Here is a 55,673-nt window from a genome sequence, read left to right as displayed (position 1 = left end):
AGGCCGCAGGGTTCGCCGTCTCGGCCAAGACGTTCCGCACCTGGGGTGGCAGTCTCGCTGCCTTGATGGCGGCCTGGGAGGTGGTGGAGGAGGGCGGGCGCCCGAAGATCAAGGCGATGTGCAAGGCGGCGGCGGAAGCCCTGCACAACACGCCGGCGGTCTGTCGCTCAAGCTATATCCACCCGAGCATTCTCGCACTTTCGGAGGATGTCTCGCCGCTGGAAAAAGTGATGAGGGATAAGGTGGCGCTGACGCGGCCGAAGGAGTTGCGCGCCGACGAACGGCGGCTTCTCGCTTTTCTAAAGGACGTCTAGACCTCTGCGTCGGCCGCCCGCGAGGAGGTTGCGGGCGGCCGGAGCCGAGCTGACGTCAATTTACGCTGCCCGGCGATTGTGCCGCCCTTCCTGGACCTCCTCGACAATCTTCGCCACGAATTGCGGCAGATCTTCGGGCGAGCGCGAGGTGATGATGCCGTTGTCCACCACCACCGCCTCATCCCTCCAGGATGCGCCGGCGTTGCGGATGTCGGTGCGGATCGAATGATAGGACGTCGCCTTGCGCCCCCGAAGGGCATCGGCCTCCACCAGCAACCACGGGCCATGGCAGATCGCCGCGACCGGCTTTCCGCTTTTCACGAAGTCGCGCACGACCTTCATCGCATCTTCGTTGTCACGCAGGATGTCGGGGTTGATCTGGCCACCCGGCAGCACGAGGGCGTCGAAGTCCTCCGCCTTGACGTTCTTGGCCTCCATATCGACCGATACGGTATCGCCCCAGTCCTTTTTGTCCCAGCTCTTGATCTCTCCTGCCTTGATGGACGCGATCTTGACGTCGGCTCCGCGGTTTCTCAGTTCCTCCAGCGGGACGCGCAGTTCCGATCGCTCATAACCGTCTGCCGCGAGGATCAGGATGTTGGCGGACTCGATGGTGGTCATACTGGTCTCCTTTTGTTGGACAGTTCTATTGTTCGCAAAGTCTCGACCGACCTCAAAGCCGGCCGGTCGAGAGATCCCGGCCGTTGATGGAGGCGGGGACGCTGATTTCTTCGCGCGGCGATTTGGGCAGCGGAAGGAGGACGGCATCAGGCACGACAACCTGCAGTTCTTCCGGATGGGCTACGGCGAAAGTCTTCTTCGGGCGCGTGCCGGTGAGCTTGTTTCTGAGCGTTTCTAGAAAGTGCCTCATGATTTTCTCCCGTCGCGAACGCTGGGCGATTGCCCGTTCACAGTAGAGCAAACCCGTCGTCGAAGGATTGGTTCCATCTTTTTCACAGTCGGTTACACAAAGTTATCCGGCCGCTGGAACAAAATTCCCGATGGTACGTTTGGTGTCGAATTTTCCCGGCTCTTCCGCTGAAGTCGCTAACGTTTCTCACGATGCCGCGGGGCGCGTTGCTTTCCCTTTGTCCCCATCCGTTTTACGGTGAAGGCCGAGACGTGCTGCCTCGCTGTGACTCTTTCGCCCTTGCGGACCCACAGGCAGGGGCCTGGCGCTGCTCGCCGGATGGCAAACAGCGCCGAGCCGGCTTTGGGGAGGAGTGGCCGATGACAATTCGCTGGAAATATCTTGCGATCCTGGTGATCGTGGCGCCTTTGCTGGGGCTCGGGTTCGCCTGGTCCGGGCTGATGAGCGTCAAGGCGAGCACCGGTCATTGGGGAATGACCGACTGGTTCCTGCACTGGGTGATGCGCAATTCGATCCGGACTGCGGCTCTTTCCACCGAAGCGCCGCCGCTCGACAATCCGGCACTGCTGCCGCCGGCGGCAGGGCATTTCGAGACCGGCTGCGCGATCTGTCATGGCTCGCCCGCGCAGGGGCGCTCCGGCGCCGTGCTCGCCATGCTGCCACCACCGCCGGATCTGAAGACGGTGGTTCCCACCTGGAGCGATGCGCAGCTCTTCGAGATCGTCAAGCACGGCGTACGCTTCACCGGCATGCCGGCCTGGCCCGCGCAGGTGCGCGACGACGAAGTCTGGGATATGGTGGCGTTTCTGCGAAAGCTGCCGGGCATGGACAGCGGTGCCTATCTGCAGGCGTCCGGCCTTCACGGTATCGGTACCGCGGGGGAAGTCTCTCCGCTACCGATCACCTGCGAAAGCTGCCATGCGGAAAAGCGGCTCAACGGCAACAGCATCATCCCGCGACTGACCGGCCAGTCGGAAGCCTACCTGCTCAACAGCCTGCGCGCCTATGCGCATAGTGAAAGGGCGAGCGGCATCATGAAGGTTGCGATCGGGACTTTGCCCGACGAGAGCCTGCCGGAGCTTGCAAGCTATTATGCCAAGCAGGCGAGGCCGCCGCGACCCGCTGCGCCTTGGGACGCACAGCTCGTGGAAAAGGGCCGCGAGATTGCGGAAAGGGGAAGAGCGGCAGACAAAATTCCCGCCTGCCTCAGTTGCCACGAAAAACCCGGCGGCAATCCTGCCTATCCGCGCATCTCAGGTCAAAACGCTCCTTATCTGGAGCGCCAGCTCCGCCTCTTCCACGCAGGTGTCCGAGGCGGGTCTTCCTTCAGCCACCTGATGACGGAGGTGGCAAAAAAATTGAATGAAGAAGATTTTGCGGCTCTCGCGGCCTTCTTTGCCAGCCGCGAGAGCAGTGGGCCTTGACCTCAAGGCCGCTCTCCTCCCCAGGAGCTCAAAAAACTCAGACCGGGATGACCATCATGTAACAGGCGGCGATCACCAGCACAAAGCCTGCCGCTTCTACCCATTCTCTGACCATCGTCGCCTCCATCGCTTCGGTCGTGAATGAACGAGAAAGTCGTATTGTAGTTCCACGAAATGGCCATAAACGTGGCGGGATCGCCCTAAATGTGAAATCGCTTGGTTAACAGGACGTTGCTATTTGTCCGCTTCCGCCCGAGCGCGGGCAGCGTCTAGGATCGAACGAACCTCGCGGGCGGCAGAATTCTCGATCGCGAAGGCTCCATCCGGCAACAGGCCCGGGTCCTCCTCATTATCCTTGAACGTGGCGTCGTCGCGCAGCCGTCTGAGGAATGAGGTGATGGTCACTTCACCGCCGATCATGGCGGACAAGAGCTCGATGAGCACTTCGCGATGTGCATTCAATCGCCCTTCCAGTTCCTGGGGTGTCAGCGTCGACATGGTTTCCTCTCCTTATCCGTACCTCGCCTCTTCAAGGAGATAGTGGAGCCTTTCGCAGAGGGAACAATCGCTGCGACCGAAAGTTCACCCTTTAGCAAGAACATGGAGGAAGACCATGGCAGAATTTGCCAGATCGGGCGGCAATCAGGGTCAGCGCGATGTGCGCGACCGGCTGATCCTTGCCCTTTACGCCCAGCTGAAGGCCGAACGGCAGACCCGCGAGGCACTGGAATATGTCATCCGCAATGGTGCGCTGGCGCCTGAAGTGCTCGAAGCCATTGCCGGCGACCCTATCCCGGCTGCAACCGCCGAGGATGTCGCCGCAGTCGAAAAGGTGATCGCGCTCGATGCGCATCGGCGGAATTAGTTTATCTATCCGCCCAGGGAACGAAATGCTGTGCCGCACCATTATGACGCCAGTCTTTCAATTGGGTGCGACATGGATACGAAATCGAACCATTTTGTCATCGAGCCCGGCTCCTGGCTTCAGCTAGGTGCCAACTTTGACGGCGAGGGCGTCAATTTCGCGATTTTCTCGGCCCATGCCGAGCGCGTCGAGCTGTGTCTCTACGACCCAAGCGGCAAGATAGAGATCGCCAGGCTCGAGCTCCCGGAATATACTCATGAGATCTGGCACGGCTATGTGCCGGGGCTGAAGCCGGGCGCCCTCTACGGCTTCCGTGTCCACGGCCCCTACGATCCGGAAAACGGTCATCGCTTCAACCCGAACAAGCTGCTGATCGATCCCTATGCGCGGGAATTCGTCGGCGATGTCGACTGGAACGCGGCGCATTTCGCCTATGACCTTCTGCATGAAGACAAGGACCTGACCTTCGATGAGCGCGACAGCGCGCCGTTCATGCCGAAATGCCGGGTCATCGATCCGAACGAGTTCGACTGGAAGGATCAGAATCGGCCGAACGTCGCCTGGCCGGCGACGATCGTCTATGAGACCCATGTGAAGGGCTTCACCCAGCTCAACCCAGGCATTCCGAAGGACCTGCGCGGAACGTTCGAGGGCATGGGGCACAAGGCCTCGGTGGATTACATCAAGAGCCTCGGCATCACTTCGGTCGAACTGATGCCGGTCCATTATTTCCCCGACGATCAACATCTGCTGGACAAGGGCCTGCATAATTTCTGGGGCTACAACACGCTTGGCTTCTTCGCGCCGGCATCCCGCTATTATGGCCCCAAGGGCATCCAGGGGTTCCGTGACATGGTGCGCTCGTTCCACGATGCGGGCATCGAGGTTATCCTGGACGTGGTCTACAACCACACGGCTGAGGGCAACGAGCTTGGGCCGACGCTCTCCTTCAAGGGCATCGACAATTTCTCCTACTATCGGACCATGCCCGACCAGCACCGCTATTACATCAACGACACCGGCACCGGGAACACGGTGAATACCTCGCACCCGCGCGTGCTGCAGCTGATCATGGATTCCCTGCGCTACTGGACCGAGAGCATGCATGTCGATGGGTTCCGTTTCGATCTCGGTACGATCCTCGGCCGCGAACCGGAGGGTTTCGACGAGCGCGGCGGCTTCTTCGACGCGATCACCCAGGATCCGGTGCTTTCCAGGGTGAAGCTGATCGGCGAGCCCTGGGATATCGGTCCCGGCGGCTACCAGGTCGGCGGTTTCCCACCGGGCTGGGCGGAGTGGAACGACAAGTACCGCGATACGGTGCGCGAATACTGGAAGGGCACCAATGTCTCCACGGACTTCGCCGCCCGCCTGCTCGGTTCCGGCGATCTCTACGACCAGCGCGGCCGCCGCCCGTGGGCAAGCGTCAACTTTATCGCAGCCCATGATGGTTTTACCCTGAATGATCTCGTCTCCTACAACGACAAGCACAACGAGGCGAACGGCGAGGACAATAACGACGGCCACAACGACAATCGCAGCTACAATTATGGCGCCGAAGGTCCAACCGAGGACGAGGGCATCAACGCGGTACGTGATCGCCAGAAGCGCAATTTCCTCGCCACCCTGTTCTTCTCGCACGGCACGCCGATGCTGCTCGCCGGCGACGAATTTGGCCGCAGCCAGATGGGCAATAACAACGGCTATTGCCAGGACAGCGAAATCTCCTGGGTTCATTGGGAGGACCTGCCGGAGACTTGCGAAGAGCTTCGCGAGTTCACCCGCCAGATCATCAGGCTGCGCCGCGAACAGCCGCTGCTGCGCCGGGAAAACTGGCGCGACGGCCTGGACATCAAATGGTTCAACGCCGGCGGCGGTTTTCAGACCCCGGAGCAGTGGGACGAGGGCTCGACACTCGGCCTCTATATCGGCAGGCCCGATCTCAAGGAAGAAGAGGGCGTCTGGCACGACGTGCTCCTCCTTTTCAACCCGTTCGAGGGCAATGTCCCGTTCCGCATCCCGCAGTTCGGCGAGGGCGGCTGGGTGCTGGAACTGACCACGTCCGACCTTTCCAAGCGCGGTCTGGTGATTACCAAGGAGAAGGATTTCGAGCTCGAGGGCCGCAGCTTGGCGCTGTTCCGGAGACCGTAGCGGCTTCAACTTCCGCCCATAACCAAAGAGACCGGCTTTCAGGCCGGTTTCTTTCTGTCAGTTGGTTGGTTGGAGCCTTAAAGCGTCGCGCGGCGGATATCCGAGCTTGTCGATGCAACATGGCCGGACTTCAGCACCAGATTGGCATAGACGGCAGCATATTGCTGGGCGCTGCGTTCCCAGGAGAATTTCGCCTTCATACCCTGGTTCTGCAGGCGTGCCCACATTTTTGGATCGGCATAGGCGTGCAGCGCGCGGCGAAGCGCCAGCCGCAACCCATCGGTCGTCACCGGATGGAACTGAAAGCCGGTCGCAACGCGGGCGGACATCGCCGCGTCATTGGCATCTATGATGGTCTCGGAGAGCCCGCCGGTGCGGGAGACGACCGGTACGCAGCCGTAGCGAAGCGCATAGAGCTGTGTCAGTCCGCACGGTTCAAAGCGGGAAGGCTGGACGATCGCGTCCGATCCGCCGTGGATCAAATGCGCTGTTGGCTCGTCATAGCCGAAATGCACCGCCATCCGGCCTGGAAAACGCGCGGCGGTGTCGGCGAGCGCCCGCTCTATTTCCCGATCACCCTGCCCGAAGACGATCACCTGACCCCCGTGGCGAATGATCTCGTCCGCCGTATCGGCAAACATGTCGAAGCCCTTCTGCCATGTCAGCCGACTGACGGCGGAAAATAGGGGGCCTTCCCGACCGGCATCCAGTCCGAATCTTTCGAGCAGAACGGCGCGGTTCTCGCGCTTGCGGCGCAGCGTGCCGACGCCGTAATTGCGCGGCAGGTGCGGGTCGGTCGACGGATCCCAGATATCGAGGTCGATGCCGTTGACGATGCCGCGCAGGTCGGAGACGCGGGCGTTCAGGACTCCGTCCATACCCATGCCGAAGCGTGGGGTGAGTATTTCGCGCGCATAGGTCGGGCTGACGGTGGTGATCGCATCGACCGTCTGCAGGCCCCCCTTCAGGAAGCTGATATCGCCGAAATATTCCATGCGGTTCATGGAATAGGCCTCCGGCGGCAGGCCGATGCTCATCAGCACGCCGGCTGGATATTGCCCTTGGAAGGCAAGGTTGTGGATGGTCAGCACCACGGGCGTTCTGCAGCCGCGCTCGCGCATGTAGACCGAAGTCAGTGCCGACTGCCAGTCATGGGTGTGAACGAGGTCCGGAACCCATCCGGGAAGCACTCCATCGGCGATTTCGGCTGCGGCAAGGGAAAGTGCGGCGAAACGCCTCCAGTTGTCCGGATGGTCGATGCCGTCTTCGTCGACATAGGGGCCGCCCGGCCGATCGTAGAGAGCTGGCGCATCGAGCACGAAGAGGCTGAGGCCTTCGACCCTGGTGTGGAGGAGCGAGGCTTTTTCGCCCAGCAGATTTTCGAAGGTGACGAGCGGCATTGCGCTCTTCAGCTGCTGCATGACCTGCGGATAACCGGGGATCAGAGACGTCGTCTCGATGCCGAGGGGAGCAAGTGCCTTGGGCAGGGAACCTGTCACATCTGCAAGCCCACCTGTCTTCACAAGAGGAAAGATTTCGGACGTGACCGAAAGAATCCTCATTCCCGGAAGCCCCCGCTTTCCATAACCTGCCTTGATCCCCTGATCCATTGCGCTCCGCTCATCTCGACGAGGTTCGTCGAATGGGACGTAAGCGTTCATCATGCGTGCCTCAGCCATCTGCCAGTCTCACCCTCAAGAACGTTTCGGCCTTGGCCAACGTTCCCCAACAGAGTGGAGCCACGGCCAAGTTCAGACGCAAAAGCCATTTCGATTTTTCCAGGGTAAATAAGTCCGCGGCCGCGATGATGTCAGTCGCCGCGACCAATAACGATAGTGATGAAGTTGGGTGACGGGCGGCGTCAAGCGCCAGCCGGAACCTTCTTGGAGCGCTTCTTGGCCGGTTCGACGGCTTCCGGCATGGCAGCGGCCGGTGCCTTGGAAGCCGGTGCCTTGGAAGTTGTCTTCGCCGGAGAAGCCTTGGCTGCAGCCGTTTTCACGGCCGGTTTCGGAGTTGCAGCCTTCGCCGCCGCTTTCGGCGACTTCGCGGCGGTGGCTGACTTGCCGCGCGACTCTGCCGCAGGCTTCTTGGAAGCGGTCGGCCCGAGCGTCGCATATTCCAGCTTGGCCCGCTCCCAATGCTCCCTATCCTTGCCTGAGGGATAGCCTTCTTCTTCCCACAAAATGTAGGCCCGCTTTCTGATCCAGACTTCTTCGGATTCCGCCATTCTTGTCTCCATTCGCCCAAGCGCCGAAACGTGTGCGGCGCAGAAAAGTTCCCTGGTAAAAACGAAAAATCGCAACCCGGCCGAGACGCGGCCAACACTTGAAAAAAACTTCCCCGGAGGCGGAACTTTTGGCTGTCAAATATACTTATGGCCGCCGGGAAGGAGACACATCCAATGGGAAAGTACTGCGATATCGTCCCACACGCAACCGGCTGGGTCTATGTCATCGACGGCGTTCAGTCTGCGTCCTATTATCACACCTATGAGCTCGCCATGGAGGCCGCCAAAGCACATGTGGCGCGCGACCGAAGCGGGCGGGTGGAGATTTTCCGCAGGCAGGCGCTGAACGGCGAAATGCTGCCGATTCCGCCAATGCACGGGACCCCGGACCAGTCAGCACCGAGACGATCTTTCCCGGCTTGAGAAAGTCGGCAGGGAGGAAAAGCCCCGGATAGTCTCCGGGGCTTTTCTCGGGTCGATGAAAAGGCGCGGCCGGCGCCGCGCCTCTCATGGGACTGAGAATGTCACGCAGCCTTCTGGGCAGCGGTGTTCACCGCGGTCTTGGCGAGAGCCGTCAGGGCTTCGTCGGTCTTGCTTTCCTCGGCGAGCGTCTGTTCGAGAAGCGTTACGGCGTCCCGGTGACCGAGCTGTTGGGCCCAGGCACGCAGGGTGCCGTAGCGGCTGATCTCGTAATGTTCGACAGCTTGCGCTGCTGCGAGCAGCCCGGCGTCGAGAGCTGGCGTGCCTTTGAACTCGTCAAGGATTTCCTCGCCTTCTTCGATGATGCCGTCGATCGCGGGGCAGGTCTTGCCCTGGGCCCGCTTGCCGATAATCTCGAAGACCTGCTTCAGGCGATCGATCTGACCTTCGGTTTCGTCCCTGTGTTTCTCGAATGCTGCCTTCAGCTTCGGATCCTGGGCGCCGCGTGCCATCTTCGGCAGCGCTTTCACGATCTGGCGCTCGGCGTAATAGATGTCCTTCAGGGTTTCATGAAAAAGGTCGTCGAGGGTCTTACTGGCCATGGGTCTCTCTCCTTGTTGATGGGTGTTCTTATGGGGGGGATTGCGAGGCATCTAACGAGCGGAGTGCCTTGCGGGTTCCACGGAAATCAATGCCTTTCGGGGGCAATTCGAAGATTATTGCGGCAGGCGACGACACCCCCGATGTCGAGAACGACATCTTCGGCTCGGGTTTTGTCGGCAAGCTGCGCGACGTATCCCTCCAGCGTCACCTCACCGTTCTCCACCGAGACCGACATGTTGGTCGGGTCGAGAAAAGCGTCCTGCGTGAGGTGCTCATTGACGTCCTGTGCGATCAGATCGTCGGGCCGGTCGTAACCGTTCGGTGCCTTGCCGATCTGCTTTTCCTGTTCCGGTCCCTCGGCGAAGATATTGGCTTCGCCCTGAAGATAACCGCTCGGGCGGCTTTCTGCCGGGCCCTCCCATCGAGGCCACTGCGAGGTCTCGCCGGGACGGCCAGCTTTCGGCTGCTCATTCTTCATCGGCTTTCTCCTTTTCAGGGGCATGATCGCCCGCAGCGGAGGAACCCACGGTTGCCGGAAAAGTTCCATGCGACTTGATGGAACCGGAACGCCCGAAACGCGTTTGGACCGTCAACTAGAAAAATGTTCACGACGGGAGAGACACATGCAGGACAGGCTGAAGATCTATCGGCTGGTGCCGACTGCTGCGCCACATGATCCGAACTGGCAGAACTCGCCACCACATGGCGAAGTGGTGGTCAGGGCCAAGACCGCTGGCGATGCGCGCTTGGTGGCGAGCCAGGCGGAACTTGATTTCATGGAAATCGACGCTTCCCCCAGCGAAGGCAATTCGACGGAGATGGCGAGCGCTTTCCGTAGCGACAAGCTCTATACGGTGATCGAAGACAGCAGCGGGCGGTTTGCGCCGAACGGGCCGCGGTGCGTGATCGGCGGCCGTGTGCGCACGGACAACCTGATTTCGACCCAGCTCTGATGCTTGGGGTAAAAGTGCCCAAGAGGAAGAATATCAGTCGGTACGACCGTCGATCTTTTCGTTGAGGGCCTTCTGCAGCGCTCGCGCCAGATCGAGCAACCGATCAGGAACCTCTTCCTTCTCGATCTCGGTCAGAAGGACCGAAACCTTGCGGCTGACCCGCCGTCCCATCCTGATGTCCTGTTCCGCAACCGGAGTGTCTTGTTTCGCCATCCCGACCTCTGACGTAATCACTACCGGCATCCGTTGCCGAAACAATAGCCGCCCGCCATAACGCTACATTAGCCTTCCATACATCAGGAAGGCTAACTTCGGATATCCCGAAAAAGTCACAGAGGACAAATGAAATAAGACGACTCCCTATCCAGGAAGCCGCCCAATTTGTTCCATAAGTTTTTCAGAAAGATCAGTGCCTGGGCGGTTTGGGCGTGCCGGAGGGGATCGATGTCACCGTGCTCGACACCGGATCACTTGCCGGAAAGGTATTTTCCAGGCCTTCGTTGAGCTGTTCATCCAACTCCTTCTTTTCGCCACGCTCGCGAGCCGACTGCTCGGCTTTTTTGTGCGAGTCTTTCTGCGCAGGGTTCGGGGTGCCGCTGGTGCTCATCTCGTTTTTCTCCTTGGCCTGTTTCGTCATGAAAACGGTTTGGTTCGAAAGTTTGTTCCGGAACCAAGCGGAGGCAGCGCGGGTTATCGGGCAAACGAAGGAGTTTTGTCGTGGCCCCGCGCGTATTCTGGAAAGGTTATCTGAAACTCTCGCTCGTCACCTGTCGGGTGACGATGACGCCGGCGGTCTCCGAAGGCGCCAAGGTGCGATTCCACAATATCAACCGCAAGACCAATAATCGCGTCCTCAGCCAGTATGTCGATGCGCGGACAGGCGAGGCGGTCGAGGATGATGATCAGGTCAAAGGTTATCCGAAGGGCGAGGACGACTACGTTCTTCTCGAAGACGAAGAGATCGAGGATGTCGGGCTCGAAAGCACCCGTACGATCGATATCGAAACTTTCGTGCCGGCCGACTCGATCGGCTGGATCTGGTACGACCGGCCGCATTATCTGGCGCCCGACGACGAGGTGAGCGCCGAGGCCTTCGCGGTGATCCGGGAGGCTATGGCGAAGACCAATACCGGCGGCATTGCCCGGCTCGTCATGTATCGCCGCGAGCGGGCGGTTTTGCTGTTGCCGAAGGACAAGGGGATCGTCGTCTGGACCTTGCGTTATGGCGACGAAGTCCGCGACGCTGACGAATACGCCGCTGAGAAGCCGACGGGGAACGCCGGTTCCGAACATCTGGCGATGATGAAGAAGATTATCGACGAGCGCACTGAAGCCTGGAAGCCATCAATGGCGGATGATCCGGTCCAGGACCGGTTGCTGGAGATCATCGCCGAGCGCAAGAAGAGCCGGAAGACGAAGAAGAAGGTCGAGGAAAAGGCGCCCGAGCGCAGCAGCAACGTGATCGACATCACCGCCGCGCTGAAGAAGAGCCTGGAAGCGGAGCGGAAAGCGCCGAGGAAGTAAGGCGGTGCGGCAAACTCCCATCTCCCCCCTTGCGGGGGAGATGTCACCGGAGGTGACAGAGGGGGTGACGCCGCGAGTTCAATTGGCGATGAGTATGCGGCAGCACCCCCCTCTGCCCTGCCGGGCATCTCCCCCACAAGGGGGGAGATTGGCCAAGACGCAGCCTCTCATCTCGGCCTCTACCTCTTCTTCTTTGCCTTGAACTCGATCGGGGCTTCCGCCTTGCGAAAATCTCCCCACGGATCGTTCGTCTGCTGGGCGATGCGCGCCGGGGCGTTGTTGACGGTGAAATAGTTGGGGCCGATCGCTCCGCCGAGTTCGTCCCACTCGACCGGCATGGACACCGGTGCGCCGGGGCGGGCACGGGTAGAATAGGGGGCGACGGCAGTATTGCCGCGACCGTTGCGCAGGTAGTCGATGAGGATTTTGCCGCTTCGCTTCGACTTGGTGATCGTCGAGACATATTTGTCGGGATCGTCGCCGGCCATGCCGTCGGCCAGCGCCTTCATCGCCGCCTTCACTTCCGGCCATTCTGCCTTTGGTTTGACCGGTGCGACGACATGCAGGCCCTTGCCGCCCGAGGTTTTTACGAAGGCGACCAGCCCCATGTCCTCGAAACGACGCTTCACCTCATGAGCGGCAGCGATGATATCGGTCCAGGAGACGCCTTCGCCCGGATCGAGGTCGATATTGACCATGTCCGGCTTTTCCCAGTCGTCGAGGGTCGAGCCCCAGGGGTGGATTTCCAGCGTCGCTCCTTGGACGAGGCCGAGCAAACCATCGAGGTCACGGATGGTGATATCCTCTTCCGCCGGATCGGTGGGGTCCTTCACGAGCACGGCGTTCTTGGTCATGCCCTTCCAGCCATGTTTCTGGAAGAAGAGTGGTTTACCGATCCCATCCGGCCCACGCACCAGCGCCAGCGGGCGGTTCACGACGAAGGGCGCCATCAGCCGCCAGACTTCGGTGTAATAATCCGCAAGCCCGGCTTTGGTCACTCCGGCATCCGGCCAGTAGACCCGGTCTGGATGGGTAAGATTGACCGTCCGCTTCGGCGGCTTCGGTTGTTCCGCTACGTTCACAGGTCCGCCCTCCCGGACGATATCCTTGGGGTCCTTGTCTTCGCGCAAGCCCCGGAAAGCCGCGTGGCGGATATGCGCATCCGCCGTCCAACCGCGGAACTCCACTTCCGCCACCAGTTCGGGCCGCACGAAAACGACATCCTTCTTTTCCACCCCGGCAAGCTTTTCGTCAAACGGGCTTTCGCCGGTGTGAATCTCCTGGAGGCGTTTGAGGAGCGATTGCGCAACGGCGTTCGAATAACCCGTGCCGACGCGGCCGGCGTGCCGCAGCTTTCCCTTGTCGTAATATCCCATGACCAGCGATCCGATCGCCGTCCTCGAAACGGAGGAAGGGACAAATCCGGCGACCACGAATTCCTGTCGTGCCGAACATTTCGATTTCACCCAGTCGCGGCCGCGGCCAGGGCGGTAGGGCGCATCCGCGATCTTGGAAATGATGCCTTCCAGGCTCAGCCGGCAGGCATGCTTCAGGACCAGTCCGCCTTCGTCGCCAAAGTGCTCGCTATAGCGAAGGGCTGGACCGCTGCCGGTTAGCAGTGTTTCCAGCGCCTCCTTGCGCTTCAGAAGCGTCGCACCGGTCAGGTCGTAACCGTCGAGGTGAAGAATGTCGAAAGCGTAGAAGGTGAACCGGTCGTCCCGACCTTCGCTCAGGTCCTGCTGAAGCAGGGAGAAATCGGTGGCGCCGGAACCGGCCTCGACCGCTACTTCCCCGTCGATGATCGCATCGGCCGGGCTAAGCTTTCCGAATTCCGCGATGATCTCGTCTCCGAACTTATGCGTCCAATCGAGCCCCGTGCGGGTCAGCAGCGTCACTTTGCCGTCTGCGACGCGTGCCTGCAGGCGATAGCCATCGAGCTTGATCTCATGGACCCAGCGTTTGCCGGAAGGTGCACTCTTCACCAGGGTCGCAAGCTGCGGTTCGACGAAATCCGGGAGTTCGGCTTTCTTCGCGCCTTTGATCTTCGATGCAGCAATGTCGGATTTTTCCGGTTCTGGATCGGATTTCGCCTTCGCTTTCGGTTTGGCGGTATTCTTTGCAGGCGGTGCCTTGCGGCCCCAGATTTCGTCCAGTGTCTTGCCTGACTTCACCGAAAGCGGCATTTCGTCGAGAATGTCCTTGTCGCCCTCGGCGCGGGCGAACTCGTCCTCGCCTTTTACCAGCAGCCAATTCTCGCGTTTTTCGCCCTCTCTGCGGGCCATGCGGATCAGGTGCCAGCGGCCCTCCAGCTTCTCGCCCTTCAGCTCGAATTCCATATGGCCTTTCTTATAGCCCTTGTGAGGATCGCCGATGGGTTCCCAGGTGCCCCGATCCCAGAGCAGCACGGCGCCGGCGCCGTAATTGCCTTTCGGGATCATGCCTTCGAAACCGCCATAGTCGAGCGGATGGTCTTCCACATGCACCGCAAGCCGCTTTTCGCCAGGCACGAAGCTCGGGCCGCGGGTGACGGCCCAGCTTTTCAGGACGCCATCCATTTCCAGCCGGAAATCGTAGTGCAGGCGGGTGGCATCGTGTTTCTGGATGGCGAAACTGTTGCCGGATGCCTTGGCCTTGCGGCCGGAGACTTTCCCCTGAGGCTCGGGAGAAGCCTTGAAGTCCCGCTTCTGGTTATAGGTTTCGAGCGCCATGATCAGCTCGCCTTTCTCTGCGGGGCGGCAGTCTTACGAGATACGGTTTTCTTGGCGGGCTTCTTCGATGCAGTCTTCTTGTCGCCGGCGCTCTGGCGCAGCGCATCGAGCAGGCTGGAAACCTTCTTCGGTTCCGGCTTCGGCTGTTTCCTGAGCTTGCGGCCCTCGATCTTGGCCTTGATCAGCTCCGCGAGCGCCGCCTCGTAGCGGTCGTCGAACTCGGCCGGATCGAACTCGCCGCGTTTGGTGTCGATGATGTGCTCTGCGAGGTCGAGCATCTCGCCGTCGATCTTGAAGCTCTTGATGTCGGAGAAGATTTCCTTGGCCGGCCGGACCTCGTAGTCGTAGTTGAGCGTGCTGGCGATCATGCCCTTTTCGCTCGGGCGGATAAGCACCGTCCGGAGCCGCCGGAAGAGCACCGTGCGGGCAAGTGCTGCGACATTCTTCTCCTTCAGCCCCTTGCGGATCAGCTCGAAGACTTCCGCTGCCGGTTTGTCGGTCGGTGCCAGGTAATAGGGGCGGTCGATGAAGATGGTGTCGATGCCGTCGCATGGAATGAAGGTTTCGAGCTCCAGCGTCTTGTCGCTCTCTGGTACGGCGGCCTTCACCTCGTCGGGCTCCAGAAAGACATACTGGCCGCTCGAAACTTCATAGCCTTTGACGATGTCCTCGCTTTCGACCTGCCTGCCGGTGTCGGCATCGACCATCTGGCGGTGGACGCGGTTGCCGGTCTCGCGATTGATGATGTGAAAGCTGACGCGGTCGGATGTCGAGGCGGCCGTATAGAGGGCCACCGGGCAGCTCAGCTCTCCAACCTTCAGGTACCCTTTCCAGTTTGCACGCGGTGCCACGATCAGAACTCCATGAAAGTCCTATCAACAGGCGTGCCGGGCGCTTTGTTCCGCCTGGGGAAAGAAGTGGTCTTCTCACGAAGATGAATAGGGCATTCATCTCAGCGGAACCAAATACGTAAGGCGTGCGTTTGCCCCCGTCATTCCACAGCCATGAAGACTTCGGAGAGGTAGGCAACGGTGTCTGAATCACAGTTGAATGGTGATCCTGCACGTGCAGACATAGTGAGGCTTATTCCGGCTCTCCGCGCATTTGCCCGTACTTTCTGCCGCAATCCCAGCGATGCAGACGACCTGGTGCAGGAGACGTTGATGAAGGCGCTCGCCAATCTCGACAAGTTCGAGCCGGGCACCAAGCTGAAAAGCTGGCTTTTCACTATCATGCGCAACACCTTTTATACGCGGGCCAAGGTGCTTGGCCGCGAGGCGCCGGGGATCGAGGAGAACATTTCCGGGGATACGCCGGTAGCGGCGAGCCAGGAGATGGCGGCAAGAGCCCGGGAAGTTCAGCGAGCGCTCCAGAAACTGCCGCCGCATTATCGCGAAGTGCTGACGCTGGTCGCGATCCTGGGCGAAAGTTACGAGGCGACGGCGGAGATCTGCGATTGCGCGGTGGGCACGGTGAAAAGCCGTCTAAACCGAGCGCGGCATCAAATTCTGCAGGAATTGGGAGAAGAAACCAACTGAGCTGCCGCACCCGGCAGCTTCTTGTTCTTTGGAGGTCACCGTGAAGTTCACATTGATCGCGGTGGCGATGTCCTTGTGACGATCGCCTCGGTTTTTGCGTTCATCTAGCAGATCAGGCCGGATCCTGATCAAGGTCTGGATAATGCCGGAATATGCCCGACTCATTGAACGCGAGCCGGCGTTTCGACCTTAGATAGGCCTCGATATTCGGACGTTCGGCGACCGCATCGCGTAGTTTGGCGACACGGGGGTAATCATTATCGAAATTTTTCATGGCGCGCGGGAAGGCATAGGCGAGACCTTTGGCTAGCTGGAAGAGCGACAGGTCGACGTAAGTCAGGGTGTCGCCCAGCGCATAGCCGCTCTTGGTAGGGTTTGCGGCGATGATGCGGTCGAAATAGCCGATGAATTTCGGCACCCGGTGTTTCAGGAAGGCCTTGGAACGCGCCTTGGCCTCCGGCCTCTGATCCTCATAATAGTCGGCGGTGCTGATCGGGTGGTGCGTATCGTGCACTTCCGCGAGGAAATCGGTGATCGTCAGCTGGAGGCCGTGGGCGAAGAGGCGGGATTTCTCGTCTTTCGGCACCAGATCCAGCTTCGGCCCGAGGTAATTGAGGATGTTGGCGACATGGGAGACGATCAGGTCGCCATCCTTGAGAAAGGGCGGTGCGAACGGCATGTCGTAACCATGCTTGCCGTGCATATAGTTCATCATTTTCGCAGTACCGCGTTCGCCGCGGGCTACGTCCACATAGTCGGCTCCAGCCTCTTCCAGCGCCAGCCGTACGAATTCGCCGCGGCCCTGAAGGCCGTCCCAGTAATAAAGTTCGTAGGTCATCTTCACTCCAGAAATTCTGCAATCTTTTTCAGATCATCGACGAAGCGGGCCCGGTTGAGCTCCGCGTCCGGCTGATCCATCGTCCTCAGCAGCGCCGAAGGGTGGATGGTCACCAGTACCGGCAGGCCGTCCGGCGATCTCAACATCGTGCCGCGATCACGGGTCACTTTCGCCTGCCTTCCCAGCAAGGCATAAAGCGCCGTCGCGCCGAGCGCTACGGCGAGTTTCGGTTTGATCAAGCGCAGCTCCGCTGCTAGCCACCAGGCGCAGGCCTGGACCTCGCCCGCATTGGGTTTGGCATGGATGCGGCGCTTGCCGCGTGGGGTGAACTTGAAATGCTTCACCGCATTGGTGACGTAGCAGATATCGCGTTCGACGCCGGCTTCCTCTAGACAGCGATCGAGGAGCTTTCCTGCCGGCCCGACGAACGGCTTGCCCGCCTGATCCTCCTTGTCTCCCGGCTGCTCGCCGACGAAGAGCACCTTCGCTTTGGGCGGCCCCTCTCCGAACACGAGATGGGTGGCGTTCCTATAGAGGTCGCAACGGGTGCAGCTTTCCGCATCCTGCTCGATGTCCGGTAGTTTTTCGCCGTCCGCGCCCGATGTCTCGAAGGCTGGGCCTTTGCGCGATGTCAGCATGTTCGAACTCCTTGTAGACGGTTTAGAACCGGCTCGCCCGTGTGACTGTTCCTTTAAATTTGCATGGCGGGAATATGGGTTGGAACTTTTGCACAAAGGTTGGGTTGAAGGCTCGTCTGGTTTGGCAACGTTTTTCGCTCGAGATTTCAAGTTTGGCAGGATTTTGAACATGGCCATCAGGATTACCGCGATCGTTTTTATTTTTATCGGTTTGGCGTTGGCCGTCGGCGGCGGACAACTGGTACTGCTCGGAGGCAGCGCCTATTACATTATCTGCGGTCTCGGCTTCGTGGTGACCGCCATCCTGCTTTTCCTCCGGAATGCCATGGCGCTCAGGGTCTATGCAGTTATCGTGCTGGCTTCGCTTGCCTGGGCGATCTGGGAGGTCGGGCTCGACTGGTGGCAGCTCGGCCCGCGCGGTGGACTGATCATCCTACTCGGTCTCTGGCTCTTGACACCCTGGGTCCGCACCCCGCTCGGCTTTTCGAGCCCGACCGGCATGCGCTACGGCGCCAGTGCACTGCCGCTTGGTATTTCGCTGATGATCGCGATCGTCGTCGCCATAGTTTCGATGTTCCTCGATCCGCTCGACCGGAGCGGCGAGCTGCCGCAACAGTCGGTCGCTGCCGCTCCGCCGATGGGCGGCAACGTGCCGCCCGGCGAATGGCATCAGTACGGACGGACACCCTATGGCCAGCGTTATTCGCCGCTCGACCAGATCAAGGTCGATAACGTCGCCAAGCTCACGGAAGCCTGGCGCTACCAGACCGGGGACGTGAAACGGCCGGACGACGTGGGCGAGACCACCTATCAGGTGACGCCGCTCAAAGTCGGCAATTCGCTCTATCTCTGCACGCCGCACAATCTTGCGATCGCGCTCGATGCGACGACTGGCAAGGAGAAGTGGAAATACGACCCTAATTCCGGCATGAACCCGGACCGGCAGCACCAGACCTGCCGCGGCGTCAGTTATTATAAGGATGCCGCCGCGGCAGCCGGCAGCCCGTGTGCGGAACGGGTCTATCTGCCGACCTCGGATGCGCGGCTGATCGCCCTCGATGCGGCGAACGGCCAGGTCTGCACCTCCTTTGCCGACAACGGAACGCTGCAGCTCACCAGCGGTATGCGGTACAATCCAGCCGGCTACTATTATTCGACCTCTCCGCCGGCAATCGCCGGCAACAAGATCATCATCGGTGGGGCGGTCAACGACAACTATTCCACCCAGTCGCAATCCGGCGTCATCCGCGCCTTCGACGTCAATACGGGACAGCTGATCTGGAACTGGGATTCGGGCAATCCGAGTCAGACCCAGCCGCTGCCGCCGGGTCAGACCTACACGACCAATTCGCCCAATAGCTGGTCGGTGTTCAGCATCGACGAGGAGCTGGGGCTCGTCTATGTCCCGCTCGGCAACCAGGTGCCGGACCAGCTCGGCATGGGCCGCAGCGAGAGCGTGGAAAAATATTCCTCGTCGATCGTCGCGCTCGATCTCAATACCGGTGTCGACCGCTGGGTGCGCCAGACGGTGCATCACGATCTCTGGGACATGGACGTGCCTGCCCAGCCGGTCCTCCTCAACATCTCCAGGCCGGACAATACGGTCGTGCCGGCTCTGGTCGGTCCGACCAAGCAGGGCGACATCTACGTGCTCGACCGCCGCAGCGGCGAGCCGATCATCCCGGTCACCGAGGAACCGGCACCGGGAGGTGCGATCCCGGAAGATCGTACCGCGCCGACGCAACCCACCTCAGCTCTGTCCTTCAAGCCGAGACCGCTCGAAGAACAGGACATGTGGGGCGTCACCATGTTCGACCAGATGGTCTGCCGCATCTGGTATCATCAGTACAATTATCTCGGCCGCTACACGCCGCCGTCGCTGAAGGGCTCGATCATCTATCCGGGCAATTTCGGCACGTTCAACTGGGGCAGCGTCGCGGTCGATCCGGAACGGCAGGTTATGTTCGGCATGCCGACCTATCTCGCCTTCACCTCGAGGCTGGTGCCGCGTGCGGACATCCCGCCGAAGGCACAGGATCAGAAGGGCAGCGAACAGGGCCTCAACCGCAATGACGGCGCACCTTACGGCGTTTACATGGGTCCGTTCCTCGGGCCGCTGCAGATCCCCTGCCAGGCACCGCCCTGGGGTTACGTCTCGGGCGTCGACCTGCGGACCGGCCAGATCGCCTACAAGCACCGCAACGGCACGGTCTATGACATGACGCCATTGCCACTGCCCTTCAAGGTCGGGGTGCCCGGCATCGGCGGACCAATGATCACCAAGGGTGGCGTGGCGTTCCTCGGCGCTGCGGTCGACAACTATCTGCGCGCCTACAACCTCACCAACGGTCACGAGCTCTGGAAGGCGCGGCTGCCGGCTGGCGGCCAGGCGACGCCGATGACCTATGCGGTCGATGACGGGCGCCAGTTCGTGGTGATGGTGGCCGGCGGACACGGTTCGGTCGGCACCAAGCCGGGCGACTACGTGATCGCCTACGCCCTACCGCGATAGAGGGAGTCAAAAGGAAGGCCCGGCCGTTCGGCGCCCGGGCCTTTCCGGTCCCATTTATCGGAGGTTACATCGGCCGGTTGAAACGGAGCTCATTGCGCACGGTGGTCACTCCGGCTACGTTCAGGGCCACTTCCTCGGCCCGCGCAATCTCGCTTTCCAACTGGACCGTCCCGATTAGCGTCACCTCGGAACTGCGGGCGATGACGGCGACGTCGCTTGCATCGACGCCGCCGGCAGAAGCCAGGGCATCGGAAACCGCTCCTTCGAGCGTCGCGCCGGGTGGAAACTCCGCCTCGACCTCAGCGGACGTCTCGTGAAAATGCTGATGCTTGAAGACCATTGTCGTACTCCGTTCTGACACGGCACGACAACGCGCGGCGAGGGCGATTGGTTCAGCGCCCGCCGGCGAGAACCGTGGCGATGATCTCCTCAAGCTGGTTCTGCGAGAAGGGTTTCGGCAGTCGCGGCAGGCGGTTGTCGCCGCCGGTCGGCAGCTCGGCGTAGCCGGTTGCCAGCACCACCGGAAGGCCTGGCCTTTCTTCGCGGATGACGGCGGCCAGTTCCGAGCCGGTCATGCGCGGCATCGAATGATCGGTGATGACAAGATCGATGTCATGGGCGCCGCTTCTCAGCTCCTTCAGGGCATCGGTGCCGCTATAAGCCTCGATCACGGTGTGGCCGAGATCTTCCAGCATCAGAGTCGTGTTCATCAGGACCAGCGCATCGTCATCGACGGCGAGAATCGTCAGGCGTCCTATGGGAGTTGCGGCGGGGGAAGGCATGGTCTGCTCCGAAGACTGCGGACAATCGTTTGCATCTGCCGCAGGCAGATAGAGCGAAACCGTCGTGCCCTTGCCCTTTTGGCTTTGGATATCGAGTTTGCCGCCCGACTGTTCGGTCAGGCCCTGCACCATGGAAAGTCCGAGTCCCGTCCCCTTGCCGACACCTTTGGTGGTGAAGAAAGGTGTGGTTGCGCGGATGAGGGTTTCCTCGTCCATGCCTTCGCCGCTGTCGGCGACCGCCAGCCGCACGTAACGGCCAGGTTTCAGCCTCTCGACATTCTTGTCCGCGAAATATTCCTCGGCGCTGATGACGATCGTGCCGCCCCCCGCCATCGCGTCTCGGGCGTTGACGACGAGGTTCAGAACCGCGGTTTCGAGTTGAACCGGGTCGCTCGTGACATGCGGCAGGTTTTTGGCAAACCGGGTTTCGACGGATGCGGAGGCACTGAGCGAGCGCTGAACGAAATCCATCATGCCGCTTACGAGTGCCGGCACGTTGATGGCTTGCATGTTCAATTCCTGGCGCCGGGAAAATGCGAGCATGCGCTGGGTCAGCGCAGCACCCCGTTCGGCGCCCTGAATGGCATTGTCCAGCAGCGGCGTCAGCGCTGGATCGTCGGGCAGGCGTTTTTTCAGAATTTCCAGGCTTCCCAGCACGGCCATCAGCAGATTGTTGAAGTCGTGGGCGACGCCACCGGTCAACTGGCCGATCGCTTCCATCTTCTGGGATTGGAAAAGTTCTTCGCGTGCCTGGGTAAGAGCCTTTTGCGCCTCGACTTTTTCGGTGATGTCGCGCGTGATCTTGGCGAAACCGATGAGTGTGCCGTCTTCGTTGCGGATCGCGTCGATGATCACATGTGCCCAGAAACGTGTTCCATCCTTGCGCTGCCGCCAGGCTTCCCTCTCGAATCGTCCCTCGCGCCGTGCAGTCTCCAGGCTTCGGTTCGGCTCGCCGCGTTCGCGGTCCTCCGGGGTATAGAACTGCGAAAAATGCTTGCCGACGATCTCATCCGCCGTGTAGCCCTTGATGCGCGCGGCACCGGAGTTCCAGTTGCTGACGCGGCCATCCGGGTCGAGCATGTAGAGAGCATAGTCCGTAACACCCTGGACGAGAATCTGAAATTTCTCCTCGCTCAATCGGAGTTCCGCTTCAGCGCGTTTCCGTTCTGTCAGATCGCGGGTCACTTTTGCGAAGCCGAGAAGTTCGCCGGACCGACTCCAGATCGGGTCGATGATGACGTGGGCCCAGAAGCGGCTGCCGTCCTTGCGGACGCGCCATCCTTCCCTTTCGAAGCGGCCTTCGGTGGCAGCCATCCGCAACGCATGTTCGGGCGCTCGCGCCAATCGGTCTTCAGGCGTATAGAAGCGGGAAAAATGCTCGCCTAGGATTTCCCAGGCCTCGTATCCCTTGAAGCGTTGGGCGCCGGGATTCCAGCTGGCGATCTTACCCTCCGGGTCAAGCATGTAAATCGCGTAATCGGTGATGGAATCGACGAGTAGACGATAGCGTTCGTCATCAAGCAACGACACGTCATAGCTTTGCGGAACGCTCATCAATTTCCCCCGTCCCATGAAGTTTGTGCCCTGGCGTGATATAACAACGATACTTCCTAACTCTGCGGCACGCCCATCGCTCGTCTCTGGTCCACGAGGCTCGTGGTCTAACGCGACTTAATGCCTAAATCCTATTTTGGTTCCCGGTTTTTGCAAATTTTAACGTGCGACCAATGGGGCGGTGGTGTGTCAAGGGTTGACGGATGATGAGTTTCCGTTTACGACTGACGAAAGATGAAAATCGTCACACGTAAAACGAAAGCCATCAGCGTATGGATACCAACGAAAATACCCTGGACACGTCGCGCCAAGACAATGTCGGCCGTATTCTCGACGCGGCGGAGCGGCTGTTCAAGCATTACGGCTACACCAAGACGAATGTGGCGGATATCGCGCGCGATCTCGGTATGTCGCCCGCCAATATCTACCGCTTTTTCTCGTCCAAGGCGGATATCCATCAGGCCTTGGCAAGCCGTATGCTGGACGGCAGCTATCAGGCGGCACTCGCCAATGCAAAGCGGCCGGTGAGCGCCACGGAACGGCTGCGCAATCACGTCCTGCAGCAGCACCGCTTCACGCTCGAGACCATGCTCGACGAAAAGAAGGTGCATGAGATGGTGGTGATCGCCATCGAGCAGCAATGGCCAGTCATCGAACAGCATCTCGAACGCATCCGTGTCGTCATTGCGGGTCTCATCAAAGATGGCATCGAAGCCGGTGAGTTCCGCGAACAGGATCACCAGCTCGCATCCGAATGCTTCATGTCGTCCATGGTCATCCTTTGTCATCCGCAGCTCATCGCGGATTGCCTTCTGGAGAGCCGGATCGGCAAGCCCGAGGACCTCGTGGAATTCGGCCTCAGGGCCCTCAGATAATTCGCCTGAAATAGTTCCGGGGCGCCAAGGGGGCGTCTTGATCGAAAACCCGCCACCAGGAGTGCGGAACCATGTTTTTCGTAAAGACCAGACGTAATGTCTCGTTTCTCGTCAAAGGCCTTTTAGTCGCGACCGCGTTCGGCGCGCTGACGGCCTGCTCGCAAGAGAAGAAAGTCGAAGCCCCGGAAATCGTCCGTCCGGTCAAAGTGACCGAGGTTGCCGCTGCCGATCACGGCCGCAGGCTTCAATATTCCGGCTCAGTCAAGGCGCGCACCGAAATGAACCTCGGCTTCCGCGTCGCCGGCAAGATCACCGAGCGGCTCGTCGATGTCGGTCAGCGCGTTCGCCCCGGCGACGTGCTCGCAAAGCTTGACGCCGTCGATTACCAGCTTGCGGTGCGCCGCGCAGAGGCCGATCTCGCCTCCGCTCAGAAGCAGGTGGAAATCTCCGGCCTCGCCCGCCGGCGGGTCGAGACGCTTGCCGAAAAGAGCATTTCCTCCCAATCGCAGCTCGAACAGGCGCAGCTGGCCAATGACCAGGCCGTTTCGCAAAAGGAATCGGCCCAGTCAGCACTCGACCAAGCCCGTAACCAGGTTGCCTATACGGAATTGAAGTCAGACCAGAACGGCATCGTCACAGCGGTCAGCGCCGATATCGGCCAGGTGGTTGCGTCCGGCACCCCGGTCCTCTCCGTCGCGGTCGAGGGCAGCAAGGAAGTGCAGATCGCCGTTCCGGAAATGGACGTCGCTCAGTTCAAGCCGGGCAAGACGGTGAAGGCCCGTTTCTGGTCGGCCACCGATCTCGTGCTCGACGGCAAGGTCCGCGAAGTGGCCGGCAGTGCCGATGCCCAATCGCGCACCTTCGCGGTTCGCGTCAGTCTGCCTGCGGATACACGGGTGCTGCTCGGCATGACTGCGACGATCGAGGCGGACGAAGACAATGCCGTCGCCACCTATGCCGTTCCGCTTGCCGCGCTTTCCAAGAAGGACGGCCAGTCCGTCGTCTGGATCGTCGACCGCGGCAAGGGCACCGTCAGCTCGCGTGCCGTCAAGGTCGCCGATTTCTCCGATAACGGCGTTCGTGTCGCCGACGGCGTTGCCAAGGGCGACCTCGTCGTCTCGGCCGGCACGCAGTTCATGAAGGAAGACATGAAGGTCAAGCTGCCGGAAAACATCGCCTCACGCTTCGGCAGCGTCAGCAGCCTTACCACCGCTTCGCTCGCGCCCTGATCGCTCGGCTTAAAGGACCCAAGACCATGAGCTCCTCTCATCAGGCCAATCCCCCGGAAAAGGCCCGGTTCAACCTGTCCCGCTGGGCGATTGCCCATCCGAGCATCGCCCGTTTTCTCTTCGGCCTCATCATCGTCATGGGCGCACTCGGCGTCATGAACATGGGGCAGAAGGAAGACCCGGACTTCACCTTCCGCGTCATGGTCGTGCAGACCGTCTGGCCCGGCGCCTCCATTCAGGAGATGCAGGACCAGGTCGTCAACAAGATCGAGCGAAAGCTGCAGGAAACCCCGCATCTCGACTGGGTCAAGTCCTATACCCGCGCCGGCGTGGCGATCACCACGATACAGATCAAGGGCGACACCAATACCGCCCAGGTCAACGACGCCTTCTATCAGGTTCGCAAGAAGGTCGGGGACATCGCCCAGGATCTGCCGGCCGGCCTGCTCGGTCCGTATTTCAACGACGAGTTCGGCGACACCTATATCACGCTCAACTCGATCAGCGGCGAAGGCTACAGCTATCCTGAACTGAAGCAGTTCGCCATCCAGGCCCGCGACATGCTGCTCGCCACGCCCGGCGTCGAAAAGGCGGTCATCCTCGGCGACCAGCCGCAGAAGATCTTCATCGACGTCTCGTCGAAGGCGCTTGCCGAGCGCGGCCTCACTCTTATCAACGTCCGCGACGCGTTGTCCGGCCAGAACAATATCGATCCCGCCGGCAACGTTCAGACCGCCGATCGGTCGGTGCGTATAGCGGTCGAAGGCGGCGTCACGACGCCGGAAGACATCCGCGAACTGCGCCTCAAGGCAGGTAGCCAGGTGATCCGGCTCGGCGATATCGCCACCGTCACCGCCGGCCTCGAAAATCCCTATCAGCGCAAGTTCCGCTTCAATGGTCACGACAGCATCCAGGTCGGCGTCGTCATGGCCAAGGGCTTCAAGGTCACCGATGTCGGCCATCAGGTCGAGGCGACCTATGAGCGTTTCGAACAGACGCTGCCGGTTGGCGTGTCTGTCCAGCAGGTTTCCAACCAGCCGGAAGTGGTCACCGAAGCGGTCGGCGAATTCACCCAGGCCCTGCTGGAAGCTCTCGTCATCGTCCTCATCGTCTCGCTGATCTCGATCGGCTGGCGTTCGGGCATCGTCATCGCCATCACCATTCCGCTGGTTCTGTCAGCCACGTTCGCGATCATGTTCTACATGGGCATCGAGCTGCAGCGCATCTCGCTCGGCGCGCTGATCATCGCGCTCGGCCTGCTCGTCGACGACGCGATGATCGTCGTCGAGATGATGGAACGGAAGCTGGAGGAGGGGCTCGCACGCCTCGATGCCGCCACCTTCGCCTATTCATCCACCGCCTTCCCGATGCTCACCGGCACATTGATCACCACTGCCGGCTTCATCCCGGTCGGGTTCGCCGATTCCACCGCCGGCGAATACGTGCGCACGCTGTTCTACGTGGTAGGCATCGCGCTCGTCGTGTCGTGGTTCGTGGCCGTCTATTTCACTCCCTGGCTCGGCTACATGATCCTCAAGCAGCGGGCGCATGCAGGCACCCATCACGATGCTTACGACACCCGCATGTATCGCGGCGTCCGGCATGCCGTCGGCTGGTCCGTGCGTCACAAGGCTATCGTGCTCCTTCTCACTCTCGGCGCCTTCGCCGGTAGCCTGTGGTCCTTCCAGTTTATTCCGCAGAGCTTCTTCCCGCAGTCCTCGCGGCCGGAAATCCTCGTGGATCTGTGGCTGCCGGAAGGCACGGCCATCGAGGAAGTGGAACGCCAGGCGAAAGCCCTTGAGGACAAGATTCTGCCCGACCAGGACAAGACCTTCGTCGCCACCTATATCGGCGAAGGCGCCCCGCGCTTCTTCCTACCGCTCGACCAGCAGCTCCGCAACCCGAACTACGCGCAGCTCCTGATCATGTCGAAGGACGTGGACGCCCGCGAACGGCTGATCGTCAAGCTCAGGGGTATCCTTGCACAGGACTTCCCGACCGTACGCGGCAAGGTCGATCGTCTGTTCCTCGGCCCGCCGGTCGGCTGGCCCGTCCAGATGCGTGTCACCGGTCCCGACGCGGCGGAGGTCCGCCGGATCGCCGACCAGGTCAAGGAACGTTACCAGCAGCAGCCGCTGTTCGGCGCCATCCACGACGACTGGATGGAACCGGTGACGGCCATGAAACTGGTCATCGACCAGGATCGTGCCCGTGCCCTCGGGGTCACCTCTCAGCGTGTCCGCCAGATGCTGCAGTCGGCTACCGCCGGTGCGCCGATCAGCGACTTCCGCGATGGCGAAGAAACGGTCTCGATCGTTGTCCGCGAGCCGGATGCCACCCGCAACCTGCTCTCGGCCGTCCAGTCGGTCTACGTGCCGACGGATTTCGGCGGCTTCGTGCCGGTCTCGCAGATTGCCAAGGTCGTGCCGGTTCTCGAACAGGGTATCGAGTGGCGCCGCGACCGCCTGCCGACGATCACCGTCAAGGCGACGCTGCCGGACGGCGTGGAACCGACCCAGGTGTCGCTCAACCTCTACAACAGCATGGCCGACCTGCGCGCCAGCCTGCCTGCCGGCTACCATGTCGACATCCAGGGCGGTGCGGAGGATGCAGCCGAAAGCCAGAACTCGATCGCTGCCAAGGCGCCGATCATGCTCCTGGTCATCCTCGTGCTGTTGATGATCCAGCTGCAGCATTTCGGCAAGGCGATGATGGTGCTGGCAACCGGTCCGCTCGGCATCATCGGCGCTGCCATGGCGCTGCTTCTGACCGGCGCGCCGTTCGGCTTCGTGGCGATCCTCGGGGTCATCGCGCTGCTCGGCATCATCATCCGCAACTCGATTATCCTGGTCGACCAGATCGACCAGGATATCGCGGCCGGCATGGAGCGGATGGAGGCGATCGTCGGCGCGGCCGTGCGTCGTTTCCGGCCGATCATGCTGACGGCGCTGACAGCCGTGCTGGCGCTGTACCCGATCTCGCGCGGCGTGTTCTGGGGTCCGCTCGCCTATGCGATGATGGGCGGCATCCTGGTTGCCACCGTGTTGACCATCCTGGTCCTCCCGGCCGCCTATGCCCTCTTCTTCGGCCGCGAGCCGAAGAAGGCGAAAACCGACGACAGGACGCCCGCCAATCAGGGCGACCTTTTCGACAGCCGCGACGACCTGCCGATGGCAGCGGAGTGACGGCGAGCGCCTTCCTCGGGAGCCTGGTAACTCCTGAGGAAGGCGTGCTGATTGGCCCGGACGGACTGGAAGATATAGTCCGTCACCATCCGCACGCGCGGGATCTGGCTCAGGTCCCGATGGCACATCAGCCAGTAGCCGCGTCTCAGTTCCACCTCGTCAGGCAGCACGATTTCGAGGTCAGGCTGGACGCGCGTGATGAAATGCGGCAGCACGCAGAGGCCGAGCCCGTTCAGCGTCGCGGTCAATTGCGCAAAAATGCTGGAGCTCTGGAAGCGCGCCTTGATGCCCGGATGGACGTCGCCGAGATAGTCTAGCCCTGGCGCGAAGATCATGTCCTCGATATAGCCGATGAACGGATGCGACAGCAGATCTTGCCGGCTGCGGATCGGACCTACCTTGGACAGGTAGGATTTCGCGCCATAGACGTTGAGGCTGTAGTCGGTGAGCTTTTCCGTAAGATAAGGCCCTTCCTTGGGCGGATCGAGCGAGACGGCGATATCCGCCTCCTTGCGCGACAGCGACATGATCTGCTGGATCGTCACCAGTTCCAGCGAGATGTTCGGGTGGCTGTCGCAGAAGCTGCGGATCTTGTCGGCGAAGAAGAAATTCGCAAACCCTTCCGGGGTGCTTAAGCGCACCACGCCGCGCTGTGCCGTGGTGCCCGAGGCGACATCCGCCTGCAGCCGGTCCGCCTCGGTCTCGATCCGTTCTGCCGTCTCGATGAACCGCTGGCCCATGCTGGTCAGGACATAACCGCGCGGATTGCGCTCGAACAGCTTGACCTTGAGTGCGAATTCCAGCCGGTCGATACGCCGGGACACGGTGGCGTGGCTGGTGCGCAATTGGCGGGCTGCGGTGGACAGCTGGCCGCTGCGCGCCACTGCCAGAAAATATTGAAGATCGTCCCAGGTGAAGTTCTGATTGTTGCTCAATACGTTCCCGTCTGTTCAAAAATGCACAGATGCTGTTTGCAATTAATTACAGAGACCTGCTTGCGTCAACGGCGGTTTTCCTGAACCATGCAATCCGGAGCAGCCGCTTTGAGGAGAACGGCTCACCAATTTTGAACAGACCTCTGGCCAAATTTTCTGGGCACATTCTCTGGGAGGAGAAATCATGCACAAGACAATTCTGACATCATTTGTAACATCATCCCTGGCAGTGCTTCTCGCAAGCAGCGCGGCATTCGCGCAGAGCGCGCCCGGGGGCGTGTCCGACAACAAGGTCAAGATCGGCATCCTGAACGACCAGTCGGGCGTCTATTCCGAGTTCGGCGGCAAGTCGTCGGTCGAGGCGGCCAAGATGGCGGTCGAGGATTTCGGCGGCAAGGTTCTGGGGCAGCCGATCGAGATCGTTGATGCCGACCACCAGAACAAGCCGGACATCGCCTCCAACATCGCCCGCCAGTGGTACGACACGCAGCAGGTCGATGCGATCATGGAGCTGACGACCTCGTCTGTCGCGCTCGCAGTACAGGCGGTCGGTAAGGAAAAGAAGAAGATCGACATCGTCACGGGTGCGGCGACCACCGATTTGACCGGCAAGGCCTGCACCCCCTATGGCTTCCACTGGGCCTATGACACGCATGCGCTCGCGGTCGGCACCGGCGGCGCGCTTGTCAAGCAGGGCGGCGACAGCTGGTTCTTCCTCACCGCCGACTATGCCTTCGGTTATTCGCTCGAGCAGCAGACCGGCGACTTCGTGAAATCCTCCGGCGGCAAGATCGTCGGCGCGGTCCGTCATCCGCTTGCCACCACCGATTTCTCGTCCTTCCTGCTGCAGGCCCAGTCTTCCGGTGCCAAGGTCGTCGGCCTTGCCAATGCCGGCCTCGACACGGCGAACGCCATCAAGCAGGCGGCGGAGTTCGGCATCACCGCCGGCGGTCAGCGCCTCGCAGCGCTGCTCTTCACGCTCGCCGAAGTGCACGGCCTCGGCCTGCAGGCGGCGCAGGGCCTGACCCTGACCGAAGGTTATTACTGGAACCTCGACGACAAGAGCCGGGAGTTTGCGAAAAAGTTCTTCGCCCGCACCAAGAAGATGCCGAACATGGTCCACAGCGGCACCTATTCGGCGGTCACCCAGTATCTGAAGGCAATCCAGAAAGCCGGCACCGACGATGCGGATGCCGTTTCCAAGGCGCTGCATGAAATGCCGGTCGACGACTTCTTCGCCCGCGGCGGTACGGTCGCCAAGAACGGTCGGATGATCCACGACATGTACCTGCTGCAGGTCAAGAAGCCGGGCGAAAGCAAGGAGCCCTGGGATTATTTTACGGTGCTGGCAACCATCCCCGGCAAAGAGGCCTACATGGATCCCGCCAAGAGCGGCTGCGATCTGGTGAAGTAATGGCGGTCGCCGCAACAGCAAAACAGGAAGAGCTGCGGGTGGTGTTATCCGCCCGCGGCCTCTCGAAGAGCTTCGGCGCCTTCATGGCGGTGAAGAACGTCGATCTCGACGTCCGCCACGCGCGCGTCCACGCCTTGATCGGCCCGAACGGCGCCGGCAAGACCACGGTCTTCAATCTGCTCACCAAGTTCCTGCAGCCGACGGCTGGCTCGATCACGCTTCTGGGCACGGACATCACCAAAACGCAGCCGGACAGGATCGCGCGGATGGGGCTTGTCCGTTCCTTCCAGATTTCGGCGGTCTTTCCGCATCTGACGGTGCTCGACAACGTGCGTGTCGCGCTGCAGCGGCCGAACGGGCTTTCGACGCAGTTCTGGCTGCCCGTCTCCTCGCTCGATCGGCTGAATGCGCGGGCCGACGAATTGATCGAGTCGGTCGGCCTGAAGCGCGAACGCAATGCGCTCGCCGCCGACCTTTCCTACGGCCGCAAGCGCGTGCTGGAGATCGCGACGACGCTGGCGCTCGATCCCAAGGTTCTGCTGCTCGACGAGCCGATGGCCGGCATGGGGCAGGAGGATATCGGCACCGTTTCCAACATCATTCGCGAGGTGGCAAAGACCCGTGCGGTGCTGATGGTGGAGCACAATCTCTCCGTTGTCGCCGACATCTGCCACCATGTGACGGTGCTCCAGCGCGGCGAAATCCTTGCCGAGGGCGACTATGCCACCGTCAGCCAGGACCCGCGGGTCCGCACCGCCTACATGGGCACGGAGGAGGCTTGATGGCACCGTTGTTGCAAGTTTCCAACCTCAATGCCTGGTATGGCGAAAGCCATGTCCTGCACGGTGTCGATATGACCGTTGGGGAGGGCGAGACGATTACCATTCTCGGCCGCAACGGCGTCGGCAAGACGACGACGCTGAGGACCATCGTCGGCATCATCCGCGAGCGGAAGGGCGAAATCCGCTTTGCCGGCAAGGATATGCTCGGCGTGCCGCTGCATCGCACGGCGCATAACGGCATCGGCTTCGTACCGGAGGAGCGCGGCATCTTTTCGACGCTGACGGTCGAGGAAAACCTGATGCTGCCGCCGGTGGTGGCAGAAGGCGGCATGTCGCTCGAGGAGATCTACGAGCTCTTCCCCAACCTCCAGGAGCGTCGCTCCAGCCCCGGCACCAAGCTCTCCGGTGGCGAGCAGCAGATGCTAGCGATCGCCCGCATCCTGCGCACCGGCGTTAAGCTTCTGATATTGGACGAGCCGACCGAAGGCCTGGCTCCGGTTATCGTGCAGCGGATCGGCGAGGTGCTGAAGACGCTGAAGGAACGTGGCATGACGGTGCTTCTGGTGGAGCAGAATTTCCGCTTCGCGAGCCGCGTCGCCGACCGGTTCTATCTGATGGATCATGGGCGGATGGTCGCGAATTTCCCGGTGGCTGAGCTGCCGGGGAAGATGGACATGCTGCATAAAGTGCTGGGAGTGTGACGTTATGACGATGATCTTCGGCATACCGCTTCAGGCCTTTCTCGGGCAGCTCCTGATCGGCCTGATCAACGGGTCCTTCTACGCGCTCCTGAGCCTCGGCCTTGCGGTCATCTTCGGCCTTCTGCGCGTCATCAACTTCGCCCATGGTGCGCAATACATGCTCGGCGCCTTTGCGGCTATGCTGATGCTGGAATATTTCGGCATCAACTATTGGGTCGCGCTGATCCTCGGGCCGATCGTCGTCGGCCTGTTCGGAGCCATCATCGAACGGACGATGCTGTCGCGGCTCTACAATCTCGATCCGCTTTATGGCCTGCTCTTCACGTTCGGCCTGGCGCTGACCATCGAGGGCACTTTCCGGTATCTCTATGGTGCCGCGGGCCAGCCCTATTCGGTGCCGGCGCAGCTGGCCGGCGGCACCAACCTCGGCTTCATGTTCCTGCCCATCTATCGCGGCTGGGTGGTTGTCGTGTCGCTGGTCGCCTGCATCGGCACATGGCTGCTGATCGAGAAGACCAAGCTCGGCGCCTATCTTCGTGCCGCAACGGAAAACCCGGTCCTGGTCCAGGCCTTCGGCGTCAACGTGCCGGTGCTCCTGACGCTTACCTACGGGCTGGGGGCAGCACTCGCCGCCTTTGCCGGCGTGCTGGCTGCGCCGATCTACCAGGTCTCGCCGCTGATGGGTTCGAACATCATCATTGTCGTTTTTGCAGTGGTCGTGGTCGGCGGCATGGGCTCGATCATGGGCGCCATCCTCACCGGCTACATGCTGGGCATTGCAGAAGGCCTCACCAAGGTGTTCTATCCGGAAGCATCCAATATCGTGATCTTCGTGATCATGGCGATCGTACTTCTGCTTCGGCCTGCCGGCCTTTTCGGACGGGATGCGTGAGATGAGCGAGATGACCCAAACCGCTGCCAAGCCGCGTATCGAACGGTCGGCCACCGCTTCCAGAACCTATGCGATCTTCCTGATCATCGGTCTTGTGGCCCTGATCCTCGCGCCGATGTTCTTCTACCCGATCTTCCTGATGAAGCTCTTGTGCTTCGCACTGTTTGCCTGCGCCTTCAATCTGCTGCTCGGTTATACCGGGCTGCTCTCTTTCGGTCATGCGACCTTCTTCGGCGGGGCGGCCTATTTCACCGCCCACGTGGTCAAGGAATGGGGCTTTCCGCCGGAACTCGGCATCCTGACCGGCGTCGCGGGCGCTGCATTGCTCGGCCTGATCATGGGGTTCTTCGCGATCCGCCGGCAGGGCATCTATTTCGCGATGATCACGCTGGCTCTGTCGCAGATGTTCTTTTTCTTCTGCCTGCAGGCGCGGTTCACCCAGGGCGAGGACGGCATCCAGTCGGTGCCGCGCGGCCATCTGTTTGGCTTCATCGATCTCTCCGGCTCGACCAACATGTATTACTTCGTGCTTGGTGTGTTTCTGATCGGCATGGTGATCATCTGGCGGTTCATCAACTCGCCCTTCGGCATGATCCTCCGGTCGATCCGGGAGAATGAACCGCGCGCCATTTCGCTCGGCTATTCCGTCGCCCGCTACAAGCTCGGCGCCTTCGTGATGTCGGCGGCACTGGCCGGCCTTGCGGGCGGGCTGAAAGCGCTGGTCTTCCAGTTCGCGACGCTGACGGACGTCGCCTGGCAGATGTCCGGCGAAGTGATCCTGATGACGCTGCTGGGCGGCATCGGCACGCTGATCGGACCGATCTTCGGAGCCGGCCTGGTGGTCACGCTGCAGAACTATCTGGCGACGTCGCAATTTCCGGTGACGATCGTCACCGGCGTGATCTTCATGGTCTGCGTCCTCGTCTTCCGGCGGGGTATTATCGGGGAATTCTACGCCTCCCGGCTCGGCCGGAAGCTCGGTTTCGAGCATAGACGATAAGATAGAGGGAGGGCGCAGGGATGCGGCCGCGGACGTGGTTCGCGGGGCGCATTTCCCTGGAGCATAAAGCATGGAAAATTACGACTACATCGTCATCGGGGCGGGCAGCGCCGGCTGCGTCCTCGCCAATCGGCTATCGAAGGATCCCGGCAACCGCGTACTGATCCTCGAAGCGGGCGGCAACGACAACTATCACTGGGTGCATATTCCCGTCGGTTACCTCTACTGCATCAACAATCCGCGCACCGACTGGTGTTTTACGACCGAGAAGGAAGAGGGGCTGAACGGTCGTTCGCTCTCCTACCCGCGTGGAAAGATCCTCGGCGGCTGCTCGTCGATCAACGGCATGATCTACATGCGCGGCCAGGCTTACGACTACGACATGTGGCGCCAGATGGGCTGCACCGGCTGGGGTTGGGACGATGTGCTGCCGATCTTCAAGAGATCCCAGGATTTCTACAAGGGCGCCGACGACATGCACGGTGCCGGTGGCGAATGGCGCATCGAGAAGTCGCGGGTGCGCTGGGCCGTGCTCGACAGCTTCCAGAAGGCCGCCGAAGAGGCCGGCATTCCGATCGTCGACGACTTCAATCGCGGCAATAACGAAGGCTCCAGCTATTTCGACGTCAACCAGCGCTCCGGAATCCGCTGGAACACATCGAAGGGCTTCCTGCGCCCGGCGATGAAGCGGCCGAACCTCACCGTGCTCACCAAGGCGCACGTTCGAAAGCTGATCATCGAAAACGGCGAGGTGAGGGGCGTCGAGTTCCAGCATGATGGGGTGGCGAAGAAGGCCTATGCCAAACGGGAAACCGTGCTCAGCGCCGGCGCGATCGGCACGCCGCATATCCTCGAGCTCTCCGGCATCGGCCGCGGCGATGTCCTGCAAAACGCGGGCGTCGAGGTGGTCAAGGAAGTGAAGGGCGTCGGCGAGAACCTGCAGGACCACCTGCAGCTCCGCCTCGTCTACAAGGTGACCGGCGTTCCGACCCTCAACGAAAAGGCCTCGAGCCTGATCGGCAAGGCGTCGATCGGGCTGGAATATGCGCTGAAGCGCTCCGGGCCGATGTCGATGGCGCCGAGCCAGCTCGGCATCTTCACCAAATCCGGTCCCGACAAGGAGACGCCGGATCTCGAATACCACGTCCAGCCTGTCTCGCTCGACAAGTTCGGCGAGCCGGTCCACTCGTTCCCGGCAATGACTGCCAGTGTGTGCAATCTTCGTCCCGAGAGCCGCGGTTCCGTGCATTTGAAAAGCCCAGACTTTGCGGCAGTGCCGGGCATCCATCCGAATTACCTGTCGACCGCGGCCGACCGTGACGTTGCCGTCAAGTCGATCCGGATCACCCGCGAGATCGTCAAAAAGCCGGCGTTTGCGCGCTATCATCCGGAGGAATACAAGCCGGGTCCGTCCTACGAGACCGATGCGGACCTCGAAAAGGCAGCCGGCGACATCGGCACGACGATCTTCCATCCGGTCGGCACCGCGCGGATGGGATCCGATCCGGACAGCGTCGTCGATCCCCGCCTCAAAATGCGCGCAGTCGGAAGGCTGCGTATCGCCGATGCCTCGATCATGCCTAATATAGTCTCCGGCAACACCAACTCGCCGACGATCATGATCGCTGAAAAGGCGGCGGAGATGATCCTGGCAGACAATCGGTAGACCGGAGAAACGCATGCCCGATACCTCCATCCTGAGCGACGAAGTCCTCATCGACCGCATCGGTTCGGCCGCCGTCTTTCTGCTCAACCGGCCGAAGGCGCTGAACAGCTTGAATTCCGCCATGGTGCGAGCGATGAAGGCCGCGCTGGAGGAATTTGCCGGCAATCCGGAAATTTCCTGTGTCGTCGTCAAGGGCGAGGGGGAGCGTGGCCTCTGCGCTGGCGGTGATATCCGCGTCATCTACGAGAGCGGCAAATCGGACGATCCGGAGGTCACCCGGTTCTGGCGGGAGGAGTTTCCCCTCAACTACATGATCTCTCGTTACGAGAAGCCGTATGTGGTGCTGATGGACGGCATCGTCATGGGCGGCGGCGTCGGGATCGCTTCGCATGGGAAACATCGGATCGTCACGGAACGGACCCGTCTCGCCATGCCCGAGACCGGCATCGGCTACGTGCCCGATGTCGGCGCCACCTGGCTGCTTCCCCGCGCGCCTGGCGAGACCGGCACCTGGATAGGGCTGACAGGGGAGGTGATTGGCGCGGCGGACGCCATCTATGCCAATCTTGCCGATGTGAACGTGCCATCGGAGCGGCTCGGCCCGCTTGTCAAGGCGCTGGGAGAACTGAAGGGCGGCGCGTCCGACGAGCAGGTGCGGGCGGTGATCGATCGTTTCGCCGTTACGCCGGGCGAAAGCCCGCTCGAAGCCCATCGCGACCTGATCGACCGGGTTTTTCGCTTCGATACGGTCGAGGAGGTTGTCGAAGCCCTGAATAGAGAGGATGATGAATTCTCCATCAGGACGCGCGACATTATCGCCAAGCGGTCGCCGACCAGCCTCAAGCTCGCGCTTCGGCTTGTCAGGCGCGGCCGCGAAAGTTCGAGCCTTGTCGAATGCCTGGAGCGGGAATTCACCGCCGGCGCTGAAATCCTGCACAACCACGATTTCTACGAGGGCGTGCGCGCCGCGATCATCGACAAGGACCGCAATCCCAAATGGTCTCCGGCAACGCTGGAGGAGGTCGCGGATACGGATCTCGACCGCTATTTTGCTGCGCGGCATCCGGTTCTGTTTCCGGATCACAGACTTTAAAGCAACAACGAGGAGGGGAGGAAGACATGAGCAAGATCGCTTTCGTGGGCCTTGGCAATATGGGCGGGCCGATGGCCGCCAATCTTGTGAAAGCAGGCCATGAAGTGCGCGGCTTCGACTTGTCGGAAACGTCCGTAAAGGCAGCCGCCGAGACGGGCGTGAAGGCCTCCGGAGCGCTGGCGGAAGCCGTCAGCGATGCGGAATGTGTCATCACCATGCTGCCGAAGGGGCAGCACGTCACGGCCGTGTGGACCGATCTCACTACGCTCATCCCCGAGGGCACTCTCGTCATCGACTGCTCGACCATTGATGTGGAAAACGCCCGCAAGGCGCATGAACTGGCCGACGTTATGAACTGCATCTCGCTCGATGCACCCGTCTCCGGCGGCACCGGCGGGGCGGCGGCCGGCACGCTGACCTTCATGGTCGGCGGTTCGGAAAAAGCATTCGCCCTGGGCAAGCCGATCCTCGAGGCGATGGGAAAGAAGATCGTCCATTGCGGCGACGCCGGCGCCGGCCAGGCGGCAAAAATCTGCAACAACATGATATTGGGCATATCGATGATCGGCGTCTGCGAAGCATTTGGCCTGGCGGAAAAGCTCGGTCTTTCGCATCAGGCGCTGTTCGACGTTGCCTCCACCTCGTCCGGCCAGTGCTGGTCGCTCACCACCTATTGCCCGGTGCCGGGTCCGGTGCCGACTTCACCCGCCAACAACGACTACAAACCGGGTTTTGCCGCAGCGCTGATGCTGAAGGACCTGACGCTGTCGCAGGAGGCCGCAAAACAGTCCGGTGCAGCGACGCCGCTCGGCGCCCACGCGGCCGAGCTTTATGCCGAGTTTGAAAAGACGGGGCACGGCGCGGACGATTTTTCCGCCATCATCCAGATGCTGCGGGGGAAGGCGAGCGGGACGAGCTAGGCCGATTGATCAGGCAGGCGGTGTTTGTTTCCTCTGCGCAAAGGGAGTAAATTCCCGTCCTCTGGCCAATCGGTTCAGAGCTTGTGATGGAGGCAGACATGGGACGCCAATACATCGATTGCCGCGAGTTTCCGAGCGAGATGAAATGCACCGTAGCCATCTCGGCCGACAGCATGGACGAACTCGTCAACGCTGCGGTACAGCACGCCATTACCGTACACGGTCATCAGGATACGCCGGAGTTCCGTTCGGAAATCACCAAGGTCATCCACGAGATGGAACCGTCGCGCAGTGTCGCGTGAGGTATCCGTAATCGAGTTGCCGTGGCTTAGACGGCGCTTCCTCCTTCGACGGTGGGAGCGCTTCTCTGGAGCTTGAGCGAAAAGCTCCGCCAACATGGCGAAAAATGGACAAAATTTCTAAGGCGCTCACAAAGCAGGGTGCGGGGTTCCTCGCGGTTTGATGGACGTACCGGTAGTTTCATCGTCACCATCGAACACCGGAGACTTGCATGAACCGCCTCCTGATCCTCGGCACCGCCCTTATTGCTCCCTTGGCCGCGCTTTTCGTCACCCCCGCGCTGGCCCAGTCGCCGACGAAACTGCTCAACGCTTCCTACGACGTGTCGCGCGAACTGTTCGTCGCCGAGAACGAAGCCTTCATCAAGGGCCATCCGGGCGTCACCATCGACCAGTCGCATGCAGGCACCTCGAAGCAGGCCCGCTCGATCCTCGAAGGCCTCGAAGCCGACGTCGTGACTTTCAATCAGTCGACGGACATCGATTTCCTCGCCAAGAACGGCTTCGTCGCCAAGGACTGGACAAAGGCGTATGCCAATAACGCCTCGCCCTTCTATTCCTTCCCGTCGTTCCTGGTGCGCGCCGGCAATCCGAAGAACATCAAGGATTGGGCCGATCTGGCTCGCGCTGACGTGCATGCCGTTTTCCCGAACCCGAAGACCTCGGGCAACGCCCGCTACACCTATCTCGCCGCCTACGCCTGGGCCAAGGAAGCCTATAAGGGCGACGAAGAGAAGGTCGATGCTTATATCACCAAGATCTTCGACAACGTGCCGGTCTTCGATACCGGCGGTCGCGCCTCCACCACTACCTTCGTCGAGCGTGAAACCGGCGACGTGCTGATCACCTTCGAGGCGGAGACCCGCGGCATCGTCAAGCAGTACGGCGCCGACAAGGTCCAGAGCGTCATCCCGTCGGTCAGCCTGCTCGCCGAATTCCCGGTCGCGGTGGTCGACAAGGTTGCCAAGAAGCACGGCACAGAAGCCCTCGCGAAGTCCTATCTCGACTTCCTCTACACGGAAGAAGGGCAGCGGATCGCTGCCCAGTTCGGCCATCGCGTCAACAACGAGAAGGTCGCCGGCGAGTTCAAGGATCAGTTCCCGGCGATCCGCCTCGTCAAGGTCGACGACGTCTTCGGCGGTTGGGACAAGATCCAGAAGGATCACTTCGCCTCCGGCGGCACCCTCGACAAGCTGTACGGCAGCCGCTAAGCGCAGACTGGACTTCAACCAAGCCTCGCCCGGCGAACGAAAGTTCGCCGGGCTTTGCCGTGCAAAGAGGAAACGACCGCTTGAGACGCAATGTCCTGCCCGGGTTACGCCTGTCGCTGGGGGTGACGCTGTTTTATGTCGGGCTGATCGTGGTCCTGCCCCTGGCAGCTCTGGTCTTCAAGGCCGCGAGCCTCGGCCCGGAGGATTACTGGCGGATCGTCTCCTCGTCGCGGGCGCTCGCGAGCTACCGCGTCACCGTGCTTTCGGCGCTCGGCGCCACCACCTTCAACCTGTTCTTCGGCCTGGCGCTCGCCTGGGTACTGACGCGCTATCGGTTCCCGGGCTGGCGGATCGTCGACGCCATGGTCGATCTGCCCTTCGCGCTGCCGACGGCGGTGGCCGGCATTGCCCTGACGGCGCTTTTCACCACCAACGGCTGGTTCGGTTCTATCCTCGCCGACCTCGGCATCAAGGTCGCCTATACGCCACTCGGCATCATGATCGCGATGTGCTTCACCTCGCTGCCGTTCATCGTACGCACCGTGCAGCCGGTGCTGGAAGATCTGGATCCGGCGCTGGAAGAGGCGGCGCAGTCGCTCGGCGGCTCGGACTGGACAATCTTCCGCAAGGTCATCCTGCCGCTTCTGACCCCGGCGCTTCTGGCCGGCGTATCGCTCTCCTTTGCCCGCTCGCTCGGTGAGTTTGGTGCGATCATCTTCATCGCCGGCAATCAGCCGATGTCGACGGAGATCACTGCACTTCTCGTCTTCATCCGGCTTGAGGAATACGACTACCAGGCCGCCGCCGCCATCGCCTCCGTGCTGCTGATTGCCGCCTTCGTCATGCTCGCGCTGACCAACTGGATGCAGTCGCGGGCGCTTCGCTACACGGTGAGGGGGTGACCATGGGTGCGGCCCGTACAGGCAGAAAGCCGCCGCGCGTCGGCGACCAGCCGCTCTTCCGCCGGATGCTGATCGGCATCGTTCTGGTGATCGTCGCCCTGCTGATCGTCGCGCCGCTGGTGGTCATCGGCGTCGAGGCTTTTTCGAAGGGGTGGGCTGTCTATCGCGACACGATCATTCACCCGGATACGCTGCATGCGATCGGGCTCACGGTGTTTGCGGCAATCGTCGCCGTGCCAGTCAACACCGCTTTCGGGATCGCAGCCGCCTGGTCGATCACCAAGTTCGACTTCTGGGGCAGGCGCTTCCTGCTGGTCGTCATCGAGATCCCGTTTTCGGTCTCGCCGATCGTCGCGGGTGTCGCCTATCTCTTCGTTTATGGCCTGCAGGGCGTCTTCGGTCCGACGCTGGATGAATACGGGGTCAAGATCCTGTTTGCGATCCCTGGCATCATCCTCGCCTCGATGTTCGTCACCGCCCCCTTCGTCGCCCGCGAACTTATCCCGCTGATGCAGGCGCAGGGCCGCGATCTCGAAGAAGCCGCGACCTCGCTCGGCGCGTCCGGCTGGCGGACCTTCTTCTCGGTGACGCTGCCGAACATTAAATGGGCGCTGCTTTACGGCGTCGTGCTCTGCAACGCCCGCGTCATGGGCGAGTTCGGGGCGGTCTCGGTGGTCTCCGGCAATATTCGCGGGCAGACCAATACGCTGCCGCTGCATATCGAGCTGCTCTATCACGACTACCAGGCGGCAGGCGCCTTTGCCGCGGCCTCCATCCTGGCGCTCATCGCCGTCTTCACCATCATCGCCAAGGTGGCGCTGGAGCGCCAGGGTGCCGGCCGCGTCCGTCGCCCGGCTCTGGTCGCCAATCCCGCGGAGAAAACCCAATGAAAATCCGCCTCGAAAACGTCGTCAAAACCTTCGAGACCTTCCGTGCCGTGCGGGATGTTTCCTTGGAGATCGAAAGCGGCGAGCTCGTCGCGCTGCTCGGCCCGTCCGGTTCCGGCAAGACGACCATCCTGCGCATGGTCGCCGGTCTCGAATATGCCGATGGCGGCCACATCTATTTCGGCGACCAGGACGCTACCGACATTCCGGTGCGCGACCGCGGCGTCGGTTTCGTCTTCCAGCATTACGCGCTGTTTCCGCATATGACGGTGGCGGAAAACATCGCCTTCGGCATGAAGGTCTCGAAAGTGAAGCGCGAGAAAGCGGCGATCGAGGCGCGTGTCGTAGAGCTGCTGAGATTGGTGCGCCTGGAAGGTCTCGGCGACCGGTTCCCGGCGCAGATTTCCGGCGGTCAGCGGCAGCGCGTGGCGCTGGCCCGGGCGCTGTCGGTCGATCCCAAGGTTCTGCTGCTCGACGAGCCGTTCGGGGCGCTCGACGCCAATGTGCGCCACGACCTGCGCCGCTGGCTGCGCGAGATCCACCGCGAGCTCGGCATCACCACGATCTTCGTTACCCACGACCAGGAGGAGGCGCTGGATCTCGCGGATCGCGTCGTCATCCTGAAAGACGGCCACATCATCCAGCAGGGCACGGCGGAAGAAGTCTGCCGCAATCCGCAATCCGCCTTCGTGATGAAGTTTCTCGGCGACGCCAACGTGCTCGCCGCGGAAGTGCGCGACGGCAAGGCTTATGCAAGCGGTGCTGCGATCGACGTTTCCGGCATGGCGGACGGCAAGGCCGAACTCTACGCCCGCCCCGCCGATCTCGACTGGTCCGCGCAGGGGCCGGGCATTCCGGCCAGCATCACCCGCGTGCTCGACCGCCCGGACGGCCGGCGGGTGCTGGCGACCACCGAGACCGGCGAACAGCTGGAATTCGACGTCGAGCCGGAGCGGGCAGTGAAGGCGGGCGAGGGTGGTTTTGTGACGCTGCGACGGGCAAAGGTGTTTGCGCTCTAAGTCGTCAGTTCAAACGCATCCTCGGCCAGCACCTCGCCGTTGACGATCAGCTCGACCGGATGCCGCCCTGCATAATGCACGCGGGTGGTGAAGTCGCGGATGGCGCGGCTCATCGTGAGTTCGCAGATTTCGCCAGCACCAAACGTGATCTCCTTCCACTTGAAGACCTTCTTCGAGGTGCCGCCGGCCTTCTTCACGTAGTGGACTGCATAATCGACGACCAGCTTCTGCGGCGCCGACGCGGTCGACACCATCCTGGCCGATATCTTCACCGCGCCGCCGAGTTTCAGCGACGACGGCGTCACCGTGAAACTGTCGATCTTTACTTCCGCCTTCTCGCCGGCGCCGAGATGGTGCAGCGCTTTCGCATCACCCTTCTTGATCAGCGTGCGCAGCGCCTGTTTGATGATCCAGGCGGTGCGCGGGTCGTCCTTCGGCCAGTCGGCGATCCTGTCGAACACCCAGGTAGGATGGTCCTTGGTGATGTCGTTCAGATGGTTGGCGACGGATTTGCGCACGTAAAGGCTCGGGTCGCTTCTCAGATTTTCGAGGATCGGTGCGACAGGCGAGGGGTCGGCAATCAGTTCTTTCAGCTGGAATGACCAGGGCAGGCGCGGACGGCAGCCTTCGCTCGAAAGCCGGCGCACGTGCTCGTTGTCGTCGAGGGACCACGTCTCCATCACTTTCAGTGTCCGGGCGAGGTCCTTCAGGAGGAAATGCCGGATGGCGAATTCCGACGAGCCGAAGCGGGTGAAGAAGGCGAGCGCCTCCATCGACAGGTCGAAATGGTCATGGCCGTGGAGCGCCACATATTCCGGCAGCACGATGGAGGCGAAGCCGTGGTTGATGCGCGGTGCCAGTGCCCGCAGGATGTCGATATTCTTTTCGAAGCCGCCCGGCAGGACCGCGTGGTAGGCGATGGCGATCTGACGCAGGCGCTGCATGATGCTCAGATCATCGAGACCGGCAGAAGTGAGCGTCAGAAAGCGCTCGCCATCGAAACCGGGATGGATGGCCTGGGTCTCCGCCGTAAAATGCCGGAGGCGATCTCGGTTGAAGATTTCCTTCAGGAGCGGTGCTGCTTCAGTCTCGGCCATGGCGCTTCATCCGATGTTCACTGTTTGTTTTTGGTATTTGACTCGGGTGAAACCGGCAAGCGCAAAAGAAAACGCCGGCCGGTGCAGGGGCACCGACCGGCGTCGAGAACTAGGTTCTAAGAAGCCGTCAGATCAGCTCATCTGGCTGACGAAGCGGGTTTCGAGATAGGCTTCGGTGGCTTCCGAGCCGCCTTCCGTGCCGTAGCCAGAGTCCTTGATGCCGCCGAACGGTACTTCCGGCAGGGCCAGACCGTTGTGGTTGATGGTCAGCATGCCGGCTTCCACCTGGCGGCTGAGCGCATGGGCGGTCTTAACCGAGCCGGTGAAGGCGTAGGAGGCGAGGCCGAAGGGCAGGCGGTTGGCTTCCGCGATCGCATCGTCGTAATGCGAGAAGCGGTTGATGATTGCGATCGGGCCGAAGGGCTCGTCGTTCATGATCTTGGCCGATGTCGGCACTTCGGAGAGCACCGTCGGCTCGAAGAAGTGGCCCTTGTTGCCGATGCGGTGGCCGCCGGTCTTCAGCTCGCCGCCATGGGTGATGGCGTCCTGGATCAAAGCTTCCATGGCGGGGATGCGGCGCTCGTTGGCGAGCGGACCCATGGTCACGCCGTCTTCCAGGCCGTTGCCGACCTTGATCGCCTGTGCCGCCTTGACGAAACCGGCGGTGAACTTGTCGGCGATACCGTCCTGCACGAGGAAGCGGGTCGGGGCGACGCAGACCTGGCCGGCATTGCGGAATTTCGACATGGCGGTCACTTCGATCGCCTTTTCGAGATCGGCATCATCGAAGATCATCACCGGCGCATGGCCGCCGAGTTCCATCGTGGCGCGCTTCATGTGCTTGCCGGCAAGGGCCGCCAGATGTTTGCCGATCGGGGTGGAGCCGGTGAACGAGATCTTGCGGATGACCGGATGCGGGATCAGGTACTCGGAAATCTCGGCCGGAATGCCGTAGACGAGGTTGACGACGCCCGCGGGCACGCCGGCATCGATGAAGGCGCGGATCAGCTCGGCCGGCGAAGCGGGCGTTTCTTCAGGCGCCTTGACGATGATCGAGCAACCGGTCGCAAGAGCTGCGGAGAGCTTGCGGACCACCTGGTTGAGCGGGAAGTTCCAGGGCGTGAAGGCGGCGACAGGGCCGACCGGCAGCTTGATCGCCATCTGCGAGACGCCGCTCATGCGGGCCGGGATGATCTGGCCATAGGTGCGACGGGCTTCTTCGGCGAACCAGTCGATCGTGTCGGCGGCGCCCATGACTTCCATCTTCGACTGGGCGAGCGGCTTGCCCTGTTCGCGGGTCATGTAATAGGCGATCTGGTCGACGCGCTGGCGCAGCAGGTCGGCGGCCTTGCGCATCAGCTTCGAGCGGTCGAAGGGCGAGGTGTCGCGCCAGATCTTGAAGCCCTTTTCGGCGGCTTCCAGCGCCAGGTCCAGGTCCGCCTTGCGGGCATGGGCTATTTTCCCGATCACTTCTTCCGTCGCGGGATCGGAAACATCGATGGTTTCGCCGCCGATGGCATCGCGCCATTCGCCGTTGATGAAAAGCTTGACGTCGGGATAGCTGTGCATGGTGTCCACTTTCATTTCAAGGCTGGATACGCCGTTTTAAAGGCGTTGGGAGAGGGTGCGGAAATATCGGGTCTGACCTAAAATAATTGACAGCAACAATCAACGTTCATTGGCAATGTTCGAAAGGTGCTGAATGAAATCCGGGCTTCGCTCTTCTTAAAGATAGGGTGGCGTGCAGGCACTTACCACCTCGCAGCGCTCGGTTCCGACGTTACGATATCGGTGCGGCTGGCGGCTGTCGAAGAGGAAGGCGTCGCCCTTTTTGAGGATGCGCGTCTGGCTGCCGACGGTCAGTTCCAGTGCGCCGGCGACGACCACGCCGCCTTCTTCCGCCTCATGCTGCAGCATGGTCTCGCCGGTATCGGCGCCAGGCTCGTAGAACTCGTGGAAAATCTGGACGCTGTGGGATTTGGCGTCGCCGACCTGCAGCAGCGTCAAAGCGCCGGTCGAAAGCGGCGTCAGTTCATCAGCGCGGTAGAACACTTGGTCGACCGGCGGCAGGGTCAACGCGAAGAAGTCGGTCAGCGGATAGTTGATTGCCTCGAGGATCTTCTTCAGCGAGGCGACCGAGGGGCTGACCTTGTTCTTCTCAATCAGCGACACGAGGGAATGGGTGACACCCGCCTTGACCGCCAGCGCCCGCTGCGACAGGCCGTGCTGCTTGCGCACCAGGCAAAGACGCTCGCCGACATTGAAACCGCCACCGGCCCCTTCCGCCGCATTCTCCATGGCGTGCATTCTTCAAAACGACCTTTTGTTTCATTTCCTCGCCGCCGATCACGGCAGCGTTTCACTGATACACCGAAGGCGGGAATTTCTCCAATGACGAAAAACGGCGCGGTTGGTGAGTGAATGCAAGTTTTTTCGGCTGGATGTCGGATTAGCGAAAGCACGTGCGTCTTTAAGATATGGTCGCCATCGACGACCGCGCAACCAGGATCGAAAGGGAGAAATGCAATGGCGAAGAACACAATCTGCTTATGGTTCGACAAGAATGCCGAGGAGGCTGCCCGCTTCTATGCCGAGACTTTTCCGGACAGCAAGGTCGGCCCCGCAACGCGCGCGCCCGGCGATTACCCGGACGGCAAGCAGGGGGATGTGCTCGTGGTGGAATTTACCGTTGCCGGAGTGGCATGCATCGGCCTGAACGGCGGCCCGATCTTCAAGCACAACGAAGCGTTTTCCTTCCAGATTTCGACCGAAGACCAGGAAGAGACCGATCGCTACTGGAACGCCATCGTCGGTAACGGCGGTCAGGAAAGCGAATGCGGATGGTGCAAGGATAAATGGGGCGTCTCCTGGCAGATCACGCCGCGTGTCCTCATCGAAGCCCTGGCTGTCGGCGGCGGCGAGGCGAAACGTGCCTTCGATGCGATGATGACCATGAAGAAGATCGACGTTGCGGCAATCGAAGCTGCCCGGCGTGGCTAAGGGAGACAACCAATGGACAAAAAAATGAGCAATGGCCGCACGGCGGTCGAACGGGGATCGGAGCGCGAACTGGTCGTGACGCACAGCTTCGACGCCCCGGTTCGCCTGGTGTTCGATGCATGGACCAAGCCCGAATTGTTCAAGCAGTGGTGGGCGCCCAAGTCCAGCGGCGTCCCGCTTCTTTCCTGCGAGATGGATGTGCGCACCGGAGGCGGCTATAGCGTCACGTTCGGACAGGACGCCGCAAACTCAATGACCTTCTTCGGAAAATATCTCGAAGTGTCGCCGCCATCGCGCCTCGTCTGGACCAATGACGAAAGCGAAAACGGCTCCGTCACCACGGTCACCTTCGAGGAGGAGGAGGACGGCAGGACGCTGCTGGTCCTGCATGAGCTCTATCCTTCCAAGGAAGCGGCCGACGAATCCTGCGCCGGCATGGAAGGTGCGATACCCGAACAGTTCGGGCAGCTGGATGAACTTCTCGTCACCCTGGGCGCGCGCGTGTGAATCCGCGACCGCCATTCGGCTGAAACGCCGAGATCGAGATATAAAAGCCCGGCGCGCTGGCGGCGGCCGGGCTTATTTGTCGAAGTTGTAGAGTTTCCGCTCAGAAAAACGCCTGGATACCCGTCTGAGCGCGGCCCAGGATCAGCGCGTGGACGTCGTGCGTGCCTTCGTAGGTGTTGACCGTCTCCAGGTTCTGCGAATGGCGCATGACGTGATACTCGATCTGGATGCCGTTGCCGCCGTGCATGTCGCGGGCTTGCCTCGCGATATCGAGCGCCTTGCCGCAATTGTTGCGCTTGACGATGGAGATCATTTCCGGGGCCATCTTGTGCTGGTCCATCAGCTGGCCGACGCGGAGCGAAGCCTGCAGGCCGAGGGTGATTTCGGTCTGCATGTCGGCGAGCTTCTTCTGGTAGAGCTGCATGCCGGCAAGCGGCTTGCCGAACTGCTTGCGGTCAAGACCGTACTGGCGGGCGCGGAACCAGCAGTCTTCGGCGGCGCCCATGACGCCCCAGGAAATGCCATAGCGGGCGCGGTTGAGGCAGCCGAAGGGGCCTTTCAGGCCCGAAACGTTCGGCAGGATCGCATCCTCGCCGACTTCGACGCTGTCCATGACGATCTCGCCGGTGATCGAGGCGCGCAGCGAGAGCTTGCCGCCGATCTTGGGCGCCGAGAGGCCCTTCATGCCCTTTTCGAGCACGAAGCCGCGGATCTCGTTGTTATGGGCTTCCGACTTTGCCCAGACGACGAAGACATCGGCGATCGGCGCGTTGGAAATCCACATCTTGGAGCCGCGCAGGCGATAACCGCCTTCGATTTTTTCAGCACGCGTTTTCATGCCGCCGGGATCGGAGCCGGCGTCGGGCTCGGTCAGGCCGAAACAGCCGATCAGTTCGCCGGAGACGAGGCCGGGCAGGTACTTCTTCTTCTGCTCGTCGGAGCCGTAGGCGAAGATCGGATAGATGACCAGCGAGGACTGGACGCTCATCATCGAGCGGTAACCGCTGTCGATGCGCTCGATCTCGCGGGCGACGAGGCCGTAGGCGACGTAGGAGGCGTTGGCTGCGCCGTATTCTTCCGGCAGAGTCACGCCGAGCAGGCCGGTCTGGCCCATCAGCTTGAACAGGCCCTTGTCGGTCGTCTCGTCGAGATAAGCTTCCTGGACGCGCGGCAGGAGCTCGGCCTTGGCGAAGGCGGCAGCCGCGTCACGGATCATCCGCTCCTCGTCGGTCAGCTGCTCTTCGAGAAGTAAGGGATCGTTCCAGGAAAAAGCCAAGGGTCTGCCTCCGGTTTGAAATCTGGCAAATTGAAGTTTAAAGAATTATCGCCAGCACAGCGCCCGAGAGCAAGCACCGTTTACTCATCAAGCCATGATCTATAGTAATAGGCAATGGTCAGCCTCTCGCGAAAACTGCTCCCCTCCACCTCCGCGCTCGCGGCCTTCGATTCCGTCGCCCGGCTCGGCAGTTTCTCAGGCGCGGCGGAAGAGCTGTCGCTGACGCAGGGGGCGATCAGCCGGCAGGTTTCGGGGCTGGAAGAGCAGCTTGGCATCCAGTTGTTCGACCGCACCAGCCGTGGGGTCATGCTCACCAACGCCGGTGCGGACTACGCCAAGGCAGTGGCGATCGCACTGTCGCAAATTCGCTCGGCTTCGCTGGCCGTCATGACCAAACGGCATAGCGACCAGTTGAACCTCGCGATCCTGCCGACTTTCGGCACCCGCTGGCTGATGCCGCGCATCCCGCAATTCGTCGCAAGGCATCCGGAGATCACGCTCAATTTCGCCACTCGCATCGGGGTCTTCGATTTCGACCGCGACGGCATCGATATGGCGATCCACATAGGGCCTAGGCGTGAAAAGGGGCCGGACTGGCCGGGCGCGGAATGCACCTTCCTGATGGAGGAAATGGTGGCGCCGGTCTCATCGCCGGCATTCCTCGCCTTGCACCCGATCAAAAAGGCCGAGGACCTGATGCGCCTGCCGCTGCTGCACATGGCCTCGCGGCCGGGCGCCTGGAACCACTGGTTCGAAAGCCTCGGGATCATCGGCACGCCGTCGCAGGGCATGCGCTTCGAACAGTTCGGCAACGTTGCCCAAGCCTGCATTGCGGGCCTCGGGGTTGCGCTGATGCCGCTTTTCCTGATCGACTCGGAACTGGCGGGCGGCCAGCTTGTCGAAGCGTTCCCGCATCAGGTGACGAGCCCCAGCGCCTATTATGCGGTGGCCCCGCTCAGCAAGGTCGATTTTCGGCCGGTGGTGGCGTTTCGGGCGTGGCTGATCGAGGAGGTCGGGCGGTACAGGGAAGAAGTTGTGGGCTGGTAGAGCGGGTGTGTGGAGCCCCGCCCCCTTGTGGGGAGGGGTTGGGGAGGGGACTTCGCTCCGTATTCAGGCCCCTCCGCCTGCCGGCCACCCTCCCCACAAGGGGAGGGTTAAAAACGCCGCTCCGCCTCGCCTAAAGCTTCGGCCTCCGCCCCAACCAATCCGTGGCCGCTTCATAGGCAAGCGCAATCTCCAGCACCGCCTTGTCGGCGCGCGGGCGGCCGATGATCTGGATGCCGGCGGGCAGGCCGTTTTTGCCAAAGCCGGCGGGCATGGCGGCGACCGGAAGGCCGGCCATCGAGGCCGGGACCACCACTTCCATCCAGCGATGATAGGTGTCCATCGTCCGGCCGCCGATCTCCTTCGGCCAGTGGGTTTCAGCGTCGAAGGGGAAGACCTGGGCGGAGGGCAGGATCAGGTAATCGTACCGGTCGAACACGGTCAGCAGGTATTGATACCAGGCACTGCGGCGTTTTGAGGCGAAATGCACCTCGCGCGCCGTCATGTCGAGCCCGCGCTCGATTTCCCAGATGATCTCGGGCTTCATCTTGGCGCGCTTTTCCGGATCGTCGTAGTTGTCACGCATGCCGCTCGCGGTCAGCCAACTGCGCAGCGTCGTCCAGGAGCGCCAGAGGTCGTCCATGTCGAAGTCCGGAACGAATTCGTCCACCGCACAGCCGATCCGTTCGAAGACCGGAAGCGTCGCCCGGCAGAGTTCCAGCACGCCGGGTTCGAAAGGCAGGTAACCGCCGAGATCGCCGAGCCAGGCGATACGGGTGCCCGAAAAATCGCGGTCCTCTTGCGGCGTCAGGTCCTCGGTCGGCAAGGATAGCGGATCGCGCGGATCGTAACCGGCCTGGGTCGAAAGCAGGGCGGCGACATCGCGCACCGTGCGGCCCATCGGTCCCAGAACGGAGAGCTGGCCCATGAAGTTCTCCAGCTTCAGGGAGGAGGGGACGCGGCCGAAACTCGGGCGGAAGCCGACGACATTGTTGAAGGCCGCGGGGTTGCGCAGCGAGCCCATCATGTCTCCGCCATCCGCGACCGGCAGGAGATGTGCCGAAAGGGCCGCTGCCGCACCGCCGCTCGAGCCGCCGACCGTCTTGGTCAGGTCGTAGGGGTTCCTGGTGACACCGTGCACAGGATTGTAGCTTTGCGAGCCGAGCCCCTGTTCGGGCGTGTTGGTCTTGCCGATGATGATCGCGCCGGCCGCGCGAATGCGCTCGACCATCACCTCGTCCTTCTCAGGCACGAAATCGGCAAAGATCGGCGAGCCATAGGTGCAGCGGATGCCCTTCACTTCGCAGAGATCCTTGATGGCGATCGGCATGCCATGCATCCAGCCGCGCGATTTGCCTGAGCCAAGCTCTGCGTCGCGTACCATAGCCTCGGCCAGAAGCTCTTCCCGGCTGCGCAGGCTGACGATCGCGTTGATTGCGGGGTTGAACCTGTCGATCCGTTCGAGATAGGCCGTCATCACTTCGGCGCAGGAGGCCCGGCCGTCATGGATCGCTTCCGAAAGTTCCGTGGCGGAAAGGCCGGTTATCTCGTCGTCCTGCATCACTGTTTCCTCATGAATACCCGAGGATTTCCACAGGTCGGGGCGAGGAAGTCAAGGCCGCATATGGGGATATCCGGACTGGCATTTACAAACGACTCGACAAAAGCCATTGATCAAAGTATTCGTGCTTAAACGTTTAATCAGAGCATGATATGGCTTCACCCCGTCCCGGACCGAACATGAGCGCCATCGCTGCCGCCCTTGGCGTGTCGGCGGCGACCGTGTCGAATGCGCTTTCCGGCAAGGGACGCGTGTCGCCGGAGCTTATCGAGAAGGTTCGGGCCAAGGCAAGCGAGCTCGGTTATGTGCCGAGCCTGACCGCCCGGGCGCTGCGCACCGGCCGCACCGGCGTGCTCGGCCTTGTCCTCCCGGATATCGCCAACCCGCTCTTCCCGCAGATTGCCCAGGCGATCGAGAACGCCGCCTCGAATGCCGGCTACGGCGTGCTCATCGCCGACTCCCGCGGCGATATCGCGGCGCAGACCGAGGCGATCGGCCGGCTTCTGGAACGCGGCGTCGACGGCATGGTCATCGTTCCCCGGCGCGGCACGCGGATCGCCGATGTCGGCTGCCCCGTTGCCGTCATCGATACGCCCTCCACGCCCGGCAATACCGTTTCGGCCGACCATTGGGATGGTGGCAGCCAGATGGGTCGCCATCTTGCAGAGCTTGGTCACCGCAAGGTCCTGCTGATCGGCACCAGCGCCTCCTCGAACGTGCAGAACGACCGTATCGGCGGGCTGAAGGCTGGCCTCGGCGCGCAGGTCGAATGCGATACGATGTGGATCGAGAAGGTCGAGGCAGTTTCGGGCGAAGGCTGCCCGCTCGGTCTGGCGGACAAGGCCAGGGCGGGTTTTACGGCTTTTGCGGCTGTCTCCGATCTTTCGGCGCTTCGGGCGCTGACGGAACTGCAGCGCGCCGGCATCGGCGTGCCGGAAACGGTCAGCGTCACCGGTTTCGACGATCTCATCTGGTCGGCGGTGGTCACGCCGGCGCTCACCACGGTACGCATGGACATGGCCACCATCGCCGATCTGGCGATTGCCGCGCTCATCCGTGCGATCGAGCCTGAGGGAGAGGCCGAGAACGGAGCCGAGGAGGCTTCGACCGGCAACGTTATCTCCGAGACGGACCGAGTCCCGATGCAGCTCATCGTGCGCCAGTCGACGGCCGTCCCGCAGGCCGGTGGCATTTCGAATTTGCATGTCCAAACCCCCAACAAGCCGACAGCAGGAGAAATCACATCATGAACAAGGTCATTCTTGCGTCGGGCGCCGCCCTGATGCTCACCATGGGTGCCGCGCAAACCCCGGCGCTGGCCCAGGAAAAGACGCTGACGATTTCCGTCTATGCGCTGGCCCAGGACGAATACAAGCAGATCGTCTACGATCCCTTCCAGAAGATCTGCGGCTGCAAGCTGGTCGTCGAGACCGGCAACAGCGTCGAGCGCCTCGCCAAGATGGAGGCCAACAAGGCCAACCCGGTGGTCGACATGGCCGTCATCTCGATGGCGGATGCGCTCGCCGCCTCGCGCGCCGGCCTGACCGACAAGATCGATACCTCCAAGCTCTCGAACTTCAGCAAGCTCTATGACGTTGCCAAGGATCCGAACGGCGACGGCATGAGCGTCGGCTATACGTTCTATGCCACCTCGATCGCCTACCGTTCGGACAAGATGAAGATCGACAGCTGGGCCGATCTGCTGAAGCCGGAATATGCAAGCCACGTCGCATGGCCGAACGTCACCACCAACCAGGGGCCGCCGGCGCTTTACATGCTGGGCCTGGCGCTTGCCAAGGACACCCCGGACCTGAAGGCTCCGATCGAAGCGGTCGGCGCCAAGAAGGGCGAGATCGTCACCTTCTACGAGAAGTCGTCGCAGCTAGTGCAGCTGATGCAGCAGGAAGAAATCTGGGCAGCGCCGATCGGCCGCTTCACCTGGGCGCCCTTCACCAAGCTCGGCTTCCCGATCGCCTGGGCCACGCCGAAGGAAGGCCAGACGGGCGGCATGAACGTCATGACCGTCACCAAGGGCTCCAAGAACCGCGACCTCGCGCTGCAGTTCATGGATTTCTGGCTCTCGACCGAAGTCCAGACCAAGCTCGCCGAAAAGCTGATCGACAGCCCGTCCAACAAGGATGTCAAGCTTCCCGAAGCGATTGCCAACAACCTCACCTATGGCGAGGAAACGGCAAAGAGCCTGAAACTGATCCCGTCCGCCGTCGCACTCGACAACCGTGCCGGCTGGATCAAGACCTGGAACGAGAAGGTCGGCCAGTAAGAGCCAACGCAACCACGGAATAACCTCCCAAGGCTGAGGGATACGGGCAGCGCGCGAATGCCTGCCCGTATCCCGACTAGTTGAACAGGATCGAACCACCATGTTCCAGAACAGGGCTGAAGCGCTGGCACTTGCGCTGCCGGCCGCGATCTTCGCGGCGGCGGTGTTTCTCGTGCCTGTGGTGATCCTGCTGTCGGATGGATTTCGCGTGCCGACCGGCGGCTGGACGATTTCCGCCTATACGGACTTCTTCTCCAATTCGCTCAACCAGGCCGTCTTTCTGCGCACGCTCAGGCTCGGCGCACTGGTCACGGTCGCCTCGGCGGTGATCGGCTATGCGGCGGCGTTCGCGATCGTCAGCCTGGAGCCCGGTGCCAAGGGCAAGGTCACGGGCCTCGTCGTGCTGCCCCTGATGATCTCGCCGGTCGCCCGCACCTATGCCTGGATCGTCATCCTCGGCCGCACGGGCATCGTCAATCAGGCTTTTCAGGCGCTCGGCATCACCGAAGCGCCGCTGCGTATCCTGTTCTCCGAGACGGCGATCTTCATCGGCCTGCTGCAGCTCTTCCTGCCGCTGATGATCATCTCGCTGATCTCGGCGCTCGAAAACATGCCGAAGGACGCCATTCCGGCGGCCCGGGTGCTCGGTGCCAACTGGTTCCAGGTGTTCTGGAAGGTCGTGCTGCCACTCACCAAGGAAGGCCTCGTCATCGGCGGCACGCTGGTCTTCACCGGCTCGCTGACCGCCTATATCACCCCGGCCATCCTCGGCGGTTCCAAGGTGCTGATGCTGGAAACGCTGCTCTACCAGCAGGTTGCGGTCTCCAACAATTTCGTCGCAGCGAGCGTCATCGCCTTCATCCTGATCGTCATGAGCTTTGCCGCCAACATCCTCCTCAAGCGGGTCGCCACGGCGCGCAACAAGCAGAGGAGCCAGGCATGACCGCGCGCAGCCTCTTCATTCCGATCACGCTGCTGCTGGTGATCGCCTTCCTGATCGGGCCGTTCCTGATCATCGTCGCCGCCTCCTTCTCGGCCGGCGAGACGCTTGCCTTCCCGCCGCAGGGATTTTCGCTGCGCTGGATCGCGAAAGTCTTCACGGTCGAGAGTTTCCGCGCCTCGTTCGGCATGTCGCTGTTCCTGGCGATCGGCGGTACGGCGGCGGCGCTCATCCTCGGCATCCCGGCCTCCTATGCCCTATCGCGCTATAAGCTGCCGGGGGCGGAAATCGTCCGCACGATAGTCTCGGCGCCGATCATCGTGCCGGGCATCATCGTCGGCCTGGCGCTGCTGCGTTATATCGTCGTGCCCTTCCAGGTCGGCATCACGCTGGCGCTGTTCCTCGCCCACACCGCGCTGGTGCTTCCCTATGCGGTGCGCGTCGTCTCGGCCAGCCTCGACAATCTGCGCTCCGATATCGAGGAAGCGGCGGTACTGCTCGGCTCTTCTCGTCTCGGCGCCTTCTTCCGGGTGGTGATGCCGAACATCCGCGGCGGCATCATGTCGGCCTTCATCCTCGGCTTCGTCACCAGCTTCAACCAGGTGCCGGTCTCGCTGTTCCTCTCGGGGCCTGGCGTACGCACCCTGCCGGTCGACATGATCGCCTATATGGAAATCGTCTTTGATCCCTCCGTCGCAGCGCTCTCTTCGCTGCTCGCCTTCCTCTCCATCGGCATCGTCTTCATTGCCGAACGTTTCCTGGGGTTCTCCCGCTATGTCTGACGCGTCCTACCTCTCGCTCGAAAAGCTGACGCTCGCCTATGGCGATTCCGTCGCCGTCGCGAACCTCGATCTCGATATCCGCAAGGGCGAGCTGATCGCGCTCCTCGGCCCATCCGGCTGCGGCAAGACGACGACGATGCGGGCGATTGCCGGCCTGCTGGCGGTGAAAAGCGGCCATGTCCGCCTCGACGGCACCGATATCACCCGCGTGCCCGCCAACAAACGCGCCGTCGGTCTGATGTTCCAGTCCTATGCGCTGTTCCCGCATCTCTCGGTCTACGAGAACGTCGCCTTCGGGCTGAAGCTCAAGGGCATGCGCGGCACCGAGCTCGATACCAAGGTCCAGTCCGGCCTCAAGTCCGTTGGCCTCTCGACCTTCGCCAACCGCAAGCCGGCCGAGCTTTCCGGCGGCCAGCAGCAGCGCGTCGCGCTTGCCCGCTCGATGGTGATGGAGCCGAAGGTGCTGCTGCTCGACGAGCCGCTCTCCAACCTCGACGCCCGCCTTCGCCTCGACATGCGCACCGAGCTGCAGCGTGTCCAGAAGGAGACCGGCGTGACGATGATCTTCGTCACCCACGACCAGGCCGAAGCTTTGGCGCTCGCCGACCGCATTGTGGTCATGAAGAGCGGTAAGATAGAGCAGATCGGTTCGCCGGAAGATATCTACAACCGCCCGACATCGTCCTTCGTTGCGGACTTCGTCGGGTTCGAAAACATTTTCCCGCTCGAAAACGGAAAGATGAAGACCGGTGCAGGTCTCATCGATCTCTCGGGCGATCTTTCAAGTCATCTTTCCAGCGGGGCCCCTTCAGCGGCGGGCCTTGCCTGGCGGCCGCGTATGGTGACCCTGGGGACAGGTCCTTTCCAGGGCACCGTGCGCGGTACTTCCTTTGCCGGTGACAGCCGTGAGTACCTGCTCGATACCGCGCTTGGCCCGATCAAGGCCGAGGTGGAGGCGAGCCAGCCGGCGCATGCGCTGGGTGATGCTCTCACCTTCGATCTGCCGGCCGAAAAAGCTGCACCGCTCTTGCGGTTCGTGTAAGGAGCGGCTGACATGGGAATCTGGATCGACACCGACATGGGCTTCGACGACATCGCTGCGATCATGGTCGCGGCGCATGCGGGGCTCGGCGTCGACGGCGTTTCGCTGGTCTTCGGCAACGCGCCTATCGAGCATGTTCGCCGCAATGCAGCCGGCGCGGCCTCCGCTTTCGTATGGCCTTTCCCGGTGCATGTCGGCCGTGCCGCACCGGTGCTGGCCAGGCTGGAGACCGCGACCAACATTCTCGGCAAGACCGGCATCCCGACCGCCGGCCAGGCCCTGCCGGAAGCCCCGGACACGTTTCATACCGACGCATTCGAAGCGCTCTGTGCCTGGCTCGAAAAGGGCGAGGGCGAACGTCGCATCATGGCGCTCGGACCGCTCACCAACATCGCGGCGGTGGCCCTCGCCCGGCCGGATCTTGCGGCAAAGATCACTGACCTCACCTGGATGGGCGGCGGGGTCACCACCGGCAACCATACCGCATCCGCTGAGTTCAACGCCTTTGCCGATCCGGAAGCACTGGCGATCGTGCTCACCCACAATATCCCGTTCCGGATGATCGATCTCGATCTCTGCCGCAAGGTGCTTTGCGCTCCCGACGACGTCGCTCCGATCCGGGCTGCGGGCGGGCGTAATGCGGAACTGGTCGCCGACCTGCTGGCCGGGTTCGTGGCGATCGCCACCAGCCGCGGCCGTCCGGCCATGGCGCTTTACGATGCGGTCGCGGCCGTCGCCTTCGTTTTTCCCGAACACGTCACCTGGCGCGAGGCGCGCATCGATGTCGAACTTTCGGGCACGCTGACGCGCGGCCGCACCGTCGTCGAGACGCGCACCGGCCGAGGCGAATTCAACGCGGCCTATGGCGTCGAGATCGACGTCGAAAAGGCGAGAGCCGTCATTCTTGAAACACTGCGGGCAGAGGCAAGCTGGTGAAGAGTATCATCTCGAGCGTACAGGAATTCACCGAACCGGGCTTACGTGACCGCGCCGTCACGGCGGCGCGCGGCGATGCTCCGTTCGACATCCTGATATCGGGCGGCACGCTGGTTGACATGGTGACCGGCGAGTTGCGCCCGGCCGATATCGGCCTCGTCGGGCCGGTAATCGCCAGCGTCCATGAGACCGGCTCCCGTTCGGATGCCGCGGAGATCATCGACGCGACGGGTACGTTCATCTCGCCGGGTCTCATCGACACGCATATGCATATC

At 61.7% G+C, this 55,673-nt stretch carries 56 protein-coding genes (2 of these 56 cut by a window edge); 35 read left to right on the top strand and 21 right to left on the bottom strand.

What is annotated here, in order from left to right; translation table 11 throughout:
• A protein-coding gene (locus tag RG540_RS16415; protein WP_038594010.1) for a DNA topoisomerase IB crosses the window boundary here: on the top strand, nt 1-314 show its 3' end. Its footprint begins 700 nt before the window's first position; the window shows 314 of its 1,014 coding nt (coding positions 701-1,014); its start codon lies off the left edge, out of view; its stop codon occupies nt 312-314.
• Between the two features lie 60 nt (nt 315-374).
• Here RG540_RS16415 and RG540_RS16410 read toward each other — a convergent pair whose 3' ends face one another.
• Both RG540_RS16410 and RG540_RS16405 read right to left on the bottom strand, forming a co-directional pair.
• Nucleotides 375-935 carry a type 1 glutamine amidotransferase domain-containing protein gene (locus RG540_RS16410; RefSeq protein ID WP_038590077.1) on the bottom strand — a complete coding sequence of 187 codons (561 nt, stop codon included), beginning with the start codon at nt 933-935 and terminating at the stop codon, nt 375-377.
• Between the two features lie 52 nt (nt 936-987).
• Nucleotides 988-1,185, bottom strand: coding sequence for a hypothetical protein (locus tag RG540_RS16405; protein ID WP_038590074.1), 198 nt, complete (start codon nt 1,183-1,185; stop codon nt 988-990).
• A gap of 359 nt (nt 1,186-1,544) precedes the next feature.
• On the opposite strand from RG540_RS16405, the gene RG540_RS16400 reads away from it, so the two are divergent.
• Complete coding sequence (locus tag RG540_RS16400; protein WP_038590070.1) at nt 1,545-2,609, top strand: c-type cytochrome; 1,065 nt, start codon at nt 1,545-1,547, stop codon at nt 2,607-2,609.
• Nucleotides 2,610-2,843: 234 nt separating this feature from the next.
• Here RG540_RS16400 and RG540_RS16395 read toward each other — a convergent pair whose 3' ends face one another.
• The gene (locus RG540_RS16395) at nt 2,844-3,107 is read right to left on the bottom strand and encodes a hypothetical protein (RefSeq protein ID WP_038590066.1); all 264 of its coding nucleotides are present in this window, start codon (nt 3,105-3,107) and stop codon (nt 2,844-2,846) included.
• Nucleotides 3,108-3,222: 115 nt separating this feature from the next.
• Here RG540_RS16395 and RG540_RS16390 point away from each other — a divergent pair, with 115 nt between their 5' ends.
• Together RG540_RS16390 and glgX are read left to right on the top strand one after the other, a co-directional pair.
• Nucleotides 3,223-3,474 (top strand): hypothetical protein, encoded by a 252-nt coding sequence (locus RG540_RS16390; RefSeq protein ID WP_038590064.1) that lies wholly within the window; start codon nt 3,223-3,225, stop codon nt 3,472-3,474.
• A 72-nt stretch (nt 3,475-3,546) separates the two neighbouring features.
• The gene (gene glgX / locus RG540_RS16385) at nt 3,547-5,625 is read left to right on the top strand and encodes a glycogen debranching protein GlgX (protein ID WP_038590061.1); all 2,079 of its coding nucleotides are present in this window, start codon (nt 3,547-3,549) and stop codon (nt 5,623-5,625) included.
• 77 nt (nt 5,626-5,702) lie between these two features.
• Here glgX and glgA read toward each other — a convergent pair whose 3' ends face one another.
• Both glgA and RG540_RS31425 read right to left on the bottom strand, forming a co-directional pair.
• Nucleotides 5,703-7,187 (bottom strand): glycogen synthase GlgA, encoded by a 1,485-nt coding sequence (glgA, locus tag RG540_RS16380; protein ID WP_051909468.1) that lies wholly within the window; start codon nt 7,185-7,187, stop codon nt 5,703-5,705.
• Between the two features lie 299 nt (nt 7,188-7,486).
• Nucleotides 7,487-7,852 carry a DUF2934 domain-containing protein gene (locus RG540_RS31425; RefSeq protein ID WP_065814423.1) on the bottom strand — a complete coding sequence of 122 codons (366 nt, stop codon included), beginning with the start codon at nt 7,850-7,852 and terminating at the stop codon, nt 7,487-7,489.
• A 174-nt stretch (nt 7,853-8,026) separates the two neighbouring features.
• Here RG540_RS31425 and RG540_RS16370 point away from each other — a divergent pair, with 174 nt between their 5' ends.
• On the top strand, nt 8,027-8,275 hold the full coding sequence (locus RG540_RS16370) for a hypothetical protein (RefSeq protein WP_046599995.1): 249 nt from the start codon (nt 8,027-8,029) through the stop codon (nt 8,273-8,275).
• Between the two features lie 101 nt (nt 8,276-8,376).
• Here the strand turns inward: RG540_RS16370 and RG540_RS16365 are convergent, their stop codons facing one another.
• Nucleotides 8,377-8,874: a YciE/YciF ferroxidase family protein gene (locus tag RG540_RS16365; RefSeq protein WP_038545669.1), complete on the bottom strand. Its 498-nt coding sequence runs from the start codon at nt 8,872-8,874 to the stop codon at nt 8,377-8,379.
• 86 nt (nt 8,875-8,960) lie between these two features.
• Entirely contained in the window at nt 8,961-9,353 is a 393-nt protein-coding gene (locus RG540_RS31160; protein ID WP_051909466.1) for a BON domain-containing protein, read from the bottom strand.
• A 145-nt stretch (nt 9,354-9,498) separates the two neighbouring features.
• Here RG540_RS31160 and RG540_RS16355 point away from each other — a divergent pair, with 145 nt between their 5' ends.
• A complete protein-coding gene (locus RG540_RS16355; protein WP_038545666.1) occupies nt 9,499-9,828 on the top strand; it encodes a hypothetical protein in 330 nt (109 codons plus the stop codon).
• A gap of 33 nt (nt 9,829-9,861) precedes the next feature.
• Here RG540_RS16355 and RG540_RS16350 read toward each other — a convergent pair whose 3' ends face one another.
• Both RG540_RS16350 and RG540_RS16345 read right to left on the bottom strand, forming a co-directional pair.
• Nucleotides 9,862-10,041 (bottom strand): hypothetical protein, encoded by a 180-nt coding sequence (locus tag RG540_RS16350; protein WP_038545663.1) that lies wholly within the window; start codon nt 10,039-10,041, stop codon nt 9,862-9,864.
• A gap of 193 nt (nt 10,042-10,234) precedes the next feature.
• Nucleotides 10,235-10,435, bottom strand: a complete 201-nt coding sequence (locus RG540_RS16345) for a hypothetical protein (protein WP_038593996.1) — start codon at nt 10,433-10,435, stop codon at nt 10,235-10,237.
• 110 nt (nt 10,436-10,545) lie between these two features.
• On the opposite strand from RG540_RS16345, the gene ku (RG540_RS16340) reads away from it, so the two are divergent.
• On the top strand, nt 10,546-11,352 hold the full coding sequence (gene ku / locus RG540_RS16340; RefSeq protein WP_038590058.1) for a non-homologous end joining protein Ku: 807 nt from the start codon (nt 10,546-10,548) through the stop codon (nt 11,350-11,352).
• Between the two features lie 179 nt (nt 11,353-11,531).
• On the opposite strand, the gene ligD is transcribed toward ku (RG540_RS16340), so the two are convergent.
• Nucleotides 11,532-14,060 carry a DNA ligase D gene (gene ligD / locus RG540_RS16335; protein WP_038590055.1) on the bottom strand — a complete coding sequence of 843 codons (2,529 nt, stop codon included), beginning with the start codon at nt 14,058-14,060 and terminating at the stop codon, nt 11,532-11,534.
• Nucleotides 14,061-14,062: 2 nt separating this feature from the next.
• Nucleotides 14,063-14,914 (bottom strand): non-homologous end joining protein Ku, encoded by an 852-nt coding sequence (gene ku / locus RG540_RS16330; RefSeq protein WP_244446686.1) that lies wholly within the window; start codon nt 14,912-14,914, stop codon nt 14,063-14,065.
• Nucleotides 14,915-15,136: 222 nt separating this feature from the next.
• Between ku (RG540_RS16330) and RG540_RS16325 the strand changes: the two genes are divergently transcribed.
• Nucleotides 15,137-15,598 (top strand): sigma-70 family RNA polymerase sigma factor, encoded by a 462-nt coding sequence (locus tag RG540_RS16325; protein ID WP_151046283.1) that lies wholly within the window; start codon nt 15,137-15,139, stop codon nt 15,596-15,598.
• A 112-nt stretch (nt 15,599-15,710) separates the two neighbouring features.
• Here the strand turns inward: RG540_RS16325 and RG540_RS16320 are convergent, their stop codons facing one another.
• The gene (locus tag RG540_RS16320) at nt 15,711-16,436 is read right to left on the bottom strand and encodes a glutathione S-transferase (RefSeq protein ID WP_038590048.1); all 726 of its coding nucleotides are present in this window, start codon (nt 16,434-16,436) and stop codon (nt 15,711-15,713) included.
• 2 nt (nt 16,437-16,438) lie between these two features.
• On the bottom strand, nt 16,439-17,074 hold the full coding sequence (locus tag RG540_RS16315) for a UdgX family uracil-DNA binding protein (protein ID WP_038590045.1): 636 nt from the start codon (nt 17,072-17,074) through the stop codon (nt 16,439-16,441).
• 169 nt (nt 17,075-17,243) lie between these two features.
• On the opposite strand from RG540_RS16315, the gene RG540_RS16310 reads away from it, so the two are divergent.
• Nucleotides 17,244-19,586, top strand: coding sequence for a glucose/quinate/shikimate family membrane-bound PQQ-dependent dehydrogenase (locus RG540_RS16310; RefSeq protein ID WP_038590042.1), 2,343 nt, complete (start codon nt 17,244-17,246; stop codon nt 19,584-19,586).
• Nucleotides 19,587-19,650: 64 nt separating this feature from the next.
• On the opposite strand, the gene RG540_RS16305 is transcribed toward RG540_RS16310, so the two are convergent.
• Together RG540_RS16305 and RG540_RS16300 are read right to left on the bottom strand one after the other, a co-directional pair.
• Entirely contained in the window at nt 19,651-19,926 is a 276-nt protein-coding gene (locus RG540_RS16305; protein WP_038590039.1) for a BON domain-containing protein, read from the bottom strand.
• A 52-nt stretch (nt 19,927-19,978) separates the two neighbouring features.
• Complete coding sequence (locus RG540_RS16300) at nt 19,979-21,922, bottom strand: hybrid sensor histidine kinase/response regulator (RefSeq protein ID WP_038590036.1); 1,944 nt, start codon at nt 21,920-21,922, stop codon at nt 19,979-19,981.
• 272 nt (nt 21,923-22,194) lie between these two features.
• Here RG540_RS16300 and RG540_RS16295 point away from each other — a divergent pair, with 272 nt between their 5' ends.
• The 3 genes from RG540_RS16295 (at nt 22,195) to RG540_RS16285 (ending at nt 27,211) form a co-directional block, all read left to right on the top strand.
• On the top strand, nt 22,195-22,797 hold the full coding sequence (locus tag RG540_RS16295) for a TetR/AcrR family transcriptional regulator (RefSeq protein WP_038590034.1): 603 nt from the start codon (nt 22,195-22,197) through the stop codon (nt 22,795-22,797).
• A gap of 71 nt (nt 22,798-22,868) precedes the next feature.
• Nucleotides 22,869-24,026 (top strand): efflux RND transporter periplasmic adaptor subunit, encoded by a 1,158-nt coding sequence (locus tag RG540_RS16290; RefSeq protein ID WP_038590031.1) that lies wholly within the window; start codon nt 22,869-22,871, stop codon nt 24,024-24,026.
• A 26-nt stretch (nt 24,027-24,052) separates the two neighbouring features.
• Nucleotides 24,053-27,211, top strand: coding sequence for an efflux RND transporter permease subunit (locus RG540_RS16285; protein ID WP_038590028.1), 3,159 nt, complete (start codon nt 24,053-24,055; stop codon nt 27,209-27,211).
• On the opposite strand, the gene RG540_RS16280 is transcribed toward RG540_RS16285, so the two are convergent.
• On the bottom strand, nt 27,160-28,146 hold the full coding sequence (locus tag RG540_RS16280) for a LysR family transcriptional regulator (protein WP_046600003.1): 987 nt from the start codon (nt 28,144-28,146) through the stop codon (nt 27,160-27,162). The genes RG540_RS16285 and RG540_RS16280 overlap by 52 nt on opposite strands.
• Before the next feature lie 184 nt (nt 28,147-28,330).
• Between RG540_RS16280 and RG540_RS16275 the strand changes: the two genes are divergently transcribed.
• From RG540_RS16275 to RG540_RS16215, 13 genes are all read left to right on the top strand, one after another.
• Nucleotides 28,331-29,560 carry an ABC transporter substrate-binding protein gene (locus tag RG540_RS16275; protein ID WP_038590024.1) on the top strand — a complete coding sequence of 410 codons (1,230 nt, stop codon included), beginning with the start codon at nt 28,331-28,333 and terminating at the stop codon, nt 29,558-29,560.
• On the top strand, nt 29,560-30,342 hold the full coding sequence (locus tag RG540_RS16270) for an ABC transporter ATP-binding protein (protein ID WP_038590021.1): 783 nt from the start codon (nt 29,560-29,562) through the stop codon (nt 30,340-30,342). Before RG540_RS16275 ends, RG540_RS16270 begins: the two co-directional genes overlap by 1 nt.
• A complete protein-coding gene (locus RG540_RS16265) occupies nt 30,342-31,043 on the top strand; it encodes an ABC transporter ATP-binding protein (protein WP_038590018.1) in 702 nt (233 codons plus the stop codon). The genes RG540_RS16270 and RG540_RS16265 overlap by 1 nt, the downstream gene beginning before the upstream one ends.
• A gap of 4 nt (nt 31,044-31,047) precedes the next feature.
• Nucleotides 31,048-31,935 carry a branched-chain amino acid ABC transporter permease gene (locus tag RG540_RS16260; RefSeq protein ID WP_038590015.1) on the top strand — a complete coding sequence of 296 codons (888 nt, stop codon included), beginning with the start codon at nt 31,048-31,050 and terminating at the stop codon, nt 31,933-31,935.
• A gap of 1 nt (nt 31,936) precedes the next feature.
• Nucleotides 31,937-32,935: a branched-chain amino acid ABC transporter permease gene (locus RG540_RS16255; RefSeq protein WP_038590012.1), complete on the top strand. Its 999-nt coding sequence runs from the start codon at nt 31,937-31,939 to the stop codon at nt 32,933-32,935.
• A gap of 70 nt (nt 32,936-33,005) precedes the next feature.
• On the top strand, nt 33,006-34,601 hold the full coding sequence (locus RG540_RS16250; protein WP_038590011.1) for a GMC family oxidoreductase: 1,596 nt from the start codon (nt 33,006-33,008) through the stop codon (nt 34,599-34,601).
• 13 nt (nt 34,602-34,614) lie between these two features.
• Nucleotides 34,615-35,694 (top strand): enoyl-CoA hydratase/isomerase family protein, encoded by a 1,080-nt coding sequence (locus RG540_RS16245; protein WP_038590009.1) that lies wholly within the window; start codon nt 34,615-34,617, stop codon nt 35,692-35,694.
• Between the two features lie 26 nt (nt 35,695-35,720).
• Complete coding sequence (gene mmsB, locus RG540_RS16240; protein ID WP_038590006.1) at nt 35,721-36,614, top strand: 3-hydroxyisobutyrate dehydrogenase; 894 nt, start codon at nt 35,721-35,723, stop codon at nt 36,612-36,614.
• 98 nt (nt 36,615-36,712) lie between these two features.
• Complete coding sequence (locus RG540_RS16235) at nt 36,713-36,916, top strand: DUF1059 domain-containing protein (protein ID WP_038590003.1); 204 nt, start codon at nt 36,713-36,715, stop codon at nt 36,914-36,916.
• A 209-nt stretch (nt 36,917-37,125) separates the two neighbouring features.
• Entirely contained in the window at nt 37,126-38,124 is a 999-nt protein-coding gene (gene cysP, locus RG540_RS16230) for a thiosulfate ABC transporter substrate-binding protein CysP (RefSeq protein ID WP_038590001.1), read from the top strand.
• A gap of 80 nt (nt 38,125-38,204) precedes the next feature.
• Nucleotides 38,205-39,026 carry a sulfate ABC transporter permease subunit CysT gene (cysT, locus tag RG540_RS16225; protein WP_038589998.1) on the top strand — a complete coding sequence of 274 codons (822 nt, stop codon included), beginning with the start codon at nt 38,205-38,207 and terminating at the stop codon, nt 39,024-39,026.
• A 2-nt stretch (nt 39,027-39,028) separates the two neighbouring features.
• Nucleotides 39,029-39,916: a sulfate ABC transporter permease subunit CysW gene (cysW, locus tag RG540_RS16220; RefSeq protein ID WP_038589994.1), complete on the top strand. Its 888-nt coding sequence runs from the start codon at nt 39,029-39,031 to the stop codon at nt 39,914-39,916.
• Complete coding sequence (locus RG540_RS16215; protein WP_038589991.1) at nt 39,913-40,932, top strand: sulfate/molybdate ABC transporter ATP-binding protein; 1,020 nt, start codon at nt 39,913-39,915, stop codon at nt 40,930-40,932. The genes cysW and RG540_RS16215 overlap by 4 nt, the downstream gene beginning before the upstream one ends.
• Here RG540_RS16215 and RG540_RS16210 read toward each other — a convergent pair.
• From RG540_RS16210 to RG540_RS16200, 3 genes are all read right to left on the bottom strand, one after another.
• A complete protein-coding gene (locus RG540_RS16210) occupies nt 40,929-42,029 on the bottom strand; it encodes a DNA alkylation repair protein (RefSeq protein WP_038589988.1) in 1,101 nt (366 codons plus the stop codon). The two genes, RG540_RS16215 and RG540_RS16210, sit on opposite strands and share 4 nt — an antisense overlap.
• Nucleotides 42,030-42,161: 132 nt before the next feature.
• Nucleotides 42,162-43,598: an NAD-dependent succinate-semialdehyde dehydrogenase gene (locus RG540_RS16205; protein WP_038589985.1), complete on the bottom strand. Its 1,437-nt coding sequence runs from the start codon at nt 43,596-43,598 to the stop codon at nt 42,162-42,164.
• 156 nt (nt 43,599-43,754) lie between these two features.
• The gene (locus tag RG540_RS16200) at nt 43,755-44,336 is read right to left on the bottom strand and encodes a cupin domain-containing protein (RefSeq protein WP_051909462.1); all 582 of its coding nucleotides are present in this window, start codon (nt 44,334-44,336) and stop codon (nt 43,755-43,757) included.
• A gap of 219 nt (nt 44,337-44,555) precedes the next feature.
• On the opposite strand from RG540_RS16200, the gene RG540_RS16195 reads away from it, so the two are divergent.
• Nucleotides 44,556-45,029 (top strand): VOC family protein, encoded by a 474-nt coding sequence (locus tag RG540_RS16195; RefSeq protein ID WP_038589979.1) that lies wholly within the window; start codon nt 44,556-44,558, stop codon nt 45,027-45,029.
• Between the two features lie 12 nt (nt 45,030-45,041).
• The gene (locus tag RG540_RS16190) at nt 45,042-45,536 is read left to right on the top strand and encodes an SRPBCC family protein (protein WP_038589977.1); all 495 of its coding nucleotides are present in this window, start codon (nt 45,042-45,044) and stop codon (nt 45,534-45,536) included.
• A 100-nt stretch (nt 45,537-45,636) separates the two neighbouring features.
• Here RG540_RS16190 and RG540_RS16185 read toward each other — a convergent pair whose 3' ends face one another.
• The gene (locus RG540_RS16185; RefSeq protein WP_244446684.1) at nt 45,637-46,752 is read right to left on the bottom strand and encodes an acyl-CoA dehydrogenase; all 1,116 of its coding nucleotides are present in this window, start codon (nt 46,750-46,752) and stop codon (nt 45,637-45,639) included.
• A gap of 174 nt (nt 46,753-46,926) precedes the next feature.
• Between RG540_RS16185 and RG540_RS16180 the strand changes: the two genes are divergently transcribed.
• Nucleotides 46,927-47,859: a LysR family transcriptional regulator gene (locus RG540_RS16180; RefSeq protein ID WP_038589972.1), complete on the top strand. Its 933-nt coding sequence runs from the start codon at nt 46,927-46,929 to the stop codon at nt 47,857-47,859.
• Nucleotides 47,860-47,989: 130 nt separating this feature from the next.
• On the opposite strand, the gene RG540_RS16175 is transcribed toward RG540_RS16180, so the two are convergent.
• On the bottom strand, nt 47,990-49,417 hold the full coding sequence (locus RG540_RS16175) for an amidase (RefSeq protein ID WP_038589969.1): 1,428 nt from the start codon (nt 49,415-49,417) through the stop codon (nt 47,990-47,992).
• A gap of 152 nt (nt 49,418-49,569) precedes the next feature.
• On the opposite strand from RG540_RS16175, the gene RG540_RS16170 reads away from it, so the two are divergent.
• From RG540_RS16170 to RG540_RS16140, 7 genes are all read left to right on the top strand, one after another.
• On the top strand, nt 49,570-50,667 hold the full coding sequence (locus RG540_RS16170; protein WP_038589966.1) for a LacI family DNA-binding transcriptional regulator: 1,098 nt from the start codon (nt 49,570-49,572) through the stop codon (nt 50,665-50,667).
• On the top strand, nt 50,664-51,698 hold the full coding sequence (locus RG540_RS16165; RefSeq protein ID WP_038589963.1) for an ABC transporter substrate-binding protein: 1,035 nt from the start codon (nt 50,664-50,666) through the stop codon (nt 51,696-51,698). Before RG540_RS16170 ends, RG540_RS16165 begins: the two co-directional genes overlap by 4 nt.
• A 100-nt stretch (nt 51,699-51,798) precedes the next feature.
• On the top strand, nt 51,799-52,641 hold the full coding sequence (locus RG540_RS16160) for an ABC transporter permease (RefSeq protein WP_038589961.1): 843 nt from the start codon (nt 51,799-51,801) through the stop codon (nt 52,639-52,641).
• The gene (locus tag RG540_RS16155) at nt 52,638-53,420 is read left to right on the top strand and encodes an ABC transporter permease (RefSeq protein ID WP_038589958.1); all 783 of its coding nucleotides are present in this window, start codon (nt 52,638-52,640) and stop codon (nt 53,418-53,420) included. The genes RG540_RS16160 and RG540_RS16155 overlap by 4 nt, the downstream gene beginning before the upstream one ends.
• Nucleotides 53,413-54,462 (top strand): ABC transporter ATP-binding protein, encoded by a 1,050-nt coding sequence (locus tag RG540_RS16150; RefSeq protein ID WP_038589955.1) that lies wholly within the window; start codon nt 53,413-53,415, stop codon nt 54,460-54,462. Before RG540_RS16155 ends, RG540_RS16150 begins: the two co-directional genes overlap by 8 nt.
• Before the next feature lie 12 nt (nt 54,463-54,474).
• Nucleotides 54,475-55,398: a nucleoside hydrolase gene (locus RG540_RS16145; protein WP_038589952.1), complete on the top strand. Its 924-nt coding sequence runs from the start codon at nt 54,475-54,477 to the stop codon at nt 55,396-55,398.
• Nucleotides 55,395-55,673: the 5' portion of an adenine deaminase gene (locus RG540_RS16140; protein WP_051909460.1), read on the top strand. Its footprint extends 1,509 nt past the window's final position; the window shows 279 of its 1,788 coding nt (coding positions 1-279); it begins with the start codon at nt 55,395-55,397; its stop codon lies beyond the right edge, outside the window. Before RG540_RS16145 ends, RG540_RS16140 begins: the two co-directional genes overlap by 4 nt.

The organism is Neorhizobium galegae bv. orientalis str. HAMBI 540 (genome assembly GCF_000731315.1).
In the GTDB taxonomy this organism is placed as follows: Bacteria; Pseudomonadota; Alphaproteobacteria; order Rhizobiales; family Rhizobiaceae; genus Neorhizobium; species Neorhizobium galegae.
Note: the sequence above shows the minus strand (reverse complement) of the source record. Positions and strands in the feature narration are given on the sequence as shown.

Bases quoted from the DNA above. Each gene is read 5' to 3' on its own strand.
- RG540_RS16410 (WP_038590077.1), bottom strand. From the start codon at position 935: ATGACCACCATCGAGTCCGCCAACATCCTGATCCTCGCGGCAGACGGT.
- RG540_RS16405 (WP_038590074.1), bottom strand. From the start codon at position 1,185: ATGAGGCACTTTCTAGAAACGCTCAGAAACAAGCTCACCGGCACGCGC.
- RG540_RS16400 (WP_038590070.1), top strand. From the start codon at position 1,545: ATGACAATTCGCTGGAAATATCTTGCGATCCTGGTGATCGTGGCGCCT.
- RG540_RS16395 (WP_038590066.1), bottom strand. From the start codon at position 3,107: ATGTCGACGCTGACACCCCAGGAACTGGAAGGGCGATTGAATGCACAT.
- RG540_RS16390 (WP_038590064.1), top strand. From the start codon at position 3,223: ATGGCAGAATTTGCCAGATCGGGCGGCAATCAGGGTCAGCGCGATGTG.
- glgX (WP_038590061.1), top strand. From the start codon at position 3,547: ATGGATACGAAATCGAACCATTTTGTCATCGAGCCCGGCTCCTGGCTT.
- glgA (WP_051909468.1), bottom strand. From the start codon at position 7,187: ATGAGGATTCTTTCGGTCACGTCCGAAATCTTTCCTCTTGTGAAGACA.
- RG540_RS31425 (WP_065814423.1), bottom strand. From the start codon at position 7,852: ATGGCGGAATCCGAAGAAGTCTGGATCAGAAAGCGGGCCTACATTTTG.
- RG540_RS16370 (WP_046599995.1), top strand. From the start codon at position 8,027: ATGGGAAAGTACTGCGATATCGTCCCACACGCAACCGGCTGGGTCTAT.
- RG540_RS16365 (WP_038545669.1), bottom strand. From the start codon at position 8,874: ATGGCCAGTAAGACCCTCGACGACCTTTTTCATGAAACCCTGAAGGAC.
- RG540_RS31160 (WP_051909466.1), bottom strand. From the start codon at position 9,353: ATGAAGAATGAGCAGCCGAAAGCTGGCCGTCCCGGCGAGACCTCGCAG.
- RG540_RS16355 (WP_038545666.1), top strand. From the start codon at position 9,499: ATGCAGGACAGGCTGAAGATCTATCGGCTGGTGCCGACTGCTGCGCCA.
- RG540_RS16350 (WP_038545663.1), bottom strand. From the start codon at position 10,041: ATGGCGAAACAAGACACTCCGGTTGCGGAACAGGACATCAGGATGGGA.
- RG540_RS16345 (WP_038593996.1), bottom strand. From the start codon at position 10,435: ATGAGCACCAGCGGCACCCCGAACCCTGCGCAGAAAGACTCGCACAAA.
- ligD (WP_038590055.1), bottom strand. From the start codon at position 14,060: ATGGCGCTCGAAACCTATAACCAGAAGCGGGACTTCAAGGCTTCTCCC.
- RG540_RS16320 (WP_038590048.1), bottom strand. From the start codon at position 16,436: ATGACCTACGAACTTTATTACTGGGACGGCCTTCAGGGCCGCGGCGAA.
- RG540_RS16315 (WP_038590045.1), bottom strand. From the start codon at position 17,074: ATGCTGACATCGCGCAAAGGCCCAGCCTTCGAGACATCGGGCGCGGAC.
- RG540_RS16310 (WP_038590042.1), top strand. From the start codon at position 17,244: ATGGCCATCAGGATTACCGCGATCGTTTTTATTTTTATCGGTTTGGCG.
- RG540_RS16305 (WP_038590039.1), bottom strand. From the start codon at position 19,926: ATGGTCTTCAAGCATCAGCATTTTCACGAGACGTCCGCTGAGGTCGAG.
- RG540_RS16300 (WP_038590036.1), bottom strand. From the start codon at position 21,922: ATGAGCGTTCCGCAAAGCTATGACGTGTCGTTGCTTGATGACGAACGC.
- RG540_RS16295 (WP_038590034.1), top strand. From the start codon at position 22,195: ATGGATACCAACGAAAATACCCTGGACACGTCGCGCCAAGACAATGTC.
- RG540_RS16290 (WP_038590031.1), top strand. From the start codon at position 22,869: ATGTTTTTCGTAAAGACCAGACGTAATGTCTCGTTTCTCGTCAAAGGC.
- RG540_RS16285 (WP_038590028.1), top strand. From the start codon at position 24,053: ATGAGCTCCTCTCATCAGGCCAATCCCCCGGAAAAGGCCCGGTTCAAC.
- RG540_RS16275 (WP_038590024.1), top strand. From the start codon at position 28,331: ATGCACAAGACAATTCTGACATCATTTGTAACATCATCCCTGGCAGTG.
- RG540_RS16270 (WP_038590021.1), top strand. From the start codon at position 29,560: ATGGCGGTCGCCGCAACAGCAAAACAGGAAGAGCTGCGGGTGGTGTTA.
- RG540_RS16265 (WP_038590018.1), top strand. From the start codon at position 30,342: ATGGCACCGTTGTTGCAAGTTTCCAACCTCAATGCCTGGTATGGCGAA.
- RG540_RS16260 (WP_038590015.1), top strand. From the start codon at position 31,048: ATGACGATGATCTTCGGCATACCGCTTCAGGCCTTTCTCGGGCAGCTC.
- RG540_RS16255 (WP_038590012.1), top strand. From the start codon at position 31,937: ATGAGCGAGATGACCCAAACCGCTGCCAAGCCGCGTATCGAACGGTCG.
- RG540_RS16250 (WP_038590011.1), top strand. From the start codon at position 33,006: ATGGAAAATTACGACTACATCGTCATCGGGGCGGGCAGCGCCGGCTGC.
- RG540_RS16245 (WP_038590009.1), top strand. From the start codon at position 34,615: ATGCCCGATACCTCCATCCTGAGCGACGAAGTCCTCATCGACCGCATC.
- mmsB (WP_038590006.1), top strand. From the start codon at position 35,721: ATGAGCAAGATCGCTTTCGTGGGCCTTGGCAATATGGGCGGGCCGATG.
- RG540_RS16235 (WP_038590003.1), top strand. From the start codon at position 36,713: ATGGGACGCCAATACATCGATTGCCGCGAGTTTCCGAGCGAGATGAAA.
- cysP (WP_038590001.1), top strand. From the start codon at position 37,126: ATGAACCGCCTCCTGATCCTCGGCACCGCCCTTATTGCTCCCTTGGCC.
- cysW (WP_038589994.1), top strand. From the start codon at position 39,029: ATGGGTGCGGCCCGTACAGGCAGAAAGCCGCCGCGCGTCGGCGACCAG.
- RG540_RS16215 (WP_038589991.1), top strand. From the start codon at position 39,913: ATGAAAATCCGCCTCGAAAACGTCGTCAAAACCTTCGAGACCTTCCGT.
- RG540_RS16210 (WP_038589988.1), bottom strand. From the start codon at position 42,029: ATGGCCGAGACTGAAGCAGCACCGCTCCTGAAGGAAATCTTCAACCGA.
- RG540_RS16205 (WP_038589985.1), bottom strand. From the start codon at position 43,598: ATGCACAGCTATCCCGACGTCAAGCTTTTCATCAACGGCGAATGGCGC.
- RG540_RS16200 (WP_051909462.1), bottom strand. From the start codon at position 44,336: ATGCACGCCATGGAGAATGCGGCGGAAGGGGCCGGTGGCGGTTTCAAT.
- RG540_RS16195 (WP_038589979.1), top strand. From the start codon at position 44,556: ATGGCGAAGAACACAATCTGCTTATGGTTCGACAAGAATGCCGAGGAG.
- RG540_RS16190 (WP_038589977.1), top strand. From the start codon at position 45,042: ATGGACAAAAAAATGAGCAATGGCCGCACGGCGGTCGAACGGGGATCG.
- RG540_RS16185 (WP_244446684.1), bottom strand. From the start codon at position 46,752: ATGATCCGTGACGCGGCTGCCGCCTTCGCCAAGGCCGAGCTCCTGCCG.
- RG540_RS16180 (WP_038589972.1), top strand. From the start codon at position 46,927: ATGGTCAGCCTCTCGCGAAAACTGCTCCCCTCCACCTCCGCGCTCGCG.
- RG540_RS16175 (WP_038589969.1), bottom strand. From the start codon at position 49,417: ATGCAGGACGACGAGATAACCGGCCTTTCCGCCACGGAACTTTCGGAA.
- RG540_RS16170 (WP_038589966.1), top strand. From the start codon at position 49,570: ATGGCTTCACCCCGTCCCGGACCGAACATGAGCGCCATCGCTGCCGCC.
- RG540_RS16165 (WP_038589963.1), top strand. From the start codon at position 50,664: ATGAACAAGGTCATTCTTGCGTCGGGCGCCGCCCTGATGCTCACCATG.
- RG540_RS16160 (WP_038589961.1), top strand. From the start codon at position 51,799: ATGTTCCAGAACAGGGCTGAAGCGCTGGCACTTGCGCTGCCGGCCGCG.
- RG540_RS16155 (WP_038589958.1), top strand. From the start codon at position 52,638: ATGACCGCGCGCAGCCTCTTCATTCCGATCACGCTGCTGCTGGTGATC.
- RG540_RS16150 (WP_038589955.1), top strand. From the start codon at position 53,413: ATGTCTGACGCGTCCTACCTCTCGCTCGAAAAGCTGACGCTCGCCTAT.
- RG540_RS16145 (WP_038589952.1), top strand. From the start codon at position 54,475: ATGGGAATCTGGATCGACACCGACATGGGCTTCGACGACATCGCTGCG.